This window comes from Bifidobacterium sp. LH_512 (genome assembly GCF_056356435.1).
Genome location: NZ_JBKEUE010000003.1, coordinates 115,343 through 172,423, shown reverse-complemented (window position 1 = coordinate 172,423; position 57,081 = coordinate 115,343). Strand labels below are relative to the sequence as shown.

Genomic DNA, 57,081 nt, shown 5'->3' with positions numbered 1-57,081 from the left:
GGTTTTTGAATCATGAAAGGAAGATTTGCGGGGCCTTCATGAAGTTCTCGGCGCAGCGTTCGGCGCAGAAGTAGTAGGTTTTGCCGTCGAGCTCGCGGCTGATTGCCTCGTCGTTAACGGCAACCGTCATGCTGCACACCGGATCGATGGCGGTTTCGGCGGCATTCGGATCGGCCTGCTTCATCATATGCATTGTGTTCTCCTTACTATGCGAGGTGTTATGAGGGCTGGCGTCTGTTGCCCGGCCGTCCGTACAATCATCCGCGCCGCTTTGCAAATGAGGCATCGAAGTGCGCTCATCAACAATAACCGTTGGCTCGTTAGCTTTATCGACGGTGCCCGTAACGGAACGGACGTCAAAATTGCGCGTCATCACATGATCATCCGCAAGCTTCACCCTGTTCAAACGGTTCGCATTCAACACCAGACAAGTCGATGACAGCGCCATCGCCAGGCCCGCAATCATGGGGCTCAACAGCCAGCCGGTGAACGGGTACAGCACGCCTGCGGCAATCGGAATGCCAATGATGTTGTATCCGAACGCCCATGCCAGATTCTCACGAATATTACGCACTGTCATGTGCGACAGGTTCATCAGGCGCACCACGCCCCGCAGATCGCCGCTCATCAGCGTCACATCGGCGGACTGCATCGCGACATCCGTGCCGGTGCCGATCGCAATGCCCAAATCGGCCTGCGCCAAAGCCGGAGCGTCGTTAATGCCGTCGCCGACCATTGCGATAAGGCCGGGGCGGTGGGGTGTCGTTGCGGTTACGGCGTTGGTGGCGGATCTTGTTGCGGTGGCGTTGGCTCGCTCATTGGCGGAGACTGCAGCTGTGGGCGTAGCACTGGTGGTGTTGGGTGCCGTGCCGGCCTTGACGGTGGTTCCTGCGGTGCCGATGGTTGCCGCGGTCGTAAGGGTGAGGCTGGTTGCGTTGTCGCGCTCCTCCTGCAGGCGTTTGATCCAGTAGGCCTTGCCGTCCGGGCGCACCTGCGCGATTACCGTGTCGATGCCGACCTGGCGGGCGATATCGGTGGCGACTTCGGCTTTGTCGCCGGAAAGCATCACCGTGCGAATGCCGGCCTTGCGCAGGGCTGCGATCGCTTCGCGTGAACCGTCTTTGATGGTGTCATGCTCGTAGCTGGGGTGCTCGAGTGTGGTGTCCGCGTCGATGATGCCGCGCGTGATCGTTCCGGTTTTGTCGAAGACGACCGTGCGGATGTTGCGCGCCTGTTCGAGTGCCTTCGCCGACGTTACGAGCACGCCGTTTGTGGCGCCGAGGCCGCTGGCGGCGGTCACCGAAAGCGGCGTGGCCAGACCGAGAGCGCACGGGCAGGCGATGATCAGGACGCTGACCGCGGTGACGAGCGCGTGCGGAAGGGTCGCGGCGACGTCGTTTTGTGTGCCTGCTGAGGCGCCGAGAATGAGCCAGATCGCGAAGGTCCAGATGGCGACGATGATTACCGCGGGCACGAAAATACGGGCGATACGGTCGGCGAGGCGTTGTACCGGCGCTTTGGTGGCTTGCGCGCGCGACACCATCGCCACGATTTGCGCAAGAACCGTGTTGCCGCCGACCTGCGTGGCACGCATGAGGAGGTTCCCTGTAAGCACTACCGTCGCGCCGGTGAGGTGCTGGAGTGCAGCGGGGGTGGTGTTGGCGGTTGCAGTGGCGGCTGTTGTGTTTTCTGGTGAATTATTGCTTGTTGTGTTCTCTTTGGGTGTTGGATTTCCGTGTGTGTAGATGGATTTGAGGACTGGCTTGGATTCGCCGGTGATCATGGATTCATCCACGGTGGCTTCACCGTCGACGAGGACGCCATCCGTGGGGATGCGCTCGCCGGCTCGCACGGTTATCAGGTCGCCGGGGGTGATTTTGTTGATGTCGACATCGGCTAAGTGGGCGGGGTTGAGCCATGTGCGGGCGGTCTGGGACGCGTGGGTTGCTTGCTGGTCGACAATATCGGTTTGTGAAGTTTGCGTCACAGTGCCCTGTTCGAATCCGGTGCCATCGTATCGGTGTGCAATGCGTGGGCGCAGACGGATCAGACTCTGAATAGCCTGACCAGTGCCTTCGCGCGCCTTGGTTTCTAACAGACGGCCGACCAGCACAAGCGTGATCACCGTGCCGACCGACTCGAAATACGGTTCGCGTGTGCCTTCCGGCAGCAGCGGCGAGGCGACGCACACAACCAAGCTATATAGGTAGGCGGCAGTAGTGCCGAGCGCGACTAGCGAATTCATATCGGGGACGCGGTGTGCGAGGGCCGGCCATCCGACGCGATGCACCGGCTCGCCGCAATAAAACATCACCGGCGTGATCAGTACGGCTTGCAGCCACGGATTCATCAGCCAATGCGGCACAAGATTGCGGTTGATCATCGCCAGCATCATGGGCGCGAACACCGGCAATGTGAGCACTGCGCTGATAATGATCAGACGCTTCAAATGCTTGATTTCCTTGATGCGTTCAGCGGATTCGCGCTGCTCGGCGGCCAGTGCGTCGTCCGTGGCGGTGGCGTTGCCGGCGGCAGTCGCACCAGTCTTCAAATCTGCTGGGATATCAATAGTCGGCGCCGTACAGCATGACGGAATTCCCACGTTCGCAGGTGAATCGCTGCGTGCGTGGGGCGACTGTGAGGTCTTTGTTTGCTGTCCGTTGTCCGTTTCCGTCGTACAGCATGACGGAATCCCTGAGTTGTCTGCAGCCTTCGCGCTGCCTGTGTCGTTATTGTCGCCAGCGGTGACGCGCAGCAATCCGTGCACCATATTCATACCGCATGCGAAGGGATAGTCGCCCGCGGCCAACGCCGGCAATTTCACTTCGGTGGCGGTGTTGCCCGGCAGCATCGCGTCCAGTCCGAGGTCGCCGAATATAACGTGCGATGTGCATTCGCCGCTTTCCTGCCGGTCGAATGTCAATGTGATCGGGATGCCGGCGCGCATCTCGATGACTGCAGGCGAATATCCGCCTTTGACGGTGATCGTGGCGGTTTGCATGCCGCCGGCCATTTTCCCGGCAGTGCTTTTCCTCGGCGCGAAGAAGAATCGCAAAATCCCCCAAGTCAGCAATGCTGCGACGACGGTCGCTGTGATGGCGGCGGGCAGGTCGATATTCGGCATGCATGTCTCCTTATCTCTCGTTATGCACATTGTCGTTGGTCGTGGTGTTCGTTGGCAAGTGCGTTGCGCGGCTGGCTTAGAGAAATGAGCGCGTGTCGGAGGTCGATGGACTCCTGTTTAATAGAACATATGTTCGACGATGTTGTGATGGTATTGCTGCTGGTGCTGGTAGCGGCGCTTGGTGTTTTCGCTGGCTTCGTGCTGGGGCGTGCGAAGGGGCAGGAGAGCGCCCGCGGCGTGCGGTCCGAGGAGTTGGATCAGGCGAAGGCCGAATCGGAGACGTTGCGCTCGCAGATCGTTGATTTAACCGCGCAGTGTGCCGAGTTCCGTGCGCAATCCGATGGGTTGGGGCAGCAGCTTGCGTATGTGAAGTCGCAGTTGGCACAGGCGCAACAGGCCGAACAGATTCGCATGCAGCGTGAGCGTGAGCGTATGGCGGCTGAGGCCGAGGCGAAACGTCAGGAGCAGGCGAAGGCGTTGCAGGAGCAGGGCAAGGTGTTGTCGGCGCTTGCTCCGGTGCAGAAGAATCTGGATGCCTTGCAGGAGAAGGTCTCGCAGATTGAAGAGGGGCGTAAGCGCGAGATGGGCGCTTTGGGCGAGCAGCTTAAAGGCTTGGGCGAACAGCAGGCGCGGCTTGATAAGGAGACGAGCTCGCTTTCGGCGGCGTTGCGTAATAACAAGGTGCGTGGTGCGTGGGGCGAGGCGCAACTGAAGAATATTGTGGAATCCGCTGGCCTGTTGGAACATGTTGATTTTGATACGCAGGTTGTTGTGGTTGGTGCGGATGGCAAGCAGCAGAGGCCGGATATGGTGGTGCATCTGCCGGGTGGCAAAACCATTCCGATTGATGCGAAGGTGCCGTATTCCGATTATCAGAGGGCTTGTGAGATTCCGGATACCGCGTCGGAAGACGAATTGAACCGTCGTGCGGATTTGCTGCGTGCGCATGCGAAGGCATTGCGTGAGCATGTGAAGACATTGGGCGATCGCGCATATTGGAATGCGTTTGATACCGCGCCGGATTTCGTGGTGGCGTTCATTCCGAATGAAGCATTGCTGCAGGCTGCGTTGGAGACTGATCCGACGTTGATGGATGATGCGTTTTCGCGCAAAGTGGCACTGACTTCGCCGGTGACCTTGTGGGCGGTGTTGAAGTCGGTGGCGTACGCATGGCAGCAGCAGAGCCTGACCGATGACGCGAAGCAGCTGTTTGACTTGTCCCGTGAATTGTATGAGCGGTTCGCGGTGCTGGGCGAACGTGCGACCAAGTTGGGTACGGCGATTTCCAGAACTGTGGCGTCCTACAACCAGTTTGCCTCTTCGTTGGAGTCTCGTGTGCTGGTGACCGCACGCAAGCTGCAGAAGATTGATGCAAGCAAGGTGATCGAACCTGTTGAAATGATTGACCCTGACAAGGCGGACGTGAAGGAACTTTCCGCGCCCGAAGTCGTGGCCGAATCCAACGACGCTGAATAGCATTCGGCGGGGCGCTCGGCGAGGCTGGGTGGTGTTGGGTTTGGCTGGTCGGTGCTTGGCGCGGCTGACTGGCGTTGGCTTTGACGGGTGTTGCTAGTTTTGGCCGGCAATGCTTGTCGAAGCGGGTGGCGCTGGCTTTGACGAGCGGCGTCGGTACTCTAGTTTTATGACTGAAGAGAAGAAGTTCCGCAAGACCGGTGCGGTCGAATCCGGCGCTGACTCAACTGCCGCATTTCAGGAGGTATCGCATATGGCATCCCAGGAAACATCTCAAGAAGCATCTCAGCAGGCATCTCCCATTATGGATCCGGTGGCATTCGCCATGCTCGAGCCGCGAGATCAGCTCAAAACCCTGCTGCAGAATGAAATGGCGGGACGCCCGTTCTGCGAACTGTCGGCGGTTACCTTCGACCATCGTGGTGCTTCCATCGTCGGCCATATTCTGCTCGACGCTTTGGAAGAACAAGGCTATTCGGTCGACGACTTCGACGTTGTCGGTGCTTTGACCGCAGCATCCGTGCCGCTGGTGTGCGCTATGGTTCAGGCAGCCGCCTCCCGCGGGGAAAACCTTGACGGCTTCGTCATGGATTTCGTGTTCCCGTCCATCAAGGGCCCGTCTATCAAGGGCAAGCGTGTTATTTTGCTGGACTCTTGGCTGTCCGAAAAATCCTATGTGCAGACCTCTTCTCTGGTTACCCTGCGCAATGGCAACGAATTGAGTCTCGACTTCTCCGTCGTTGAAGCCGAAGGTGCCGAAGTGTTGGCTGTCGCTTCGCTGGTCGGAGGCGTGGATATGACCGCCCCGACCATCAAAGTCATTAATCCAGTCAATGGTGAAGAGCGTGAACTGCCCTTCATCGAGGTCTATAAAGAATCCGAACTCCACTGAACGCAATAGTGACCAAAGTCGTTACAGTCTGTGCTTTTCAGTGAGACTGCTTGCCGATGGCCCGCGTACGGTCACGAAACAAAACATGAGCAGTTTGTAATGGTTGCGCGTCGAGGGCCGTGTATCCCAACTGTTGCATGTGACCGAATGACTGGACCGCCGGGCATCTGATTGTATGCATGTCTGCTGAACGTGATGCAGCAGACGCATGCGAATATTCGACTACCTTCTTATGGTGATGTGCAGTAATGCTGCACATCACCATCGCGATAACAACAAAGGCGAAAAACACATCATGCACGAACCGAATCCTATTTCTTTGGCGGCAAAAGCATCCGGAGAGCCTGAATTCCGCGAAGTCGGCGTAGGCCCGTGGGCCGAAACCCATCCGGGCGAAGAACGTCCGGATAATCCGCAGTCAAGCAATTACGATGAACGCTACGATTCGCAACTGCTGGACGAAGGTGATCGCCGTAACGTGCTTGATCGCTATCGTTATTGGACGGTTCCTGCAATCAAAGCGGATCTCGATGCGCGTGGACGCCACGCATTTGAAGTGGCCGTCGAAAATTGGACGCACGATTTCAATATCGGATCAATGGTGCGTACCGCCAACGCTTTTCAGGCCGCCAAAGTGCACATCGTCGGCCCGCATAAGTGGAATCGCAAGGGCGCTCTTATGACGGAGCTGTATCAGCACGTTGAACATCATCCCTCCATCAAAGAGCTCGTCGACGACTGGCATCAGCGTATTGCCCAGGAAATCGCCGACGCGCAATCCGAATTGGAGAATCTGCTCAACATCGCAGCAACCAATGACGACGCCCATGCCGCAATATCTCATGCGACTGCAGATTCCAACGCAATTGCTGCAGCAGCCGGTGTTTCTGCCGGTATTGCATCATCCAACAAGGCCGTCAGCAATGAGTCCGTCGGCATCGCAGTACCTGCCGCATTGCAATCCGAAGAAACCGCTGCAATCGGCGATCCCGCCGATATCCCAACTCGAATTGCCGACGCGCAGCATCGTCTCGACGCAGCTCGCGCGGCCCGCGTCATCGCATTGGACATCATCCCCGGCGCAGTACCGATCGAAACCTATCGATTCCCGGAACGCTGTCTCATGCTGTTCGGTGCGGAAGGCCCCGGCCTATCCGAAAAAGCCCTCGAATTGGCCGATGACGTCGTGTACATCTCCCAATTCGGTTCTGTCCGTTCCATCAATGCCGGCGCCGCCGCTGCGGTTTCCATGCACTGTTGGATCGCCCAGCACGCGGCCCCCGCAATCTGACATCATCACGTCCGTCCTCGTCGGTCCTGTTCTTCCGCTAGCGCTTATCCAATTCGCAGACCTGTATGTCGCAGGTCGTGGCGGCGTGAGTAAGCGGAGACGGGGAAAGCGCGGGCCGGTGCAGTGCGAGGCAGTGGAGATGGGAATGGCGCAGGGGCTGGGGCAGTGCAGGCTGGGGCACTGCAGATGGTGACGACGCTAGGAAGAAGACGGGGATGACAGGATGGAATAATTTACGAGCCTCGTCACAAACCGCACGTATAGTAAGGGGCATGCCTACATTCACACGAGAAGAAATCATGCATTTGGGTGATTTGGCCCGAATTGCGCTCACCGATGAGGAAATCACCCGCCTTCAGGGCGAGTTGAACGTCATCGCGGACTCCATCAACAAAGTGCAGGAGGTTGCCGGCGACGACGTGCAGCCCACTGCCAACCCGATTCCGTTGGAAGCCTACCTGCGTCCGGATGTTCCGGAAACGCCGTTGACTCAGGAGGAAGCCACCGCCGGCGCTCCGGTTTCAGAAAACGGCATGTTCGTTGCACCGCGCATTTTGGGGGAGGAGTGAGATGACCGCGACTACCGAACTCGTTAAGCTGTCCGCCGCTGAAATGGCGGCCAAGGTCAAGGCCAAGGAAGTCTCCAGCCGTGAGCTGGTCGAAGCGCATCTGAGCGTTATCGAAGCCGCCGAGCCGAGCATCAACGCCTTCCTGGCGCTGTCCGCCGATCAGGCCCGCGAACAGGCCGACGCTTTCGATGCCAAGAACGCCAAGGGCGAAACCGAGGAGATGCCGGAGCTGGCCGGCGTCCCGATCGCCATCAAGGACATGATCGTCACCAAGGGCATCGTCACCACTGCAGCTTCGAAGATCCTCGAAGGCTGGGTGCCGCCGTACGACGCTACGGTTATCGAAAAGCTCAAGGCTGCTGGCATGCCACTGCTGGGCAAGACCAACCTGGACGAATTCGCTCAGGGCTCTTCCACCGAACATTCCGCTTATGGCCCGACCCATAATCCGTGGGATACCGAGCGCGTGCCGGGCGGTTCCGGCGGCGGCTCCGCTTCCGCGGTCGCCGCGTTCGAAGCGCCGCTCGCTCTCGGCACCGATACCGGCGGTTCCATCCGTCAGCCGGGCGCTCTGACCGGCACTGTCGGCGTTAAGCCGACTTACGGCGGCGTTTCCCGTTTCGGTGCAATCGCCATGGCAAGCTCTCTTGACCAGATCGGACCGGTCTCCCGTACCGTGCTCGATTCCGCTTTGCTGCAGGAAATCATCGGCGGTCATGATCGCCGTGACTCCACGTCCATTCCGGAAGGTCCGCGTCCGATGGCCGCAGCCGCACGTGAAGGCATGAAGCGTGATTTGAAGGGCATGAAGGTCGGCCTTGTCAAGGAGCTGGGTGGAGAAGGCTTCCAGCCGGGCGTGCAGGCTCGCTTCAACGAAGCCGTGAAGATGCTCGAAGAGATGGGTGCGGAAATCGTCGAAGTCTCCTGCCCGCATTTCGAATATTCGCTCGGCGCCTACTACATCATCATGCCGTCCGAAGTCAGCTCCAATCTGGCCCGCTATGATGGCATGCGCTATGGCCTGCGCGTCACCCCGCCGGCCGGAGTTCCGAACACCGCCGCCAACATGATGGCCTACACGCGTGAAGCCGGTTTCGGCGACGAAGTCAAGCGTCGTATCATCCTTGGCACCTACGCGCTGTCCGCCGGCTACTACGATGCTTGGTACGGTTCCGCGCAGAAGGTGCGTACGCTGATCATCGACGATTTCAGGAAGGCCTTCGAAAAGGCCGACGTGCTGATTTCCCCGACCAGTCCGTCCACCGCCTTCAAGTTCGGTGAAAAGATGGACGACCCGCTGGCCATGTACATGAACGACATCGCCACGATTCCGGCCAACCTCGCAGGAACCCCGGCCATGAGCATTCCGTCCGGCCTGTCCGATGACGGTCTGCCGACCGGCATCCAGTTCATCGCCCCGCAGCAGCGGGATGAAGTGGTGTACAAGCCGGCAGCCGCGTTGGAAGCCGCGCTGAACGAGGCTTGGAACGGCCCGATCTGGCAGTCCATGAACACGCCGTGGCTGGATGGCCTGAACAAGTAAACGCATCGGAAAGCAAGAAAGCCGGAACGCCGGAAGGCCGGGAATCTGAAAAGAGCATGGGCCGGAAGGCTGAAAAGCCGGAGCAAGCAAGGAATAACAATGGCTGAAAAACTTATGAAGTACGCCGATGCCGTCAAGAAGTACGATCCGGTCATCGGCTTGGAAACCCACGTCGAACTGAGCACGAACACGAAGCTGTTCTGCCCGGCCGAAGTCTCCTTCGGCGGCGATCCGAACACGCAGCTGACCCCGGTGAGCCTTGGTCTGCCGGGCAGCTTGCCGGTTATCAATGAAACCGCCGTCGATTACGCAATTAAGCTGGGTCTTGCCCTGCATTGCGAAATCGCCGAATGGAGCCAGTTCGCTCGCAAGAACTACTTCTATCCGGATATGCCGCGCAATTATCAGATCTCCCAGTACGACAAGCCGACCAACGGCAACGGCTACTTGGATGTCGAACTGGAAGACGGCACCATTTTCCGTGTGCCGATCGAACGCGCTCACATTGAAGACGATGCCGGCAAGAATACGCATGTTGGCGGTGCCGACGGCCGTATTGAAGGCGCCGATCATTCGCTGGTCGACTACAATCGCGCGGGCGTTCCGCTGATTGAAATCGTCACCAAGCCGATTGAAGGCGCTGGCGAGCGCGCTCCGGAAATCGCGGGCGCTTACGTGCGCACCATCCGCGATATCGTTCGCGCGCTGAACATTTCCCATGCTCGCATGGAGCAGGGTAATATGCGCGCCGATGTGAACGTTTCGCTGCGCCCGTCCGCTGACGATCCGTACGGCACGCGCTCCGAAACGAAGAACGTGAATTCGTTCCGTGGCATTGAAAAGACCATCCAGTACGAGATTCGCCGTCAGGCCGCAATCCTCGACGAAGGCGGCGAAGTCCTGCAGGAGACCCGTCACTGGGATGAAGCGTCGCAGACCACGGCCGGTGGCCGTGTGAAGTCTGACGCCGACGATTACCGTTACTTCCCGGATCCGGATCTGGTGATGCTGCACATCACTCCGGAACGTATCGAGCGTCTGAAGGCTGAAATGCCGGAAATGCCGCGTGAACGCCGCAACCGCCTGCAGGGTGAGTGGGGCTTCTCCGATCTGGAAATGCGTGACGTGGTCAACGCCGATGCCCTTGACCTGATTGAAGCCACTGTCGCAGCCGGTGCAACCGCTGCCGGCGCGAAGAAGTGGTGGCTGGGTGAGCTGTCCCGCGAAGCCAACAACAAGGGCGTCTCCTTGGAAGAGCTGCCGGTTACGCCGGCTGATGTCGCCCGGGTCGAAAAGCTGATTGCTGACGGCAAGCTCAACGACAAACTGGCCAAGCAGACCGTCGCTGGCGTGTTGGCTGGTGAAGGCACTCCGGATGAGGTCGTCGCCAAGCATGGCTACCAGGTGGTGTCTGACGATGGCGCGCTCGTCGCCGCCGTCGAAGAGGCGCTGGCTGCGAATCCGGACGTTGTCGAAAAGCTCAAGAGCGGTAATATGAAGCCGATGGGCGCTATCATTGGTGCGGTTATGCGCGCTACGAAGGGTCAGGCTGATGCCAAGGCGGTCAACAAGATCGTTATGGAAAAGCTCAAGGGCTGATTTCAATTGATTTCGCCTGATTGCGGCAATCATTGCCAGATATCGCCTGACATCGCTTGGAGTCACGCGAAATCGCATGAAATCGTCTGATATTTGGTAGACGCGCTGACTGTCTCGCAGTTGGCGCGTCGCCTTATATATTGGCCGATGCGCAGCGTTTCATGCCCTACTCCGACACGCCCCGACACGTACATCGCCACTGTTCGTTTCCGCGTGTCCATAAGCGAATCAATCAAATGTCACGGCCGCTGGCAACAATTTGCGCGAATCGTCGTTTTCCATCTATTCAGCGAATATTCAGTCGAGTAGAATACTTTCGAAGTGGATTTCGGGGAGCATTCCCCGCGGAGTAGCACAAGGACGAAGGACGAATGTCAGAATATGGCGAGCCGCCGCTAGCGGCGCAGCAGCAATCTCGTGAATTGCCGGCCAAGATCGTCATTCCGCCGATTCGAGGCGAGATGGTGCATCTGCGTCCGGCTACTATCGAAGATTTCGCACGCTTGGACGAATTGGATGCGTTCTACAATGCGCCCGGCGTCACCGGCAAAGATCAACGTTCGGAACGTCTGGCGGTAAGAGCTTGGATGCGTCGTTCCGTAGCTTGGGCCGAAGGTTTGGCGCCTGCCGAATCCGGGGTTGGGGATCCGGAATTGCGACGTACCATTGCTTGGGCAATGGTAACCGATGCCGATCATGATGAGGACGGCAATATTGACGCGAAAAACACAGGCAACGTCATCGGTGTGATTTTCCTGATTGATATTGACGGCTGGTCGCGTTCCGCGCGTATTCAGGTGATTCTCGGCAAGGATTATCGCGGCCGCGGCTATTCGCGTGATGCGATGCCGCGTGTGATGACGTATGGTTTTGCGCCGACACCTGCAGGTCTTGGCATGCATCGTATTTGGGTGGCCGTTCCGGAAGCGAACACGCGTTCGCGTTCGGTGTATCAGTCGCTTGGTTTTGTGCCTTCAGGCACATCGCGCGACGCCTTGTGGGACGCGGAACATAACAAGTATCAAGATCTGATCGTTATGGATACGCTGGCCGACGAATATGATCCGATTCGTTCGCTTGACGCGTTTGGCATGCACGTTTATGAAGACAATCCGGGTGTGAAGGAAGCGTTGAGCGCCCGTGAGCATTCGATTGCCATTCAGATTGAGCATTCTTCTAACGAGGGACGTCCTGAGCATTTCAATCGAGACGGCCATAATGGCCGAGACGGTGTGCAGAACGTTGACAAGGTGTCTACTCGGAACGGTGGCAGGTCGGATACTGCTGAGATGATGACGCCGTCGAATAACGCGCAGCGTGGGTCTGCGGCGAAGGGTGATAATCGTATGGCGGTGCCGGCGGATGAGGTTGTTGGCTCCGAGGGACGTCCTTCGTCCGGCGATGAGAATGATCATAATGATTGGCCGTACAATTCGTCCGAGCATAAGCCGTCCAAGGAAGCGTGGTGGCGTGTGCTCGGCCATGGCCGCAAACGCGAAACGGAAGGTATGTAAGGCACGATGAGCGCCGAAGATCTCGATAATTACGAAACCGACGCGGAACTTGCCCTGTACAAGGAATATCGTGACGTTATCAAGTTGTTCACGTATGTTGTGGAGACTGAACGTCGCTTTTACTTGGCGAATAAGGTGGATTTCAATGTTCGCTCCGCCGGTCAGGACGTGTATTTCGACGTGCAGCTGACCGATGCGTGGGTGTGGGATGTGTATCGTTCCAGCCGCTTCGTTAAAAGCGTTCGCATCGTCACATTCAAGGATGTGAACGTCGAAGAAGTGCAGAAAACCGATATCGATATTCCGGACGATATCCGTTGATGCAAGTTCTGATTGAAAAACGAAAGTGATGCCGCCGATTTTTGGAGGCATCACTTTTTGCGTCATATCAGTACTGTTATGACGTTTTGGCGGCCTGCGGCAACCTGATTTCGTCATATCAGCATTGAATATGACATTGTGATAACGTCGGTATCCGTTTTCGTGAGATTCGTAAGGATGTCACATGATGTCATGTGCGTTTCCTTACCTGCGAGTAAACTGCTTGTGATTTTGTTTTAAGGAGACTTCAAAGTGACGAACAAGCAATCCGTTGTGATTATTGGTGGAGGTCCTGCCGGTCTTACCGCTGCGTGGGAACTCGTCAAAGACGGTGGCGCTGATCAATATGACGTAACCGTTTTGGAAGCAACGCGCGAATTCGGCGGTATTTCGCGAACCGTTCGCCATAATGGCAACCGCATGGATATTGGCGGTCATCGCTTTTTCTCGAAGGATGGTCGCGTTATGGACTGGTGGAAGGAGGTCCTGCCGCTGCAGGGCGCTCCCAGCTATGACGATCGCAAACTCAACCGCGACCATGATATGGAGCCGGGCGGCCCGGATCCGGAAGTCGAAGACAAGGTGATGCTGAAGCGTCACCGCGTGTCTCGCATTTACTGGAATCGTCATTTCTTTGATTACCCGATTTCCCTTTCGCCCAACACGTTAAGGGCGATGGGTCCGAAGCTGACGCTGGTCGCCGGTTTTTCATACTTGAAGTCGGTTTTCCACAAGCTTCCTGAAACGAATCTGGAAAACTTCTATATCAACCGTTTCGGACGCAAGCTCTATTCGATGTTCTTCGAAGGCTATACCGAGAAGCTGTGGGGACGTCATCCTTCCCAGATTTCCGCCGATTGGGGTGCGCAGCGCGTTAAGGGCCTGAGCATTATGGGCGTGTTGAAGAATGCGTTCGAAAAGCTGCTGCCGAAGAAGCGCAGTAATGCCGAAGTGGAAACCTCGCTGATCGAGGAATTCTGGTATCCGAAGTTCGGTCCCGGTCAGCTGTGGGAAACCGTGGAAAAGAACTGCGAGCAGGCGGGCGTCAAGGTGTTGACCGATGCCAATGTGACTGAAATCCGCCAGGAAGACGGCCGTATTTCTTCCGTGGTGTATGTGGATTCCGAAGGTAACCGCACCGAATTGGCCGCCGATCAGTTCATTTCTTCGATGCCGGTGAAGGATTTGGTCAACGCGATCAACGCTTCCGAACAGCATGCTCCGACCGATATGGTCGAGATCGCCAATGGCCTGCCATACCGTGATTTCGTTACGGTTGGCCTGCTGGTCAAGCACCTGCGTCTGAAGAACACCACTGATATTCCGACTCTGGGCAATCCGCCGATTGTTCCGGACTGCTGGATTTACGTGCAGGATCCGGGCTATAAGGTCGGTCGCTTGCAGATTTTCAACAACTGGAGCCCGTACCTGGTCAAGGATGTTGACAATACGGTGTGGATTGGCTTGGAGTATTTCTGCGAGGAAGGCGATTCGTTCTGGAATATGAGCGATGGGGACGCTACGAAGTTTGCCATTCAGGAGCTGACCCGCATGCGCGTGATCAATGGTCCGCAGGATGTGCTCGACTCCCACCGCGAACGTGTTAAGAAGGCGTACCCGGCATATTTCGATACGTATGATCGCATGCCTGAGCTAGTCGAATACCTTGATTCCTTCGGCAACCTGTATTGCGTGGGCCGTAATGGCCAGCACCGCTATAACAATATGGACCATTCCATGGCCACTGCGATGGAAGCCGTCGAAAACATCAAGTCCGGCAAGACTTCGAAGCGTAACGTGTGGTCGGTGAACACCGACAAGTCGTATCACGAGCAGAAGTAGCGCGTAAGGTCCCGAAATCGCGACGCTGCTGTTGCGTAACGCAGCATGCAAGCCGCCCGTTGGCCGTTCGGCCAGCGGGCGGCTTTGTTCGTAACGATTACATGTTGAAAGTGGTTGCACACGGAAATTTTTCGTTGCAATCACAGGCGCGACTGAAAAATCCGATTGAAAATTCCTCCGAATACCCCGACATTTCGCAGTGTTGCGTTGGTCGCGTCGCCGTTGTATGGTTATCGGAGTTCGCTTGTACATATGGAATGACGGCGAATGTTCACGCGGTTTTCCGCAAATCTTTTTTGAAGCTGCTGCATGCAGTGTTTTGCAGAGCCAAGGAAAGGCATAACCAGTGGCAACTAGCCCGAATCTTGAAGATATGAAGCTGCCCGAATTGAGGGATTTGGCCAAGCAAATGGGCCTTCGTGGCACTTCGACTATGCGTAAGCCCGAATTGGTGGCGACGCTTCAGGCCGCCCGCACCGGTGGCGAAGCCCCTGAAGGCGTAACGGTAAAAGTGCCGAAGCAGGCTGTGAAGACCGTGAATATTGCGCAGATTGCAGACGATGCGAAGGCATCGAAGGATGATGTCCAGACTACGGATACACGCAATGCCTACGTTGCGTCGCATGATGACGAATCCGTAGATGAAAAGATGGTGCAGACGAAGCGTCATGCTGGTCGCGGCGCAAGCGTTGATGCTGATGCCGTTGACATTCAGCTGCCTGCTTTGCCGTCTCGCGAAGATCGTCGCGGTCGCCGCAATGCTGATGCGCAGGATGATGATATGCCGCGCGTTGACCGCCGTGCCCGCAAGCGTCGAGGCGCTGATGACGCTTCCTCTTTGCTTGATGGGTTGGATTTGGACATCAGTCAGCCGAAGCGCGAGGATCGTCGTAATCGTCGCAATCGTGATGATGATTTCAATGCTGATCAGACTCGCCGCCGACGTCGCGGCTCCGATTTGAGCGGTATCACCATTGAACGCGATACCGATCGTGACCTTGCCCACGAAGATGATTCCGTGCGTGATTTGGCTGATATTCTGGCCACTCTTCCGAATCAGCCGGCGGATAATGCTCGTCATGATCGTGTGGAAGACGAGGAATCCGGCGAAGATCGCGAGTTCTCACGTCGTAGCCGCAATCGTCATACCGATCATGAGGATCGTCGTGAGCGTATGGAGCGTCGCGGTCGTCGCATGCGCGGCCGTGATGACGATCGCGACGCGACGCATGACGCGCATGATTCTCGTGATGATCGTGAGCGTGACCGCGATGCCCGTGATATGCGTTCCGAACGTTCCGAGCGTCTGGACCATGGAGAGCGCGAAACCCGTCGCGAGGAGCCGCAGGATGATCTGGTACCGGTCGCAGGCATTGTGGATGTGCTGGATTCCTACGCTTTCGTGCGTACTTCCGGCTATCTGCCTGGCCCGAACGATGTGTATGTGTCGATGGGGCAGGTCAAGAAGTATGGCCTGCGCAAGGGTGATGCCGTGCACGGTTCCATTCGTGCGCCGCGTGATGGTGAACGTCGCAATCAGCGTCAGAAGTTCGTACCGCTGCAGTCCATTGATTCCATCAATGGCATGACGGTGGAGGAGGCCGCGAACCGTCCGCAGTTCAACAAGCTGACGCCGCTGTACCCGCAGGAACGACTGAAGCAGGAGACCACGCCGAACAAACTCACTGGTCGTCTGATTGATATCGTCGCTCCGATCGGCAAGGGGCAGCGTGGTTTGATTGTATCTCCGCCGAAGGCCGGTAAGACGATCACGCTGCAGAACATCGCCAATGCGATTGCGACGAACAATCCGGAAGTCCATCTGATGGTCGTGCTTGTGGACGAACGTCCGGAAGAAGTGACCGATATGGAACGTACCGTGCAGGGCGAGGTTATTTCCTCCACCTTCGACCGCCCAGCCTCCGATCACACGACGGTTGCCGAACTGGCCATCGAACGCGCGAAACGACTGGTCGAGCTTGGACAGGATGTCGTTGTGCTGCTGGACTCCATGACCCGTTTGGCTCGCGCCTACAATATCGCCGCTCCGGCTTCCGGACGTATCCTGTCCGGTGGTGTGGATGCGCAGGCGCTGTACCCGCCGAAGAAGTTCTTCGGCGCGGCCCGCAATATCGAAAACGGTGGCTCGCTGACGATTATCTCTTCCGCGCTGGTGGAAACCGGTTCCAAGATGGACGAGGTGATTTTCGAAGAGTTCAAGGGCACCGGCAATATGGAACTGCGTCTGAGCCGTGAGTTGGCTGACAAGCGCCTGTTCCCGGCCATTGATGTGAATGCTTCCGGCACGCGCCGCGAAGAGCTCATCACCGATCCGCAGGAATTGCCGATCATCTATCGTCTGCGCCGTCTGCTGGGCGGCCTTGAGCCGGAGCAGGCATACCAGACGCTGGTGCCGCGTTTGAAGAAGACGCCGACGAACCGTGATTTCATGGCCGCGATCGTGCAGCAGGCGAATGCGAATGGCACCAATGGCAATTGATACGCAGATGGCACAGGCGCCGCAATGGCGTGAATCCACGATTGATGAGACGCAGGCAGCCTTGCATCCGCAGGTCGCCGACGCGGTCGCGCATATCGAGCGACTTCGGCAGTCCATTGATAACGTCGATGCCGCGATTGTGCTGCTGCTGTCGGAACGCTTCAAATATACGGAGCAGGTGGGGCAGTGGAAGGCGCAAGCCGGTTTCGGTCCGTCCGATTCCAAGCGTGAAGCGCAACAGGTGGAACGCCTGCATCAGGTGGCGGCTTCGGCCGGGTTGCCTGCAGCCGTCGCCGAACAGTACCATCGTTTTGTAGTGACGGCAGCCAAGAACCGGCATCAGCAGATTGCGCAGGGTGCCGCGTAGCCAGGCGTTGCAATTGAAATAGCGAAGGCCGCTGGCGTCCCTGTGAGGGGGCGGCGGCCTTTTCGTTATCGACGACAGAGAAGACGCCGCCGTTGTGTACCCTTCGGCGAAGTATTCACCGAGAATCGGGCCAATATGGGGCATGTATGCATTGTGGCCGTCGCCCCATGGGGGGCGACGGCCACAATGTCAAGCCATCACCAAACGATCATGCGTTGGAAGCACGCCGGATCAGGCTTTCTTGGCCTTGACCGGCGGCTCGCCCAATTCGCCGGCGAGCACGGTCACTGCGGAGGCGGCGTCGCCGTCCTCGCCTTCGGCGGCCGTACCGAACGCGATCTCACCGGTCACACGGCCGGCTTCGGCGATATCGTTCAGAGCGGCTTCGATGGAAGCGCGAACATCATCGGCAGCGCCCAGCGTCACCGAGAGGATCGGGGTCTTCATAGAAACCTTCGCCTTGGATTTGATACCGCGCAGTGCAGCCAGCGCCTCTCCGGCATGGGCCAGCAGATCGGCGGAGGCGTCGCCGGCGGCTTCGGCGTACACATCGGCGACCGGCCATACGGCGCGGTGTACGGAGCCTTCGCCCTCATGCATCCAAGACCACACCTCTTCCGTGGCATACGGCAGGTACGGGGCCAGCAGGCGCACGAAAGCATCCAGTCCCAGGCCCAGCGTGGTGCGGGCGGACTTGACGGCCGTTTCGCTCGGCAGCTTGCCGGTGGCGTCGGCGGTGCCGTAAGCGCGGTTCTTCACCAGCTCGATGTAGTCGTCGCAGAACTGCCAGAAGAAGGCTTCGATGGTTTCCAGCGCCTTGGAATGCTCGTAGGCGTTCAGGGCGTCGGTGGCCTCGCGCACGACGGCCGCCATGCGCGCCATGGCGGCGCGGTCGATCGGCTCGGTCACATCGGCCGGATTCCAAGTGGCGACCGCGGAGTCGGCCACATGATGGTTGTCGTCCTCACGGCCGATGGCCAGAGCGAACTTCGTGGCGTTGAGCAGCTTGATCGCCAGACGGCGACCGATCTTCATCTGGCCTTCGTCATAGGTGGCATCCAGGCCCAGACGAGCGGCGGCGGCCCAGTAGCGCACGGCATCGGCACCGAACTTTTCGATCGGCTCGTTCGGCACGACGACGTTGCCCTTGGACTTCGACATCTTCTTGTGGTCCGGGTCGAGAATCCAACCGGACAACGTGGCATGAGCCCATGGCAGGCACTTGTTTTCCAAGTGGGCACGGTCCACGGTGGAGAACAGCCAGGTGCGGATGATGTCTTGTCCCTGCGGGCGCAGGTCCATCGGGAAAGTGGCGTTGAAAATCGCCTTGCTCTCCTCGTCCGGCTCCTCCCAGCGGGTCACGATCTGCGGGGTGAGGGACGAAGTGGCCCACGTGTCCATGATGTCCTGCTCAGCGGTGAAGCCGTTCGGCTGGTCACGTTGGGATTCCTCATAACCGGCCGGCACGTCGATCGTCGGATCGATCGGCAGAATGTCTTCGCTCGGCACGATCGGATGCTCGTAATCCGGCTCACCGGCCTCGTTCAGCGGGTACCACAGCGGGAACGGCACACCGAAGAAACGCTGGCGGGAAATCAGCCAGTCGCCGTTCAGGCCGTTGACCCAATTTTCGTAGCGCACGCGCATGAAGTCGGGGTGGAATTCGAGCTCGCGGCCGCGTTCAATCAGCTGCGCGTTCAACGCGGTGTCGGTGCCGCCGTTCTTCAGGTACCACTGGCGGGAAGTGACGATCTCGAGCGGCTTGTCGCCCTTCTCATAGAAGTTCGTCATACGCTTCGTCGGCGTCGGCTCGCCGTCCATGTCACCGGATTCACGCAGCGCGTCGACGACGGCCTTGCGCGCGGAGAACGTGGTCTTGCCGGCGATTTGCTCGAACATGGCGCGGCCGGATTCGTCCTTGATCCAATCCGGGGTCTCCATGATGATGCGGCCGTTGCGCTGAATGATCGGACGCAGCGGCAGGTTCAGGTCACGCCACCACTGGACATCGGTGACGTCGCCGAACGTACAGCACATGGCGATGCCGGCGCCCTTGTCCATTTCGGCGGCCGTGTGCGCCAGAATCGGCACCTTGACCTTGAACAGCGGAGAGTAGACATACTGACCGAAATATGGCTTGTAACGTTCGTCATCCGGATGCGCGATCAGAGCGCCGCAGGCGGCCAGCAGTTCCGGACGGGTGGTTTCGATGTAGATCGGGGTGCCGTCCTCGAAACGGAATGCGATCTTGTGGTAGAAGCCCGGATATTCGCGGGATTCCAATTCAGCCTGGGCCACAGCGGTCTGGAAGGTGACGTCCCACAGGCCCGGAGCGTCCTTCTGATAGGCTTCGCCGCGGGCGAGATTGCGCAGGAACGCCTTCTGGGCGACGCGACGTGGATGCTCGCCGATGGTGTGATAGGTCTGCGACCAGTCGATGGACAGGCCCAGCTTGCGCCACAGGGCTTCGAACAGCTTCTCGTCCTGTGCGGTGAGCTTCTCGCACAGTTCGATGAAGTTCTGGCGGGAAACCGGCACCTGATCCTTGGCATCGATCTTCTTGCCGTCGGTGCCTTCGAACGGCGGCACAAAATCCGGATCATACTTCAGGGAAGTGTCCACGCGCACGCCGTAATAGTTCTGCACACGGCGCTCGGTCGGCAGGCCGTTATCGTCCCAACCCATCGGATAGAACACGTCGAAGCCCTGCATACGCTTGAAACGGGCGATGACATCGGTGTGGGTGTAGGAGAACACGTGGCCCACATGCAGGGAGCCGGAAACGGTCGGCGGCGGAGTATCGATGGAATAGACGGCCTTGCGGTCGCGGCTGCCCTGGAACTTATATACGCCGTTTTCGTCCCAGACGCCACGCCACTTGTCTTCGAGACCGTCCACGCCCACCTTGTCCGGCAGTGGGGTGAGGTTCGCAGTGATGGTGTGTTGGCTTTCAGTCATGTTTCCCAAGTCTAGAAGCCATTTGTGACAACACTGCAGCGTGACCGCAGTGCGCCAAGCCGGCCAGAGGCGAGTCGGAACCAAAACGAATCCGGGCCGGAATCGTTTTGGAGCCAAACCGGAAGCAAGCCTTGTCTCAACACCACATCACTGCACCGTCAAATCCGCCAACGGCAGCCATTCGCCTGTCATATTCGTCGGGTATCCCGCTAAACCATTCGACGTAATCACATAATCCTTGCGTGTATACAGCCAATCCGCGGCGGCGTTGTCGCTGACGATGCGCGCATATGCGCGAAGATTTTTCTTGTAATCATCATCATTGGTCGACGCCATCACCGTATCCCATGCCTGCTGTGCGTCGCCGTTTTCAAAATGGAATACGGACTGCGCATTTGAAAAAACTTCGGCGTCGCCCTGCTCATTCATCGTCATCAAAGCAATCGCATACGTTCCTTCTTGAAGACGCGTCTGCAATGTGGCGTCATCCAATGTTTCCATCGAAACGTCAAATCCAAGCGCCTGCAATTGCTCAAGAATTTCCTGTCCTAACTGGGCATATTCCGTCGGCACAAGAAATGTGAACGCTTCAAAATAGGAGGGCGCAAAAAAACCGCGCATCGACTTCGCCTGCGCCAAATCATAAGGAAACAGGCCTGTCAGATCCTCATATCCGTCTTCCAGCGGGCTTATTGGGCCGCCCAGCGCCTCATATGAATCGTCCGCAATGGATTTGAGCGCGCTCGCATTCACCGCATACCGCACCATTTTGCGTACTTGCTCGTCGGAAAACGGCGAATCAGCCGACATGTTGTAGCCCAGCAGCACTTTTTCGAAGCCGGTTCCCGATGAAATCGCCGTGTTCGGAATTTCCGCGACTTCACTGATTGCGGATGAGGTATCCGGCAGCGCCATTTGAATATCGCCATGTTTGAAGGCGGCTACCAGTGCGGCATCGTCGCTGTAATAATGCAGTAGGATTTGCGATAGCGCGGCTTTGCCCGACCAGTAATCATCGTTGCGCTGCAGTGTGATTGTGCCGTCCGACATATCGGTGACGACGAATGGGCCGGTGCCGACGCTGGATGTGGCGTAGTCGATGTTGGATTGTTCGTCGTATATGATGCCGGCGCGTCCGCTTAATGCGCGCAGCAAACGCGGATCGGTATGCGACAGTGTGATTTCGACGGTGTCATCGCTTGGATTCTTGACGCTTTTAAGATTGGTGAAAGCGTTGGCGCAGACGAAACCATGCTGGACCGCTTGTTGGATTGACCAGACCACGTCGGATGACGACATGGTATGCCCGTTGGAAAAACGCACGCCGCTGCGCAAGGTGAACGTGTAGGTGAGACCATCGTCGGAAATGTTCCAGGATTTCGCCAATCCGGGTCGTAATTCGTTCGACTGGTTGCGCGTGATCAGCGTTTCGTACACGTTGCCCAACAGGACGCGTTGGACGGCGATGCCGTCGTCGGTGCGAATATCCAAGGATTGTGGCGCGTCGGTAAGACCGACCGTTACCGTGTGATCTGATTGGATGACGTCGATATGCGGCAAAATGCTGCGATGATTGAGCAGTGCGAAGCCCGCCCATATGATCGTCCCCAACGCTGCGGCGGTCACGATGAAAATCAGCCATCGCTTCACGGCGTCAACGATGTCTTTCTTCATGCTTTGAAGTCTAGCGGTAATATTGCGCAGCGGCGGAAAGCACGCCGTCTGCATGGCCGCGTGCCGGAATCGGTGATTGATTGTGACGATGTGATTGGGTGATTGCACGATGTCGACGATTTGGCTTGTGCGAAGTATCGGATCGGTGATGTGAATGTTCGCTACGCAACGACTTCCGCACTGGGACAGGTATCACGCAGCGGGCATTGCGCACAGTCAGGACGCCTTGCACGGCATGTGGCACGCCCGTGCAGAATCAGCCGATGAGACAGATCCGTCCATTCTTCAGGCGGGAAACAGGCGGTGATTTCGCGCTCAATCGCAACCGGATCAGGGGAGGGGCTGCGCCAGTCCGAACGCCAACGAAGACGGCCCGTCACACGGATCACATGCGTGTCAACAGGGAATCCCGGCACGTCAAACGCATTGCCCAACACCACATTCGCGGTTTTACGCCCCACTCCCGGCAGTGTTATCAGATCTTCCATCGTGCGCGGTACGACGCCGTCGAAACGAGTGTCCAATTCATGCGAGAGGGCGATGATATTGCGTGCTTTCGCATGGAAGAACCCCAGCGTGCGAATCAGCTCTTCAACATGTTCCGGATTCGCCGCAGCCAAATCATGCGGTTTGGGATACGCCTCGAACAAGGCCGGCGTCACCGTGTTGACACGCTTGTCCGTGGTCTGCGCGCTTAGTACGGTCGCTACCAATAATTGGAACGGATTCGTGAAATTCAACGCGCACTGCGGGTTCGGAATCACTTCGCACAACACCGCATATTCGTCATGCATGCGCTGCAAGCGCGCTGTCTTCGATTCGCGCGGCATGCTATTCGGCGTCCCCTTCACCGTCTTCCGGCGGATCGAAGCGGTAGCCGACGTTGCGTACCGTGCCGATTACATGTTCGTATTCGCTGCCCAACTTGGCGCGCAGACGACGGATATGCACGTCAACCGTGCGAGTGCCGCCATAGTAATCGTAACCCCACACTTCCTGCAACAATTGTGCTCGCGTGAACACGCGACCCGGATGCTGTACCAGGTATTTGAGCAGTTCGAATTCCTTATACGCCAAATCAATCGGGTGACCGCGTAGACTGGCGGTGTAGCCGTTCGTGTCAACAATAAGATCGCCGGAACGAATCAGGCCGTCCTCATCGCCGTCCGTCGTATCGGCGCTGTTGGAGTTGCTCGAAGTGTAATCGCCGTGTTCACAGGCCAGTCGCAGGCGGCTTTCCACTTCGGCCGGGGATGCGGAGGAGACCACCATATCGGCGATGCCCCACTGCGCGTTCACCGCAGCGAATCCGCCCTCGGTCAAAATCAGAATAATCGGTGTCGCAAGTCCCGTCGCATGAATCAGATTGCACAATGTTTTCGCCGTGGCTAAATCATCGCGGGCATCAAGGAACAGAATCGTGCTTTCCGGCATTTTCACCAAGCTTGCAGCATCCATCGGCAACACGCGTACACGATGAGACAACAAGGCGAGGGAAGGCAGTACGGTGGCGGGGTCGCTGGCGAACGTCATAAGCGTAAGATCCGTCACGGCATTTCCCTCCAGTTGCTTGTTGAAGCGCATGACAACTGTTTTGGCTGCAGCGCTGGTCGAGGCCAAACAGCTGCGGGCGTCGCCACAGTCAGTAGGCCGCGTCTGTAATGCAGTCGCAATCATACGCCGGTAACGATTGTAGACGCATGTTGTGGACACGTGTGGTTACATTATTCATGGATAAGATGTATTCAAATCGCGATGACCGCAATGTGAACGACGACGCGATTTGCTGCGTGATTTGCCCTGCGGATTGTCGTGCTGGTCACGGTGTGAATTGCATTGCCATGCGTACTGCGATTCGCTGCGTGGCCAGCCTCGTGATGCGCTGTGCGAATTGTGGTACGAGCTGCAATATGGATTGCAATGTGAACGGAGGGAGCTGCATATGAGCACGAAGAAGAATTCGGACGGTATGTTCGGCGTGCAGGTCGGGGCGTATGCGGCGCTGATCATCGCTTCGATTATTTCCATGGTGTGCGCGCCGGATGCAGCCGCCGCTCAGGCAGGTGGCGGCGTTTTCTATATGTCGGCCGTTCCTGCGGCTGTGGTCGGTGTCGTGCTGCTGGCATTATGGCTTGCCCGTGACTTTTCGCCCCTGCGCGACGGCGGTGCGGGACATGTGATTTCCGGTATTCTTGGCGTGCTGTCCGGATCATGTGCGGTGACGGCGCTGCTGAACGGCATCGTGAATCCCGTCAAGGCCACTGGCGCCGAAGGCGTGGAGACTTCGGATTTCCATCAGACGGAAACATGGCTGGCTGGCGTCGGCATATTGCTGATTGCGTTGATTGTTGTGGCTTTCGGTCGTCAGATGGCGCGCGAGGAGCGTTCACATCTGATTCGTTCCCTGTCGCACAACGTGCTTGACGGCGTGTGCGCGATCAGCGTATTCGGATGGTGTTTTCTGCCGGGATTGCTGCAGGTGATTGTCGGTACGCAGCAGTTGCATGATCCGGGCCTCAATTGGGTGGCCCCGGTATTGCTTGCCGTAATCGTGTTGGTGGCGGCGCTGCTGGCAGTGGCTTCGTATTGGTGGCATAAAGAAATGGATCCGCCGTCGGAAGCACGCCATGCATGGGTCGGCGTGGCGCTTGCCCCGGTGATGCTAAGCGGTGCCGCAGTGGCGTTGGCGGCGCTGATCATCGCAGTGTTGTGACGTGCGGAGATGTGTTGCGATTACTTGTGATACTGCAATGATCGCGATGCACGATTGCTCGTTGTGACATGATTATTGCAGTCGAACAATAATGGGCTGGCCTTCCGCGCGGAAGACCAGCCCATTGCAATATCGCAATATAACGCGCACAGGAAATCAATTGCCGATTTCAATCAGATTGAAATCGTATTGTGAAATCAGCGTTGAAATCAAGCTTCGGAAGCGGCGAGGCGCTCGCGAGCTTCGACGATTTCCTTTTCGGCGGCTTCGGCGCCGGTCCAGTAATCGCCCGGCAGAACTTCCTTGCCCGGTTCCAGAGCCTTGTACTGCTCGAAGAAGTGCTTGATTTCGGCCTTATGGTATTCGGAAACGTCGTCGATGTCCTTGATGTCGTCGAAGCGAACATCGGCCGGTACGCACAGCACCTTGTCGTCTCCGCCGGCTTCGTCGACCATGTGATATAGGCCGACAGCGCGGCATTCAACCACACAGCCCGGGAACACGGAGTTCGGAATCATGATCAGGGCGTCGAGCGGATCGCCGTCCTCACCCAGGGTGCCCTCGATGTAGCCGTAATCATCCGGGTAGCCCATGGAGGTGAACAGGGTACGGTCCAGGAAGACGCGGCCGGTCTCATGATCCACTTCGTACTTGTTCTTGGAGCCGCGGGGGATCTCCACCACGACGTTGAAGGTTTCTGCCATTGCATTCTCCTTTGGAATTCGACAGTTGGTTGTACTGGTGTACTCATAGAACACAATACCGCGCCCGACGGCACATTGGCACGTCGGGCGCGGCATTGATTGGCGTTTTGCTGGATGTCGGCTGTTATCAGGTATCAGTCTTGTCTCAGCCTTCCACGGTCAGAATGTGTGCCACATCCGCCCATGGCGCGAGCGAAACGAAGTTATCCCAACCCCATTCGAACTCGCGGCCGGTCAGTTCGTCGCGCACATGCACGGCGCGGTCGGTCGGCAGGCCATAGTCCTCCAATTCCAGATGAACCGTGGATTGGTGTGCGTTGTAGCCGTCAAGATTGACGACGACGATTACCGTATCGGTCTGGCCTGTGCCGGTGTATTCGGCCGGCGTCTGACGAATGAACGCGAGAATGTTCGGATCCGAGGTGGGCAGGATATGCAGGTTGTGGTAGCTCCTGCATGCCGGATGCTTGCGACGAATCTCGTTCAATGCGCCCAGCAGTTCGCTGATGCCGTACTTGTTGGCCTCATCCCAATCGCGCACCTTGATTTCGTACTTTTCGTTGTCGATTTGCTCTTCGAAGCCGGGGCGCTGGCGGTTTTCGATCAGTTCGTAGCCGTTGTAGATGCCCCAGCTTGGGCTGCCCATGGCGGCGAGCACGGCGCGGATCGCATGGCCTGCGATGCCGTTGTCGCGCGTGTAGGCGGTCAGAATATCCGGCGTGGTGGGCCAGAAGGTGTTGTGCTGGTAGAAGCCGCCCAAACCGTTGGTTTCCGGCAGGAACTCCGCCAGTTCTTCCTTGGTGTTGCGCCACGGGAAGTAGCAATGGGACTGTGTGAATCCGGCGTAGCTCAGTGCGCGCACCATACCCGGGCGAGTGAACGCCTCGGCGAGGAACAGCACTTCCGGATGCTTCTTCGTGACTGCGGCGATGACATCCTGCCAGAAGCGAACCGGCTTGGTGTGCGGATTGTCGACGCGGAAAATGGTGACGCCAGCATCAATCCACAGGTTCATGATGCGTACGACTTCCTTTTCGATACCAGCCATGTCGGCGTTGAAATCGATCGGGTAAATGTCCTGATACTTCTTCGGCGGATTCTCCGCAAACGCGATTGTTCCGTCCGGCTTGGTGCGGAACCAGTTCGGATGCTGCTTGACCCACGGATGGTCCGGCGAGCACTGCAGCGCGAAATCAAGGGCGATTTCCAAGCCCAGTTCGTGGGCGCGGGTGCAGAACGCCTTGAAATCATCCATGGTGCCCAGCAACGGGTCGACGGTGTCGTGGCCACCTAATTCGGAGCCGATGCCAAACGGGGAACCGGGATCGTTCGGGCCTGCGACCAGTGAATTGTTACGGCCCTTGCGGTTGGTCACGCCAATCGGGAAAATCGGCGGCAGATAGACGATGTCGAAACCTTCTTCGGCTGCGCGCTCAAGGCCTGTGACCGAGGTCTGCAGCGTGCCCTGGACGATATTACCGCTGTCGTCGACATAGGCGCCTTCGGAGCGAGGGAAGAACTGATACCATGCGGCGAAGCTGGACTTCGGACGTTCCACGCGCAGGCGCTGCGGGTTACTGGCGGAAATGCCGTCGCGCAGCGGGTTGGACTCATGCAGGGCCGCGATAATCGGATTGTCGGCTTCAGCCAGCCGCGCTTCGGCTGGGCGTTCCTTGTCATCCATACGGTCGGCGGCCTGTTGCAGATGCTTGCGGTCGCGGGCGGTAAGCTTCGCATCTTTGGTTTCTGCCCAGCGACGCAGCAGTTGTGCGCCGGATTCAAGTGAGTTCTCTACGTCGTCGTTCACCTGCACTTTGATACGTGCGTCGTGCAGCCAGGAAGTGTAGGTGTCTTCCCACCCTTCGACGATGAAGCTCCATTCCCCAAGCTGCTTCTTGACATTGGTGTAGTCGTCGTCCCATGGTTTCAGGTCGCTGTGTTCGCCAGCTTGAACGGTGGCGACCCAACGGTCGAGGCCCGGATTGACGCAATGCATGGGCACGCGTGCCATTTCGCGGCTGCGTGGATTGCGCAGCACCACGGTGGCGCCGACTTTGGTACGGCCTTCGATGAATACCTGTGCGGTAACGTCGAAAGCTTCGCCGATTTCGACGCGGGCCGGATAGATTCCGTTTTCGATGGATGGCGTGACATCCAGCACGTTGATGCGACCGAACTGGTCGGGGGTGGAACGTTCAAGGATGGGGGCGGCAGGCTCGCCGACAGTCATTTCGACTGCGGCCTTCGCCTTCGTCGTGCGTTTGGCCGCCGGCTTGCGCGTGGCGGTGGAGGAAGCGTCTTTACGTGAGCGTGTTGTCGCTTGTGTTTCTGCCATAGTGCCGATTATAGAGACGGAGACAGCAAAAGTGTCTTAAATTTTTGAGCTATTTTTGAGCGCTTGAAAATGTTGATTTGAAGCCGAATATCGGGATTTCGACGTTGTTTTTTATGTGATTGCGCGCTGTATTGCGGCGTTGACGTGATTTGTAAAACGGTGATGTCAGTCGATTGATTGTGCGAATTGACTGCTGCCACATGTGCGTGCTCGTGGACGGATGTGGATGACTGAAAAGATCTGCGTCAGGTTGTGCATAATTTGGCAAAAAGTTATCCACAACACGCCGCCGGCGGTCTCTCTTCGTCCACAGCACCCAAAAACCACCCGATGAAATGACGTTTTCTGACAGTCTCGAAGCATCGTGGCAATGCGGCTGCGATACCAAGGAAAGGAAGATCATGGAAACGAAAAGACGTCATGCCGTCGGGTTCATCATCAGTATGCTGGCGACGTGTGTGGTGCTGGCCATGACGCTGCTTGCCGCAGGGCCAACGGCAATGGCTGCAGCGGAACAGCTGGAGAAAGCCCCGGCGGGCACGCATAGGCCTTATACCCATAACGGAAGCGACCTCGATATCGGCGTTACGGCGAAAGATAGTGAGGGTCGTTATTACTATTGTCGCGAAATCAACAAGTTCACGGATTATTGGGCCGGTACGGCGACCAAAATGACGGACGATGCCACTGCCCGTGCCGTAGGTTGGATGATCGAGCAGTATAAGGATTCAACGGATTTTTATGTGCACACAGCCATCGCCGTGATCGTGCATGACGAATATGACATAGATCCTGATATTTGGGACCAGGTTCGTGTGACCGTTATGTCGGAATTCCCCGAAGTGGCGGCAAAAGTGGAAGAGCTTTGGTCTGAGGCTAAACGCAATACACCGGCCAAGGCGGTGGTGGAACACTCATATGCCGACGGTCAGAGAAGCGGTGCGGTGACAGTACAGATTCTCAACATGAACAATGAGCCTCTGGCCGGCGTCCCCTATACCGTGACTTTAGGCGGTTCCGCGCAGTTCGATGATGGCGGGACAACGTTAAGCGGTTCCAGCGTCGTAGGAAAAGACGAGTTGGCGTGGACCGCCACCGGCGATGGAGATGTGTCGGTGGGCGTCCAATACATTGTTGAAAGTCTGGACAGTATCGAAAGCCAGCAGACCCTTGTGCGCAGCGGTGGGAAAATCCAAGCGAATGAAGCGGGCGGAACATTTGAAGTCACGAAAACCTTCAAGCCGACAATCAGCACTCAAGTAGCCGAACAAACAGTGAATAGGGGAGAAACGATACAGGATGTCGTGACTTCTGGAATCGCTGACGAAGGTGAAGGCGAGTGGCCTGAAGGTGTTGCGTTGACTGCCACCGGCTGGTATTTCGACCGCATTGCGCCCGAGGGGCTGACTGGTCCTGTTGCCGCGCAAGCCGGAGAGACGGCGCAGGCTTTTATCGCGCGCCTTGCAAGCTTGGGCTATACGCCTTCTGCATATGGGTCGGTGCAATTCGATGGTCCGAATCAGAGTCGCACGGCAGATGCCGTCAGTGAATCCGGCAATCCCTACTATTCGGTTGGCGACGCGCAATTCGGCACCTGGGTGTGGGCGTTCGAAGTCGACGAACAGAGCAGTGAAGCCGCTGAATACCTGGCTGAAGACTATGTCAGTGCATTCCTTGATGTGAATGAGGTTAATTCCAACCGCGAAATCGTTTCCGTCGAATCGGATGCGAGCGAATTCTCCGCATTGGTCGGATCCGAACTCAGAGACACGATTACGGTATCCGGGTTTCCTGACGATCACGGAGAGTATCCAGGAAACCAGCTGTACGGGTTCGAAGCGGATAATCAGTGCGCTCAAGTCACTGTGTGGTGGACTGGAGATAAGGACAATCCGCAGAACAATGGGCAGTATTATCCCGCGCACGCTGAAGAGCCTCAGGAAGATGAACATCACGAAATCATTGGAACTTGGGATTATCCCGCCAAAAACGGTGAATATCGTATCGGAGGCGAAGAACCGGACGCTCATGGCAATCCGGTGAATATCATTGCGGATGTTCCCGGCTGGTATGTGTTCGTGTGGAAGTTCACGGGAGACTCCCGCGTCGCTCCCACATCCAGCGCATACAACGACGGTTGGGAGCGTGTATTCGTTACGGAAGTCGAAGACAATCCCGAGACGCCTGCGAAAACGCCGATGATCGTTACCGAGGTCAGCGATCAGAGCGTGCTGGTCGGAGAGGAATTCCATGACACGGCCACGGTGATTGGAGAAGTCCCGGAAGGCTCATACGTGACCTTCAGCGCCTATGAGCCGGTACCGGAAGGCGCCGAGCCGGGCAGCGGAGAGAAATTGCTGGACGATGAGCGCGTCGCATTGGACTCCACGCTTGCCGCGCAGCGGGTAGTCAGCTCGAATATCGCTGCATCGCAAGCAGGATACGTGTACTGGCAGGCCTCAGTGTGGGATGCGGAAGGCAACATGTTGGCTACGCATGAGATCGGTGAGAAGCTCGAAACGGTTTTGGTCGAGGAGCCCCAAGAGCCTCAGGACCCGTCTGTCGATCCTCCGGACGAACCCGAACCGACATCGGAAATACCGGATGATCCGGCCGATCCGCTAGAAGAGCCTGAAATCCCCGAAGAGCCTGAGGTGGTGAACGAGCGGATACTTGCCTACACCGGCAGCGATATCAGTTTGATGGTGGCCATTGGGGTGACGGCATTGCTTATTGCCGCTTTGGCGGTGTACGCCATTCGGCGTCAATCCGATTCGTAATGCATGCATTCAACGAATATGTTGAATGTACGCGTCGCTGATGGCAGAGTTCGGCTGGCTCGCCCACCCCTGTGGCGCGTCGGAAAACAAAGAAGCTAGGAATCACCGATTCCTAGCTTCCTATCTGGTAGCGGGGCATGGATTTGAACCGTGGACCTCTGGCAACATGGTTGGCCAGAGGTCCACGGTTCAAATCCATGACGCCCCATTGTCCGAATTTACCCTGACCGCGTAACGACGAGGTCTGGCGGCCGTCAAGGATGCCGGCCGTGAGTATGAAACAAACGCAGCCGCCTGCGCAGTGGCGTGAAGATATCAACGGTTGGCTTGAATCGCTCAGAGCAGCTGGCCTGAGCGCGGAGACTATCAGATGCCGGCGATGCAAGATGACGCACATGGCGAAACTGTTCGACGGCAGTCCGGCAACGATAACCGGCGACGAGATGATACACGTCATGTCCTCGCAGGACTGGAAACCGGAGACCAGGAAAGGCTATCGGAACACGCTTGCAAGCTTTTTCGCCTGGATGCAGCGAACCGGACGACGCGACGACAACCCGGCAACCGAACTGCCTACCGTCAGACGCCCGCAACCGCACCCGCGCCCATGCCCAGACGAATACATACGACGGGCGATGATTGAGGGAACCGAGCCGGAACGGCTCATGGTCAGGCTCGGCGCCGAGGCCGGCCTGCGTCTGTCGGAGATAGCGGCCGTCAGGTCATCTGACGTGATGGACGTCGGCGGCGGGCCAAGCCTCATCATCCGAGGCAAAGGCGACAAACAGAGGATAGTGCCGATATCCGAGGATCTGGCCGGACGGATAACCGACGCGCACGGCTACCTGTTCCCCGGAAGATGGACGGGACACGTCGAAAAATCGTATATCTCGCGTCACCTGCGCCGTCTCCTGCCGGACGGATGTGGTCCGCACAGCCTGCGCCACAGGTACGCGACCACTGTCTACGCGGCCACGCACGACATACTGCTGGTGTCGAAACTGTTGGGCCATTCGTCCGTCGAGACGACGCAGATCTACGTCGCGATGCCGCCGGACCGCCTGCGCGCGGGCGTCGAAGCGGTCGCCGTCGGCGTCTAGCTGCCGATGCGTACGCCGAAACCCGGCAGGTCGGCGTCGGCGACGACGTTCGACGTGCCGTCCGCCGTGTACTCTTTCCACTCGCGCAAAGTGTAGCCGGTGCGTTCGAGCATCATCCGCCTGACGTTCCACGCGTTCTCGCTGTCGAAGATCTCGTACGTGCCGGCCGCGATGTTGGCGATGCCGAGCGCGTCGCCGACTTGGAATACGACGTGCGTCGGCCGTGCTTCCATACGTCCTAGAGCATCGTTGTTTTTCAGCACTTTGTCCTTTATCAGGTCGACGTCTTCCTGGTTCATGTCTTCCTCCTGTGTTTTTGGCCTGAAATAGCCGCATAATCCGTTTTTCGTGAGATTCATTCGTCTCGGAGTATCCGGGTTCTGACTCAGGCACAGGACGCTCGAGCCCTGGTCGGCGAGCACGATCGCGACGTGCGACGTCGGATAGTACGAGCTGCCGTACGACCAGAACGCAACGTCGCCACGCTGTGCGGTCTCGCTGGCGTCGATTTTGTCGAACGTCTCCTGCAATGCCTCTGTTTGGTCGTACTTGGTCGTGTAGACGCTGTCCGCGTAGCCGCTCGTCGTGTTCGTCGCCGACTGCGGCAGTCCGTAGACCTCCTGTGCGTACGAGCTCCACAAATCCCAGCACTGGCCGCCGAAATATCCGTCGACGTCGGTCGTGACGCCCTCATGCCTGGCCACCCACTCATCGATGCTGGTGGTCATGACGTCACCGCCTGACCGTCGTCGTCAGTGGCGGCATGTTTCGGTTCGGTCGTCGTGCCGACGCTGAACAGTCGCAGCAGGCTGCTGCCTGCCAGTTCAGGATTGATCTCGGCCAGATTCTCCAATATTGACACCACCTCGGTCAGGCAGACGTAGACGGCGGCGGGCACGACGAGGGGCACGGTGAAACCGAGGTCGACCCAGTGCTGAGCGGTCTCGATGATCTCGGCGAGCACGAGCGCGAGCACGAAAGCCCCCTTGTGATACAGTCCCTCGCGTAGCTTCGCGCTGTTAATGTCCTTTTCCATCGCGGCCCTAGTGAGTCCGCTGACGAAGTCGAGGATTATCAGCACGCCGGCGGTGGCTAGAGCGATCATGGTCTCATGCGTCATCATGCCGCCTCCGTTCCGGTGGTCGGCCATTCGGGCAGCTTGTGCGCGACGACAGGCGTCGTCGTGCGATCCGTGACAGTTTCGGTGGACGTCTGTCCGGTGGCGCCGTCGTCGGTCGCTGTTTCTGTCGTGACGTCGTCGCTTGGCGTATCGGCAGCGTCGGAGGCGATGTCGCCGGGCGCGTCCACCACGTCGTCGTAAGCAGGCTGTTCGCCGTTCGCTGTTTCCGTCGTGGCGTCGTCGCTTGGCGTCTGCATGGTCAGGTTCGCTGCCGTCGTCGTCTGTCCATCCGCTGTGAATACTATGTCGCCGGTGTTTTCGACGGTGGTGCCTGACACGATCTGCGGCGTCTCGAACCCATGGATGAACAGCTGCACGTCGTAGAGCGTCGCGTGCCCTCTTATGTTGGTGTCTTCGTCAGATCGGATGACGAATGTCGCAGGTTCCTCCACTATCAGCACTCGAGTCGAACCGCTGCATTTGCCGGACACTTTTTCGGCCACGAAATTGTAATAATTCGTACTGTCGATGCTGCCTACGCCCTGTCCGGTGACCGTGAAGCTGTCATAACAGCCCGGCGGCAGTTTGACAGCTGGAACGTCGATGATATTAGAGCCAAGGGTATACGTGTTGTATGGCACGGTGACGATTTCCGGCACTAGGCCGCCACGGCAGAACACAGCCGTGTCGGATATATCCGCTACAGCATAAACGTACTGTCCAATCTCTGTCTGTACCGTCGATGTGACCATGTCCGTGAAGATGAACGTGTCATTGTTCCCGCCGCCTACGGTATCCCATTCCGCGTCGGCCGTGCGTATGTACAGTCCGTTGTTCGATGACTTGCTGTCGGCGCTCACGTACGCGAGCGTGCCGGTCGGTGCGGTCGTCGCCTGCAACTGTTCGAGTGTTTCCGCTTGCAGTGTGCCGCCGGTCGTGCCGGTGATTGGAGCCCACGATCCGTTGTTGAACACGTACACGCCGTTGTTGCTCGCGATCGGGTCGTCGCTGACGAGACCGAAAACACCCTCACTAAGATTCGTCACCGCCTGTAGCTCCGCCAGCGTGCCCTTGACGACGGTCATAGGCGTCGCGCCGGACACTCGCGACCAAGCGCTGCCGCTGTAGATCCAGATGCCGATATTATCCGTGGTCGTGTCGGCGGTCACGTAGCCGAACTGGCCCTGCGCGGCCGACGCCTCCTGCAATTCGGCCAGGGTGTTGCGCACGATGGTGCTGCGCGCGGCGTCTGTCTGCCGGTCGTCCACGTTGCCGAGCTGCGTGTCGATCGCCGAGGCCATCGCGCCGAACTGGTCGGCCGCGAACCGGACCAGATTATCCGGGCCCGGGTATGGGATCCGGTACCGGCTGGTGGTCGGCATGTCGGCGGGGTCGAATGTCTCTTCGGCCATTGTTCCTCCTTTTGTGTTGGTTTATGCTTCGTAGGTCATCATGGATAATTCCGCCCATGTCATGTTCAGGCGCTGCCATGGTAGTGGTATGCCGATATGCGCCCATGTGGCGGTCGGATCCCATTCGAGGGGCAATGGGCTCAGCGTCAGTTCGTGTCGGAATACCGGACGCCTGTCCCGCCATCGGAACGTGACTGTTCCGCCGATGGCTATCCATGGTCCGGCGACGGCCGGTGTGCCGTCGGTCGTGAACAGGTCGGCGTAGGCGCTTTGCAGGATCGCCCATAGGCTCGGTCCCGGAGTGAACAGGCTCGGGTAATCGTCCAGGTTGACTCTGGTCTGGTCAATGGCGATGCCGCTTGGCGTCAGTCTGGTGTCCTGCGCCTCGATCAGTTGGCGGGCGTCGTCCTGCATGGACGTGTCGGGTGTCCATTCATCCAGTCGGATGGTGGATGACAGTTTGATGGTCTTTCCCGCTTGGCGCAGTCCGTCCGGCAGTTGCGTGGCGTCGATGGTGACGCTGGCGTTTTCGTCGCCGGATAGACCGCTGATTTCCATGGCCGCGTACGGTTGCGGGATGTCGAACGTTGCGGCGTCCACCATGATCGCCGATGCAGGCTGCACGTCCTGTTCGCGTGTCGCTGTGACGACGCTCAGATGCCCGTCATCGTGTATGGCGAGCTTTGCCGGTTCCCCCAATGCCCATGGCTCCATATAATCCCCGTCCGGCGTGTGGCGTTCGTACCAGCGGATTATGGATGGATGCCAGTTGGTCAGTTGGTTCAGTGCCTGGCTGGTGGATACCTGTTCGTCGGTTTTCCATCCGCCCAACGCGTCGGGGATGATGGACGCGAGCCGTTGCGCGGTCTGGTCGCTCATGTCCCATACGCCGTCGCCGGTGATGCGCCGCCTGACCGCCTGGATCATGGATGTCGGGGTACCGGACCATTGCCGTCCGTTGTCCACTGGCCCCTGTGTGGTGTCGCGGTCCAGCATGACGGTCAGCGACGATGCGTATAGGTCGAGTTGCCAGCCTTTGTCGCCGATCTTGGTAACGGTGCCGCCGGTGGTCAGCACTCCGTCGAACAGGGTGATGCCTTGGGGGTCCGGCGACGCGTATGGATCCGTCCAGTAATCCTCGTTCAATTCGGCCCATGTTCCGTCGACCATGATCCATGACTGTCCGGCCGGAGCGGTTGCCATGAGGTCTCCCCATGACGGGGTACGCGTGATCTGCATGAGCACGCGGCTGCCCAATAGTTGGGAGACGCGTCCGGCGTATTCGCCGGTGCGGTCGAGCATCTGGAAATGCAGGACGTTTGCCGACGGGCTGCTGTCGAACGACGATTCCCCCCATTCGATGGTGAAGCCCATCAGTCCGGCAACGTCCTGATCGTGTCCGGTGTGGTTGCGCCATCCGTCGCCCTGGTCTATGTATAGCGCGCAGGTCCTCATCGTCGTCTCGCTTCGTATCGGTCGATTAGTTCGATGATCTTTCGTGCCGTCCTGTCAGGGTCCGGTGTGAGGTCGGACAATTGCACGGTCATGTTGATTACCGTGCTCTTGACATTGGCCTGACGTGGCCTGTTGAGCGCGGCGGCGAGGTCGGCGATTGTTGCGCCGCCGGACCTTGCCCCGTGGCTCGCTCCCTGCGAGTCCGCGCCGCCAACCGCCATGACCGGCATGGACTGCATGGGCATCGTGCCCATGACGGTCATCGGCGCCGAGAACGGCAGCAGTCCGGTGACGGTGTCCCACGCGTTGCTGATCGCGCCGGTGATGTTGCCGACGATGCCGCTTATCGTGTCCCAGATGCTGCGCACTTTCGACACGAGCCCGTCGAGGATTCCTTTGGCTCCGTTCACCGCGTTGCTGAAGGCGTTCTTGATGCCGTTCACCACTGTTTCCGCGCCGGACACGATGTTGTCCCATACCCCCCGGAAGAAGGACGTGACGCCGTTCCATACGTTCCTGGCTCCGTCGGCGGCGGATTGGAAGAACGCCTGTATCTTCCCCGGCAGCGACTGGAAGAAGCCGATTATCGTGTTGATGCAGTCGCCCATGAACGAGGTGAAGCCCGACCATATCTGCCGGCCGGTCTCGGTCTGGGTGAAGAACCATACGAGCGCCGCGGTCAATGACGCCATCAACGTGATGATGATGGCTATCGGGTTGGCATTCATGGCGAGGTTCAGCAGCTTCTGGGCCGTGGTGGCCGCAGTGGTGGCCAGGCTGAAGCTCTTGAGGGCACCGACGACTCCGGTAATCACGCTTATCACGTTCCATACGGCGAACGCGGTGCCGATGCCGACTATGTATACGGCGATCGTTTCGGCGTTGGCGCTGACCCATTCGCCGAACATGGTCAATCCGTTGGCCACGAGCGTCACGGCCCCGGCCGCGAGGTTGAACGCCGTGCCCAGCGCGCTTCCTATGCTCCCGGCCCCGCCGATCTGCGTCAATGCCGGTGCGATCGTCTCGGCCACGGCCATGAACGCCGTGCCCAGCGCGCCGACAGCCGTGGCGATCGCGTCGAACATGGTCGAAATGGTGGTGAGGTCCAACGTGGATTGCAATCCGGTCACGAAGTCCTGGATCGTGTTCTTCGCGTCGGTGAACCACGTCCCGATCTGTTCGGCGGCCCATCCGATGCTGTCCGTTATGGCGGGTTTGAAGATGTTGACCAGTTCTGCGGCACCGCCGGTCAGGGATGCCATGAGGTTGCCCCACGCGCCCTCGAACGTCGCCGTTGATGTCGCGGCTTTCTGTGCGACGTCCTCCATGCCTAACTGGAGTATCGCCTGGTTGAACTCGTCGGCAGATATCTCGCCTTTTTCCATGGCGTCACGGAAGTTGCCGACGTACGCGCCGTTGGCCTTCATCGCCTCCTGGAGCCTGCCGGACGCGCCGGGAATGGCGTCGGCCAGCTGGTTCCAGTTGTCCGTCGTCAGTTTTCCGGCTCCGGCGGTCTGGGTGAGGACCATGGCGACGCTTTGGAACGTGTCGGCGTTGCCGCCGGCCACCGCGTTCAGATTGCCGGCCGCCTTGGTCAGGTTGATGTAGTCCTGGACTCCGTTGGCGGCGAGCTGCGCGGTGGTGTTCTGCACGGTGGTCAGGTCGTAGACTGTCTGGTCAGCGTACGCCTTGGTCGCCTTGGTCGCGGCGTCGATGGCCTTGGTGTCGAATCCGGCGAAGCTCATCGTGTTCTGGAATTTCTGGAGGCTGTCGGATTGTTCGAGGATCTCGCCGCCGAGGTCCTTGAACACGTCGATGACCTTGGAGATTCCGGCACCGAGTATGCTGCCTATCGCGCTGCCGACCGCGACGGCTTTCTGCTGCATGGTGCCCATCTTCGTGGTGACCTCGCCGAGCGCCTTGATCGCGCTGCGCGCGTCGCCGGTCACGTCGACCTGTACCGTGGTCTTACTGGCCATCGTTCTTCTTCACCTCCTCCATCGCTTCGATCTCGGCTTCGAGGACGCCGACGGCGGTCCATATGTCCCGCTCGTCCGCCTGTCCTTCGCGTCGCCATGCCCATGGCGTTCCGCCGAAGCGGGTCGCCAGTATGACGCTCAGCTGTCCTAGGCTGCCGTCCCGCCAGCGGGGACGGTCGCAGATTCCCCCGGTTCCTCGGTCGCCTCGTCCATGCGTTCGACGGTCTCTGCCCATTTCTCGAAGGGCAGCTGCGTCGCGCCGCGCGAGCGGAGCTGCGAGTAGACGGCGTACATGCTCTGCCTGTACCCGTTGAAGTTCCAGCCCTCGGCCTGTGCCTTTTCCTCGCCGCGCATGTTGTCGAACGCGCTGACGCGAACGGTCTCGGTCTTGCCGCCGGTGTAGGTGATTTTCAGCGATGCCATTGTTGTTCCTCCTATTTGATGTTCTGTAACGCGTCTTCGATGGCCTGCGCGTAGAGTTTGACCACATCGTCCTCGGACAGTGCGAGGCCGCGCTGCATGAATTGCTGCGCCTTGATGTTGTGTCGCGGCCATCCGTAGTTGATGACGCCCGCATAGACGACGGATTTGTTTCCGGCCCTGACGACGCCGCTTTTCTGCGTGGCCGATGCCCTCAACGATCGTTCGAGCGCGCCCGACCGGTGCGGTATGACGGTCTTGATGTCCTTTTTCACGACGCCGGCCATTTCCTTGTATGCGCCTTTGAGCTGCTGCATGTCCACGCCTGCCCTGCGGAATTGGCCGGCTACCTGCTTCAGTCCCTTGGCGTTGAGCTTCAGCGCGAAGTCCGGCATGTCACGACTTCGCGGCGGTGGCGATGTCGGTCGCGGCGAAGCTGAAGGACTGGTCGTTCTTTGCCTTCACGTCGCCGCCCCATCCGACCGGTGCGATGGTGACGTTGCCGGTGATCTGCAATGTGCCCTCGTTGGACGGCACGAACGTGAACGGCAGCGTCTTGCCCGCGTTGGTCAGGCACCAGACCTGGAGGCTGTCGGTGCTGAAGTTCTCCTTGATGGTGCCCTCTAGCGTCCAGCTTGTTGTCTGCGCCCCGGCCTCGGTGGAGCCGTCGAGGAAGTTGAGCGCGTCGTCGCTGCTGGTGTCGGGCGTCAATGTGACGTTGGTGCAGTCGGCCGCGAAGTCCTCCGAATCCGAGGTCTCTCCGATGGTCAGCGCGCCCGGGCCGAGCGTTCTAATCTTGGTTGCCATCCTGTATCATCCTTTCGACTTGTGAATCGGGTGTGATTGTCATCTCGTACGCGGCTATCAGGTCGGTGCTGTCGGCGAGCTTCCAGCTGGCGGCGGAGCCGTTCTGCAAATTGACGCCCGCGTTTTGCAGGTCGGTGACGGCCTGGAGCAGCAGGGGCACCGCCTGTCCCTGGGTAAGCCAGGTGCCGGCGGTCAGCACGAGTGTGTACGTGCCGTTCCATTCGTCCCATGACTCCCATTTGAGGTCCGGTGCCTGCATGTACGCGTGGACCTCGCCGGACGGCGGTTTGACCTGCGTCGCGTCCCACGTGCAGCGGGTAATCAGCGGCGACGCCTCCGTCACCCGGTCGCACATGGCCTGTAGTTCGTCGAATACGGTGCTCATGCGATGCCCATCCCCACGAGGATCCCGGCCGCCCTGAGCTTCGGCCACGCCGCACGCAGCGGGTCGGAGGACACGCGGTAGCTGGTGACGCCATCGGATGACGGCAGCTGCATGACGCCGCTGTGTATGCTGCGCGCGGCCCATAGGTCGGAGGCGACCGTCAGCACGATGTCGTCCTGTATCTGTTGGGCGAGCTCGTATGGCCATTCGGGCAGTCCGGCTTTCAGGTAGGCTCGCGCGGTTTCGAGGGTGGTGGACAGCTCCGTTTTCTGCGAGTCGATGCCGTCCACCATGTCCTGGAGCCTGTCGGTCAGTTCGTCCATGCGTCAGCCGTTCACGCCGTCGCCAGCGGGGTGATGCCGCCGGGGAACGTCGTGCCCATGGCCATGTACCCGTACACCGAATAGTTGCCAGTCAGATTGACGACGTTCTGGTCCTGCAATTGGAACGGGCCGCCAGATTCCCAGACGGTGATGGCGTCCGGGTCGATGAAGGCCGCAGTGTCGGCGCTTGCGGTGGGCAGCATCTGCACGGGGATGCGCATCATGGTGCCTCGGATATCCGTAAGGTCGATGACGCCCAGGTCGTCCGGCCCGCGACCGCTCACGTCCATCAGGGAGCTGCCCTGGCGCGTGATCTTCGCGATGGCCTTGAAAACATCATCGGAGACGGCGAGCGTGCCGAGCATTGCGCCACGCGAATCCACGGCTTTGGCGGCGTCGATGATCGCGTCGATCCACTGGTCGGCGGTCATGGCCGACGGCGCGGCTCCGGTCGTGACCTTGTTCGCGGTCGCGCCGCTGATGGCGGTGCCGATGTAGGTACGGACCGCAGTCTCGGTGTTGACCGCGTAGGCGATGGCCAACGCGCGCAGCGCCGTGGCCAATGCCGGCGCGGTGGCTCGTTCGATGACCTGGCGGGACAGCGAGGTGTAGCCGCCGTAGGTGTCTACGGTGGCGGTGCTGGTGCCGAGGCTGATTTCACCGTAATTGAGGTCAGCGCCCTCGGCGCTTTGCTGGGCCACCTGCATGCTGTTGGTGCCGAGTACGTAGTATTCGACGCTCATGCCGGTGGACGGCAGGGCGGCGCGCGTCACGAGGTTCATCACGGTGCGGCGGGACTCCACCAATCGGATCTGGTCGGCGACCCATGAGGGCTGGTTGGCCACGTCGCTGCTGTTGATGAAGTCGCGCGACTGCTGCATGAACGCGGCTGCCTGCTCGTCGCCGTTCGCCATGGCTTTCAGATATTCGCCGGCGTTGCGCCACTGCGCTCCGATCGTAGCGGCGGGGGCTTTATCGATCCGTCCGGATAGTTCGACGATGCTCTTGCGGGTGTCGTCCATGAATTTGCGAAGTTCCTCGTCCACTGTGTTCTCCTTGGTTTCTGGCTTGTTGGTGATGTTGCGTTGGCTGTTGATTTTCGCGTCGGGGTAGGCCGGCAGTCCGGTCAATGCGACCTCCTTCAGGGTGACGCGTCGACGGTGGACGATGTCGGACTGGTCCACGCTGCGTTCCACCGGGATGAAGCCGACGCTGCACGCGTCGATGGCGCGGTCGCGTACAAGCTGCGCGATGTCGCGTCCCTCGCTGGTGTTGCTGATGTGCCCGGTCGCGTACAGTCCGTCGTCGCGCTGGTCGAAGCCGGTCCATGTGCCGATGACGTGGTCGTGGTCAAAGGTCATCTTCACGTTGTCGATGCCGTCGAACGTGCAGTCACGGTCGAAGACCTCCGTGTACCAGCCGACGTTGGTCGGGGTGTCGAACGGGACCACGCGGGCCTCGACGGTCATGCCGTCGCCCTCACTGGTCTCGCGGATCTCGAAAGTCGGGCAGTTCCTGTATTCGATGCTCATGCCTCTACCTCCTTGCCTGCCGGCGTCGAAGCGTTTGTGGTGTTTTCGTTCCTGGGCGGCATGCCCTCGCGTCTACGTGCCTCGTCGATGTCCATGAGTCCCATTTCGATGGCGAGCTTGTACGCCTCGTAGCGGCTCTTCGTGTCCGAACGTCGGGCGCTGTCCCAGTCCACGGTGACGTACTGCCGGTAGGGCACGAGCTGGCTGAACGCATCGCAGATGGGCATGACGTAGGCCTGAAGCGTGTACGAGCTGAACTCGATCCACGATTGTTCGATGTTCTGGTAGGTGATGCTGTTGCCTTCCACGGACGCCAACAGCAGGTTCGCGGGGATGCCGAGCATGCGGGCGACGCTTGTCACGTCGAAACTACGGGTCTGGAGGAACTGCATGTCCTCCGGCGACATGGTGATGCGTTCGTAATGCAGTCCCTTGCCCAATACGAGCGGTTCGCCGCCCTTTCGGCTGTTCATCATGCGGTCCTTGGCCTGTGAGGCGTCCGCGTCGGTCAGCGTCTGGTCGCTCGACAGGACGGCCGAGGCTATGCTGCCGTCGTTTCGCCAGTTGCTCGCGTACGCCTCCGTGTCCGACATGCCCTGCAATTGCAGCCGTGCCATGGTGATGGGGCCGACGCCCTTGACCATGCCGGGCAGGCAGATGAATCTGCGGTGTATCACGTCCTTGGGGTCCAGTTCGACGCCGCCGTACCAGTAGTGCATGTCGGGATGGTCGGGGTCGTTGTTCGCGTCGATCGCCGTGACCAGATTCGATGGCAGCTGCCTGACCGCCCATGTGGTGCCGCCGATGCTCACGCGATGCAGGAAAAGATTGCCGTTGAAGGCGAGGTCGGCGACCATGTTGGCGATCAGTTCGCCGCGTGGCACGTCCGGTGACGGGTCGCGCATGATGCCGCTCATGCGCACGCGGTTGCCGTCCTGGTCGCGTTGCTCCAACGGCAGCTCGCGGATGGCCGTTTCGAGTATCTGCACGCCACGGCACACCGGGATCATGTTCATGGGGTTCACGAGCGCCGGCATGCGCGGCGGCGGCACGGTCGCGTCCGTCGTGTTGGCGATGGCCTCGGCGCGCGTGCGCAGGTCGAGCATGTTGAGCAGGCTGGTGATGATTCCCATGCCGGCCATGATGCTTCGCCGCGCGGCGTGTCACCTAATTAACTGGACATAAGTAGACATAAGGCGACAGGAGTGGACAGGTCAGAAAATCTGCAACGGTGTTTTCGGTGGCGTGTGCCGGCAGCCCCAGACCGCGAGCTGCATGGCCTCGATGGGGCTGATGTCGCCGGGCGACTGGCGGCGGTCGAGATACCAAGTATCGCCGGACCATCGGCGCACGGCGACGCCGACTGCCTTGTCGAGCGCATCGTCGGCCTCGTGGACGATGGCACCGTTGCGCATCATGTCGAGCAGTGCCGGGCCGGTAGCGGCGAGGTCGGCCGCGGGCATGTCCGCCAGCGTGACGTCGTCGTGCGATCCGGTGAGCTGGTCGGCGATGACGCCGGCGGGGCCTTTTCGGTCGAGCCATACCGGCAGCGCGTAGCGTCTCGCGATGTCGGCGATTTCGTCAGCGGCTCCGACGGTGCCCGGCTGGCGGTACAGCAGGCTGGTGCGGGTGAGTCCTTCGTCGGTCCATGCGACGGCGATGCTGGTGGATGCCTGGTCGATGTCGACGGCGACGCCGAGCGCCGCGCTGCCCCATTCGGGCGTCAGGTCGTCGCCGGTGGCGGTCGCCTGCCAGATGTCGTCGGTGTACACGCGTTCAAGCGCGCCGTCGTCGCGGATGTTGCAGAACGCTCGACGCCATCCTGCGGGGTCCCCGCGGAACTCGTCGCGGTAGCCGTCCAGCTGCCGACGGTTGAACAGGTGGCCGGCGCCGGGATGTGAGCGCCATACCGCGTCGAGGTCCTCGGGGTCCTCGTCCAACGGCAGGCCGTAATCAATGACTGCCCAGGACGTCGGGCATAGGCCTCGACGGCATTCCGCGAGCAGCGGGTTGAGGAACGTCGAGTCGGCGGTGCCCTCGGTGCTCATGATCCACAATTGCGGCTGCTGTCCGGTCAGTTGCAGTCGTGTGATGGTAGTCGGGATGAACGCCTGTATGAGGGCCTTGCCCTGCTGTTCGCCGAATGCCCATGCCTCGTCCAGGGTGATGCGGTCGCCCTGGAATCCGTGGCCGGAATTGTCTGTCGGCGGGGATGGTTTGAACACGCTGCCGTTTTTGAAATAAAGCCCCATGTCGCCGGCCGTGTATTTGACGTCTTGCACGAGAGAGTGGAGCGCCGGACTGTTTTCCACGTCCTTGACGACGCTTTTAAAATGGGCGACGGCATCGGTACCGCGCTGTGCGATGTACCATCCGATGCGTTTCGGTCCCATGAGCATGGATCTGATGTGGCCGGCCTCGTCGAGCGCGGTCTTTCCTGCCTGCCGAGGGACGGTGACGACGACGCGAGGATGCACGAGAACGTGACGGCCTTCGTCATCGGTCGTGTATTCGCCTGCGATGTCGGCGGTCAGACGCTGCCATGGGCTCAATGCTCGGCCGAGCGCCTCACTGACGGCCGCGACCTTGGCGCCGTCGGTCGGCAGGCTTTCGTCACGGCCGGAGCAGTAGCGCGGCATGGCCTCACCCATCACATCGCCATCGCTTTCAGCAGTTCCGCGGTGGCGTCGTTGTCCTCCGGTTTTGAAGTTTCGACGTCCATTTGTCGCAGCTCGCGTAGGCAGTCGAGCAGCGCGGTCATGTTGCGGCTGATTTCCCTGCCGCGTTTGGTCTGGCTGTCGATGTTGCGCGCGAGGCTTTTCATGCCGGCTATGATCATGTGCCGGTATTGGTCGTCGTTGCCGTCGTAGGCTGTGGCGAACTCGTTGACGGTGCGTTCCATCGGGCCGATGTCTCGTCCGGTGTCCTCGTCCATTCCCTCGAACATGGGCATGACGTTTTCCCCCTGATTGTGGTATGGTTGTCATGCAATTTCTATGAATTCCGGCGGTTTCGCCGGAATTTTTTTATTTCCGGTCGGAGAGAGGCCAAAAAAGTGGCGGGCTCTTCCTCGTGGCGGCGAACGTTTAAAAAAGCAGGCCGTAGGCCCGCCAGTCGTCGTCTCGTCGTCGTGTCAGCTCGTCGATGCGCGTCTGCGTGAGTCCGGCACGCAGGAGCGTGATGTAGTCGCGCGTCTCCGCGTCGCTGCCGAACGGGCGGCTGTCGGTGCCGTCCTCGATGCGCACGTCGTAGCCGAGGCGTATCCATTCGCGCCACGACGCCGCGGCCAATGCCGGTGGCGGCAGCAGCGTGAGCCTGCGTGACGAGACGATGCGCAGCGCCCTGTTGCAGGCTCCTCGCCATGCGGCCACGGCTATCTCGTACCCGTCCTCGTCCAGCTGCACGCCGCTGGTGGTCAGGTCGAGCATGGCCCTGAAGTCCAATGTTCTTCCCTTGTGCGGTCGCGGTTTCGCGTGTGGTATGGATATGATCACATGCACGTCGATGCCTCGTCCCTGCACGAGACGGTCCGCCCGCATCGAGTTGCAGTGGCGGCAGGCCGGCAGCAGGTTCTTGACGGTGTCGCTGCCGCCCTTGCTGTACGGCATCACATGGTCCAGCGTCTCGGCCGTGCCGGTGCACCCGTCGAATCGCAGCCAGCATTCCGTCCCGTACGTCGCCAATACCTTGGCCTGCACGGATCTGGCTATCGGCCTGCGTCTCGTCGTCATTGCCGCCCCCTCTGCCATCGGATGATGTCGCCCGCGCTGTAGCGTATCGTCCGCGGGCCGAATATCGTCGCACGCGGCCCCTCGCCGGCGGCGCGCATCCTGTCCAGCGTCCTCACGCTGATGTCGAGCAGACGAGCCGTCTCGGCACGTGAGTAGTACAGTTTCGTCGGTTTCATATCAGCATCCCGGTTTCTGCCATTGGTTTCGTTCTTTCTTTTCCTGCCAGTTCTCGGTCCATTTGCACGGCCCATGCCCTGAAGGTTCGGCAGTCGAGCATCCAGCCGCCTCGCTTGTAGATCGGCACGCCGTAATCCTTCAGCGCCGCGAATTCCACTATCTGCGTGCATCCGAGGTCTCCCATGACGGTATGCGCGTCCATTTCGGTGCAGCCGACCAATTGTGCCCTTTTGTCCACGAGGTCGGCCATCCACATGACGCCTATCCGTTTGTCGGTCGGGTCCTGATAGCACAGGATCTCAGCCAGCGTCGGCGGTGTCTTCACGGGTCTTCCTGTACGGCGGTTCAGCATTTCCCAGATACGCCTCCAATCCAGCGATCACGTCGCAGACCATGTAGCACCTCGAACCGTCCAGTTTCACCGCTTTTCGTGGCAGGTATCCGAGCATGACCAGTCGTTGCAGTTCGTTGTCCCTGACGCCCATCTGGTTGCACAGTCCGCTGCGTGAGACCATGCCGTTGGACGCCCGATGATGGATGCCCAGGAGTCGGTGCAGGAGTTTCGTCGCGGCCTGCCGTTGCTTGAGGTCGAACGAGAGACGGCCTGTGCTTTTGTGGACTTTCATGTTGATAACCGCCTTTCGGGTGGTGGATGGTTTGAGGTCAAGACCTTTATCCGCGGCCCTTGAAAAGCCTCGGCCGAGAATGATGGCTCTCGGCCGAGGCCCAAGGGGCGGACATGCAAGGTCTTGGAATCCCGAAGGATGGCGCGTTTCGTAACGGAGCCATGGCCGTCGGCACAAGACGCAGGGTCGAGGCCCTGCCGGGGTCGGTCATCGACTGGAATCCACACGTATGTGGCGATGGCGGCCCGGTACCCGCTTGTTCCGCATCCCAATCGATTCGGTGACCAAAATTTCGTTTCGCAGCTACCGCGATGGTCACGCGGCGGTGGTTCCGGTCGGCCAACCCCGGCGTTAAGCCCGCTCGGCCCTACCACATACGGGGCCTCGAACGCGTAAAACGGTGTGCCACCGGACGGTGGTGGGACACTAGTGCGGTTTCGACTGGATACGCTGGGCGCCGGCGTCCAGCAGGGCGCGGCGCAGCACCTCGAAAGCGTCCTGACGGAACAGGAACTCGTTATAGCCGTCGCCCGTCTGCACGCGCAGGCGGTAGGCGTCATAGTTGGCGTCGTAGTCGACGCGGAACGCGACCGGTGTCATCGTGAGGCCTCCATGGTCGAACGTTTAGGGTCCTTCCCCCGCCGGCGTAGGCTGGCGAACAGGAAACAAACAAACCGCCTTACACGACGGGGGAAGGAAGAGCTCATGGATTTGTCGGAGATTGAGTTTCTTGGACTCACTGTGCAGACCTGGATAACAGTCGGTCTTTCGGCCTTGGGGTTTGTCATATCGTTGTTGACCTTCACCCGTACATGGCGGCACAGGCCGTCGGCCGAGGTACTGTTCGTCCCCTTTGAAGCCTGGTGGGAAACGATGCCCGAACTTGTGAACATGCGGGAGAACCGTAGTTTCGGCGAACCTGTATGCGTCGGGTATCTCATGAACGCAGGTGACGGAGAAGCATACATGGTCGACCTTGATTTCCATGGATACGGTGCGTTCCTGTACGAGGAGACGGAACGGGACGGCAGAAAGGCACTGCTTGGATTCCAAGTGATTCCCAAACTCTCACGTGAGCCGATGAAGCAGTTTGTCGTCATCTGGCACCCCGGTTCCGAGACGATAGGGTCTGATGACTACGTCGGGATCCATTGGACGGAGCAGCCGACGCGCTTGCATAAATGTAGATACCAAGAATTGAGGCTAAGAAAAACCCCGTCAAGCATGCTGCACAGAGAATCGAAAAGCAAGCTTCGTAGGCTGGTTTATAGGGTCGCTTGCTGGTTCGGCCATCACCGGTACCATCATCCTGAAAAATGAACTGTGGTAACGGATAAGGGCCATGACGCCGCATCTCATCAACAGGATCAGCCATCATTTGACCTCCAATGGCTCACGGCCAAGCAACACATCGGTGCTTACGTTCAATAAGTCGGAAAGCTCGGCAATCTCGTCAGCGCTGAAACGAATATCACCTTTGAGTTTTGATGAAAAAGTTGCACCGGTAATTCCGAGTGCTTTTGCGGCATCCTTTTGCCAAATACCACGTAAAGTCAGTAGAACTTTAATCCTACATGCCTGATTAGTTTTTTCCTTAATGGACATGGGTAACACATATACCACATTGTGTCTATAAAAACAAAATAGGCGTTTTATTTGCTGTTTGAATTAGTAATATGCTAATCTGTGAAACATGGAAAATGTAGATTTGAATAAAACCGTCACGAGGAATATGCGTATTGCTCTCGCTGCAAACGGGCTTCAACAAAAAGATCTTGCAGCTGTGCTGGGCATTACTTCGGCCAGTATGTCTGCGAAATTCAAAGGGCGTACGATGTGGAACCTGTCGGATATAGAAAAAGCCTCCGATTTCTTCAATGTGAAACCGGAGGCGTTGGTAGCGGGGCATGGATTTGAACCATGGACCTCTGGGTTATGAGCCCAGCGAGCTACCGAGCTGCTCCACCCCGCGTCGGCTTGTCTTTCAGACAGCTTTATCCATATTAAAGATGGATTGATATCTGTCAACTCGGCGTGTCGCGAATTTTCCTATGTTCGACCAATTCCTGTCATTCTTCGTTATATCAATGTATTTCAAGTTTTTCCGCCATATCCGAGGAACAGCCATAATGGGAATCATGCCTATTAAAATCCCCAGCGGCCTGCCTGCCAGAGAGATCCTTGACTCGGAGCGTATTTTCGCACTTGAAAAACCGGAAGCGGAACGCCAGCGCGTGCGTCCGCTCAAGCTGGTGATTCTTAATCTGATGCCGAAGAAGATCGAAACCGAGACACAGCTGCTTCGTCTTATTTCGAAAAGCCCGCTGCAGGTGGAAATTGACTTTATGAAAACCTCCACCCATGAAGGCACTCATGTCAGTGCCGATCATTTGGTGAAGTTCTACGAAAATCTGGATTCACTGCGCGACAACTATTATGACGGATTCGTGGTCACTGGCGCTCCGGTGGAACATCTGGATTTCGAACAGGTCGACTATTGGGACGAATTCAAGGAGATTCTTGATTGGGCGTCCACTCATGTGTTCTCGACCATGTATTTGTGTTGGGGCGCGATGGGCGCGCTGTACCACCGTTACGGCGTGCGCAAAATGAATCTTGACAGCAAGCGTTTTGGCGTATTCCCGCAGTATTTGCAAGACGAATACTGCTTCCTGACCAACGGTTTCGACGAAATCTGCCTGCAGCCGCATTCCCGCCTCGCCGGCGTTAATGAAGACGATATCGCGGCGCGAGAGGGCTTGCAGGTGTTGACATGGGGGCCGGAAGCAGGCCCGGGCCTCATCGCCACACGTGATTTCGCCGAAGTGTTCGCGCTCGGTCATTGGGAGTATGGCAAGAACACGCTGAAAGAGGAATACGATCGCGATATGGCCAAAGGCATGACCAATGTGCCATTTCCGCAGAATTACTTCCCGCATGACGATCCGAATGCGGAGCCGCTGTTCTCCTGGCGTGCGCATGCGAATCTGCTGTGGCGCAATTGGCTGAACTGGGTATATCAGACCACGCCGTACGATTTGACGGAGATTCCGCAGCTGCGTTCCGAAAAACGACTCGGCACGGATCGCTCCATTCGCCATGAGCCGGGATCGCCGCGCGAAGACGGTTTCACGATTTTTGACCACGACGGTTACGGCGTAATCAGCCGGTAACTTTTGCAAGCGGATAATGACGATAGCACGCGATGATTCCGGTTATATTCGGCCGGAATCATCGCGCATTTTAGTGGACACTTCATGTGTGAAACGTCCACTGCCGCTGCCTGGTTTTTGCATTGGCGAAACGCCGAGAAATCGTTGTGGCAGTAAGGCTTATGTCTGTTGTCTAGACGCAGGCAAATAATTCAATCTCAGCCATTCGGAGTCGAATGCCTCAGAGAGATTCCGAATCGGAACGAGGCATGCTTCGTGTGACGAGCAGAAGACGCTCTGAGCCGTTACCTCGGTGACGATTCGTTGCGTTAGACTGACAGAAACATATGGAAGCAGGAGGCATGGCTATGGGTTCATGGAACACGGGCTTGCTGTTGGCAGCGGAGAACGGGCTGGAACTCCCTTCGGTCTCCGATTTTCTGCCTGACGTATGTCTTTTCGAAGGCACACCGTTTGCGATTAATCGCATCATCCTCATCCGTATCGTCGCCACGGTAATTCTTCTGGCTGTTATGGTCGTAACCGCCATGCGCGCCAAGCTGGTGCCTGGTCGTTGGCAGGCGGCGGTCGAGTGGGTACTGGATTTCGTTCGCGAAAGCATTGTGTATCAGGTTATGGGCGAGTTGCGTGGTAAGCGCTACGTGCCGATGATCACCACGATTTTCATGGCGATTTTCGTCTTCAATCTCTGTGGCGTCATCCCGGGCATGAATATCGCCGCCAACGCCACGATTACGATGCCTCTTGTTTTCGCTATGTGGACGTTCTGCCAGTATTGGATTGCAGCCGTACGTGAAAAGGGTCTCGGCGAATTCCTCAAGGAAGAGCTGTTCCCGGCTGGCGTTCCGTGGCCGATCTACATTATTCTGACGCCGATTCAGCTGCTGGAATTGTTGGTGATTCGTCCACTGTCGCTGACGATTCGACTATTCGCCAATATGATTGCAGGCCATCTTCTGGTGGCTACCTGCTTGGCCTTCACCCAGTACTACATCATCGTTGCCGAAAACAAGATGATGATCGGCGTGGGCGCCGCCTGGTTTGCAGGCGGTTTCGTCCTGACTCTGTTCGAGATGTTCGTCGCCGCTCTGCAGGCGTATGTGTTCGCCATCTTGTCGACCGTGTATATCAGCCAGAGCTATCCGGAACTCGAATAAATAATCTGTAGTACCTGCGGCGCCGACGATGTTTCGCCGACCAACAGGTATTTACTAAGGCCCGTTCGGCGGGCAACATAACTGAACCGTATATGAGATTTGCGATGCCCGGTTATGTGACATCGCCCGATATTGTCAGATTTCGGTAAGAAAGGACAACAAATGGATATCATCACCCTCGCCGAAGTTGCAGGCAACCTGAGCGTTCTCGGCTACGGCCTCGCGGCCATCGGCCCTGGCATTGGTCTGGGCATCGTGGTCGGCAAGGCTTTGGAATCCACCGCTCGTCAGCCTGAGATGGCCAGCAAGTTGCAGACGTTGATGTTCATCGGCGCCGCTCTGATCGAGCTTCTGGGCCTGCTGGGCTTCGTCGCCTTCATGATGGCTCAGTGATTCGGACGTTTGGCATTGCCTAACGAACGTTTATTACAGGCGTATAACGAATCAGAAAGGAGGAGCGGTCAATGACGCAAGCAGCAGGCGATGGAATCAAACTATTCCTGCCCGAAACGTATGACATCGTATGGTCGTTGGTCATCCTCGTCATCATCGCGGCTGTTTTCTATAAGGTTGTGCTGCCGAAGTTCCAGGCCGTGTTCGATGCACGTGCTGAGAAGATCGAAGGTGGTATCGCTCGAGCCGAACAGGCCCAGAAGGAAGCCAACGAGGCCAAGGCCAAGTATGAGACTCAGCTGAACAACGCAAGGGTGGAGGCATCGAAGATCCGCGATGACGCCCGCGCTGAAGCTTCGCATATTGTGGCTGACGCCCGTGCCCGTGCTGAATATGACGCGGCACAGATTACTGCGAACGCGCAGCGTGCGATTGAATCGCAGCAGCGTCAGGCGATGGTGAGCCTCAAGGGTGAAGTCGGTGTTCTGGCCACGGCACTTGCCGGCAAGATCCTGGGCAACCAGCTTCAGGACAGCGCCGTGCAGTCGTCGATGATCGACCAGATGCTCGACGATATGGACCGCGACAAGCAGTAAGTTTCCAAGAAAGGGAGGTGACCAATGCGAGGAGAAGCATCGCGCATCGCAGACCGCGTTTCGCGTGACTCGCTGGCACCCAAGCTGCGCGACACGAATGATGAGGCATGGCGTATCGGAAACGAACTGTTCACGATCACCAATGTGCTGGATCACAATGTGCAGCTTGAACGCGCTCTCACCGACCCGTCGCGCCCCGTTGAAGACAAGGTGGCCGTCCTGAACACGCTGCTTGGCGATCAGGCGCATGCCATAACGATGGAAATCATGACCGACTTGGTCGGCCGCAAATGGAGCCGCGTTTCGGATATCGCGAATGCAGTCGAGGATTTCGGCGTGGACGCGATGATGTATTACGCGGATTATCGCGGCAAGACCTTGCAGGTTTCGATTGAGCTTGCACAGTTGCATTCGGCACTGTTGAAGATGCCGGTGGTGCGTGCCAAGTTGTATGACGCCACCGTGCCGGCCGAAGCCCGCACCAAGCTGCTGAACAGTTTGATCGGCGGCAGCGATTTCGACGTGGTCACCAAACGTCTGGCTGAACATGCCACCTGTAATCTGCGCAATCGTCGTTACCTGGCCACCATCCAGTGGCTGATCAGCAAATTCTCCCGCCATATGGGTGAATCGATGATTACTGTCACGACGGCGACACCGCTTACGGATAAGCAGATCGACCGACTGATTGCGATTTACAGCGAAAAGCTCGGCCGACCGGTGCATGTCAACTCCATCGTCGACGCGGCGGTGCTGGGCGGCATGCGCATCCAGGTGGGCGACGAAGTCACCGATAATACGGTGGTCGCGCAGTTGCAGCAGCTTCAGCGCATGGCACAGGCGGGCATGTAATCCGCCTGAAGGTGAGAAAAGCCTCGGGGAAAACCTGACGACTTGACTTGAATTTGATAACAACAATAAGGAGTGATCATGGCAGAACTTACCATTGATCCCACCACGATACGCAAGGCGCTCGATGAGTTCGTCGAGTCGTACACGCCGAGCGACACCCCCACCCAAGAGGTGGGTTATGTCGCCACGGCTGGCGACGGCATTGCGCACGTGACGGGACTGCCTGGTTGCATGGCCAATGAGCTGCTGACCTTCGAAGACGGCACGCTCGGTCTGGCGTTCAACCTTGACGCTCGTGAAATCGGCGTGGTTATTCTCGGCGATTTTGCTGGCATCGAGGAAGGCCAGGAGGTCCGTCGCACCGGCGAAGTGCTTTCCGTGCCAGTCGGTGACGGCTATTTGGGCCGTACCGTTGACCCGCTGGGCAATCCGATTGACGGCTTGGGTGAAATCAAGAGCGAAGGACGTCGAATCCTTGAAGCTCAGGCCCCGGACGTTATGCACCGTCACCCGGTTGATGAGCCCATGTCCACCGGCCTGAAGGCCATCGACGCCATGACCCCGATTGGTCGTGGCCAGCGTCAGCTCATCATCGGCGACCGTCAGACCGGTAAGACCGCTATCGCCATCGATACGATCATCAACCAGAAGGCGAATTGGGAGAGCGGTGACCCGAAGAAGCAGGTCCGCTGCATCTACGTGGCCATCGGCCAGAAGGGCTCGACCATCGCCTCCGTCAAGCAGAGCCTTGAAGACGCCGGCGCAATGGAATACACGACTATCGTCGCCTCTCCGGCTTCCGACTCTGCAGGTTTCAAGTACATCGCACCGTACACCGGTTCCGCCATCGGACAGCACTGGATGTACAACGGCAAGCACGTGCTTATCGTCTTCGACGATCTGTCGAAGCAGGCCGAAGCCTACCGCTCAATCTCCCTGCTGCTCCGTCGCCCGCCGGGACGTGAAGCTTACCCGGGTGATGTGTTCTATCTGCACTCCCGTCTGCTCGAACGTTGCGCCAAGGTTTCCGATGACCTGGGCGGCGGCTCGATGACTGGTCTGCCGATCGTCGAAACGAAGGCGAACGACGTGTCCGCCTACATTCCGACCAACGTCATCTCCATTACGGACGGCCAGATCTTCTTGCAGTCTGACCTGTTCAACGCCAACCAGCGTCCGGCCGTGGACGTCGGCATCTCCGTGTCTCGAGTCGGCGGCGCCGCTCAGACCAAGGCGTTGAAGAAGGTTTCCGGTACGCTGAAGATCTCGCTGGCACAGTACCGTTCGCTGGAGTCCTTCGCCATGTTCGCTTCCGATCTGGATGCGGCTTCCAAGGCCCAGCTGAACCGTGGTGCACGACTGACCGAGCTGCTCAAGCAGCCGCAGTTCTCTCCGTACTCGATGGAGCAGGAAGTCGTTTCGGTGTGGGCAGGAACCCACGGCAAGCTCGACGATCTGGAAATCGCCGATGTGCTGCCGTTCGAACACGCCATGCTCGATTATCTCGATCACAACACCGACATTCTGACCACCATCCGCGAAACCGGTGACTTCACCGCCGAGACGGAAGCCGCCCTCGACACGGCTGTGGAAGCCTTCCGCGAGACTTATGTGACCAAGGCGGGCACTCCGCTGGTCAGCCACAAGCCGAGCATCAAGAGCGCAACCCCGGTGGAGCAGGAACGTATCGTGGCCAACGCCGAAAAGCCGGTGCATGACCCGAACCAGCATCCGATGGCCGGAGAAAAGAAGTAGCACATGGGATCGCAACTCGCATTGAAGAGCAGGATCGCCTCCACGGGATCGTTGGAAAAGATTTTCAACGCCCAGGAGATGATCGCGTCTTCGCATATCGCAAGGGCACGTGACGTGGCCTTGAATGCGAAGCCCTACACCGATGCGATTTTCGACGCCGTGCAAGCGCTGGTGGCGCACAGCCATATCGATCATCCGATTGTCAAGCGTGAGCCGAACAACACTCGTGTTGCCGTGCTCGCGCTGACTTCTGATCGTGGTATGGCCGGCGCCTACACCTCATCGATCATCCGTGAAACGGAATCGCTGCTGGCCCGCCTTGACGCGGTCGGCAAGCAGCCGGAGCTGTATGTGTATGGTCGCCGAGGAGTCACCTACTACAAGTACCGCAATCGCGATATTGCCGGCACTTGGGAAGGTAACACGGACCAGCCCGGCGTGGAAGTCGCGGAAGCGATTTCGAATGCTCTGATGAACGCATACATGAAGCCGGCGTCTGAAGGCGGCGTAGGCGAGCTGTATATCGTCTACACGGAATTCATCAACATGGTGAGCCAGAAGGTTCGCGTGTTGCGTATGCTGCCGGTCGAACTGGTACGTCCCGAACAGTCGGACGCCGGCCCGGTGCCGGAATCCGTGGCCGAGCAGGCTTCGCCGCTGTATTCGTTCGAGCCGAGCTTGGATGAGGTGTTGGACGCAATCCTGCCGAAGTACATCCAGTCGCGTATTCATGAATGCTTGCTGGAGGCCGCCGCATCTGAAACGGCAAGCCGCCAGAACGCCATGCATACGGCCACAGAGAACGCTCGAAACCTGATCGAGGATCTGACCCGTAAGCTCAACGCTTCACGTCAGGCTTCGATTACCCAGGAACTTACCGAAATCATCGGCAGCGCCGACGCGCTGAATACAAAGGAAGAGTAGGAACGCATATGGCTGACATTCAGACCACAGCGGCTCCCGAGATGGCTGCAGAGCCGACCAACGGACGCGTCACGCGTATTCAGGGTTCGGTCATCGACGTCGAATTCCCGGTGGGCCACCTGCCCGACATCTACAATGCTCTGACCGTCGAGCTGACTAATATGGGCACGAAGGAAGAAGGCGAATCCACCCACACGATCACGCTTGAGGTCGAACAGCACCTCGGTGATTCCACCGTGCGCGCAGTCGCCCTGAAGCCGACCGACGGCCTTGTCCGCGGAGCCAAGGTGCTTGACACCGGTGGTCCGATTTCCGTGCCGGTCGGCGACGTGACCAAGGGACACGTCTTCGACGTTTCCGGCAACATCCTGAACAAGAAGGAAGGCGAGCAGATCACCATCACCGAGCGTTGGCCTATTCACCGCCAGCCGCCGGCATTCGATCAGCTGGAATCCAAGACCCAGATGTTCGAAACCGGTATCAAGGTCATCGATTTGCTGACCCCGTACGTGCAGGGCGGCAAGATTGGTCTGTTCGGTGGTGCAGGCGTCGGTAAGACCGTTCTGATTCAGGAAATGATTCAGCGAGTCGCCCAGAACCATGGCGGTGTGTCCGTGTTCGCAGGCGTCGGTGAGCGTACCCGTGAAGGTAACGATCTGATCGGCGAAATGGACGAAGCCGGCGTTCTTGAGAAGACCGCACTGGTTTTCGGCCAGATGGATGAGCAGCCGGGCACCCGTCTGCGTGTTCCGCTGACCGCACTGACCATGGCCGAGTACTTCCGCGACGTGCAGAACCAGGACGTGCTGTTGTTCATCGACAACATCTTCCGCTTCACGCAGGCCGGTTCCGAGGTGTCCACGCTGCTGGGCCGTATGCCTTCCGCAGTGGGCTACCAGCCGAATCTGGCCGACGAGATGGGTGCCCTGCAGGAGCGCATCACCTCGACCCGCGGCCATTCCATCACCTCGCTGCAGGCCATCTACGTGCCGGCCGATGATTACACCGACCCGGCCCCGGCCACGACCTTCGCCCACTTGGATGCAACCACTGAGCTTTCTCGTGACATCGCTTCCAAGGGCATCTACCCGGCCGTCGACCCGCTGAGCTCCACGTCGCGAATCCTTGATCCGCGTTACGTCGGCCAGGCCCATTACGACTGCGCCAACCGTGTCAAGGCGATTTTGCAGCGCAACAAGGAACTGCAGGACATCATCGCCCTTATCGGTATCGACGAACTTGGCGAAGAAGACAAGACCACCGTGAACCGTGCTCGTAAGATTGAGCAGTTCCTCGGTCAGAACTTCTACGTCGCCGAAAAGTTCACCGGTCGTCCGGGCTCCTATGTGCCGGCTGACGAGACCATCGAAGCCTTCACCCGCATTTGCGACGGCGTGTATGACGACGTTCCGGAGCAGGCGTTCTCCGGTATCGGCGGCATCGAAGACCTCGAGAAGAAATGGCATGACATGCAGAAGGAATTCGGTGCGTAATGGCCGATTCAACCATGCAAGTGAACATCGTCGCTGCCGACCATCCGGTATGGCACGGCACGGCGACGTCCGTGATTATTCCCGCCTCCGAAGGCAGTATGGGCATCCTGCCCGATCATGAGCCGATTCTTTCGGTCGTGAAGGGCGGCACACTGACGGTGGTCGACGCCGATAAGGAACGTCACTACTTTGAAGTGGCCGACGGATTCATCTCCTTCGACACGAATAAGCTCACGGTTGCGGTTGAGCGCGGTCGCGATGTGGTGAAGCTTGAATCTGCGCCCGAAACCGCGGCCTGATTCACGCGTTTGCGATTGCGTGATCGCAGCCTGATTTGGGCTTGTCACTACAAGCGGCCTCCTGTCCGACGCGGGAGGCCGCTTCGTTGTTTCCGTGGATTCCTATACCGTTCCATTCTCACCCCCGTGATTTTCCCGGGGCTTTTATGTTTTGTGCTCCGCTAATGGCCCTTTTCGTGATTTCCTAAGAGAGATCACGAAAAGGGCGGACTGGATCTTACGGTCGTTGCGCCGCAATCGCTTGCATACGCTATTGTGAAACGTTATGCGTGTGATTGTTGCTGATTGTTCCGCCGAATATTCCGGCCGTCTGAGCGCGTCGCTGCCATTGGCCAAGCGCGTGCTGCTCATCAAAGCGGATAACAGTCTGCTGATTTTTTCCGAATTGGGCTCGTACAAGCCTCTGAATTGGATGGCCGCGCCTTGCACGCTTAAAGACATCACGCCTGACAATGCCGACACCGACGTGGATACGCCTGCGCCTCAAAAGGTGTTGCGCGCCGCCGCCATGAAGTCGTCGGACGTGTTGGAAGTGACGTTGCAGCATATTTATTCGGATGAAACCTATGATTTAGGTGAGGATCCCGGCCTGATCAAGGACGGCGTCGAAGATCATCTGCAGCGCTATTTGGCCGAGCAGATCGAGCGTATCGGTGAAGGCGCGACGTTGGTGCGGCGTGAATATCCGACGGCGATTGGCCCGGTCGATATTATGGCGATTGATGGCAACGGCCAGCATGTTGCGATCGAAATTAAAAGAAATGGCGGCATTGATGGCGTCGAACAGCTGACGCGGTATTGTGATTTGCTCAATCGTGATCCGTTGCTGGCGCCGGTGCGTGGCATTTTCGCAGCGCAGACGATTACGCCGCAGGCGCGCGTCCTTGCACATGATCGCGGCTTTGAATGCCTGATTCTCGACTATGACGACATGAAAGGCACGGAAGACGATTCCCTGCGCCTGTTCTAACCGCCCACCCGTCTGCCGATTCGTATATTCCGTTAAAACCATAGGGTTTTTATATTTTGAACTCACAATAATCCCGGATTTCGTAAAAACCACGTGGTTTTTACGAAATTACGGGTTTCATGGGGGGTGTTTCGTTAAAACCATGTGGTTTTTACGGTTTTGGGTTTGGCCGGGGTCTGATTTCGTAAGAATCACGTGGCTTT

General features: G+C 58.5%; 52 protein-coding genes, 1 tRNA gene and 2 pseudogenes. 27 read left to right on the top strand and 28 right to left on the bottom strand.

The annotated features are described in order from the left end of the window. Positions 1 to 10: 10 nt before the first annotated feature. Complete coding sequence (locus AC1AWD_RS07550; protein ID WP_476565231.1) at positions 11 to 3,124, bottom strand: P-type ATPase actuator domain-containing protein; 3,114 nt, start codon at positions 3,122 to 3,124, stop codon at positions 11 to 13. Between the two features lie 129 nt (positions 3,125 to 3,253). Here AC1AWD_RS07550 and AC1AWD_RS07545 point away from each other — a divergent pair, with 129 nt between their 5' ends. The 12 genes and pseudogenes from AC1AWD_RS07545 (at position 3,254) to AC1AWD_RS07490 (ending at position 17,035) form a co-directional block, all read left to right on the top strand. After that, positions 3,254 to 4,600, top strand: coding sequence for a DNA recombination protein RmuC (locus AC1AWD_RS07545; RefSeq protein ID WP_476565229.1), 1,347 nt, complete (start codon positions 3,254 to 3,256; stop codon positions 4,598 to 4,600). Between the two features lie 166 nt (positions 4,601 to 4,766). Next, complete coding sequence (locus tag AC1AWD_RS07540; RefSeq protein ID WP_476565227.1) at positions 4,767 to 5,489, top strand: type I phosphoribosyltransferase; 723 nt, start codon at positions 4,767 to 4,769, stop codon at positions 5,487 to 5,489. A 295-nt stretch (positions 5,490 to 5,784) separates the two neighbouring features. After that, positions 5,785 to 6,258, top strand: a pseudogene (locus tag AC1AWD_RS07535) (RNA methyltransferase); the annotation flags it as partial. Positions 6,259 to 6,501: 243 nt separating this feature from the next. Then, positions 6,502 to 6,780, top strand: a pseudogene (locus AC1AWD_RS07530) (TrmH family RNA methyltransferase); the annotation flags it as partial. 272 nt (positions 6,781 to 7,052) lie between these two features. Next, positions 7,053 to 7,349, top strand: a complete 297-nt coding sequence (gene gatC, locus AC1AWD_RS07525; protein ID WP_476565225.1) for an Asp-tRNA(Asn)/Glu-tRNA(Gln) amidotransferase subunit GatC — start codon at positions 7,053 to 7,055, stop codon at positions 7,347 to 7,349. A 1-nt stretch (position 7,350) separates the two neighbouring features. Next, positions 7,351 to 8,892 carry an Asp-tRNA(Asn)/Glu-tRNA(Gln) amidotransferase subunit GatA gene (gene gatA, locus AC1AWD_RS07520; protein WP_476565223.1) on the top strand — a complete coding sequence of 514 codons (1,542 nt, stop codon included), beginning with the start codon at positions 7,351 to 7,353 and terminating at the stop codon, positions 8,890 to 8,892. Between the two features lie 99 nt (positions 8,893 to 8,991). Next, a complete protein-coding gene (gatB, locus tag AC1AWD_RS07515; protein WP_476565221.1) occupies positions 8,992 to 10,491 on the top strand; it encodes an Asp-tRNA(Asn)/Glu-tRNA(Gln) amidotransferase subunit GatB in 1,500 nt (499 codons plus the stop codon). Between the two features lie 371 nt (positions 10,492 to 10,862). Next, positions 10,863 to 12,005 carry a GNAT family N-acetyltransferase gene (locus AC1AWD_RS07510; RefSeq protein ID WP_476565219.1) on the top strand — a complete coding sequence of 381 codons (1,143 nt, stop codon included), beginning with the start codon at positions 10,863 to 10,865 and terminating at the stop codon, positions 12,003 to 12,005. Between the two features lie 6 nt (positions 12,006 to 12,011). Next, positions 12,012 to 12,326, top strand: coding sequence for a DUF2469 domain-containing protein (locus tag AC1AWD_RS07505; RefSeq protein ID WP_476565217.1), 315 nt, complete (start codon positions 12,012 to 12,014; stop codon positions 12,324 to 12,326). 252 nt (positions 12,327 to 12,578) lie between these two features. After that, positions 12,579 to 14,168 (top strand): NAD(P)/FAD-dependent oxidoreductase, encoded by a 1,590-nt coding sequence (locus AC1AWD_RS07500; protein WP_476565215.1) that lies wholly within the window; start codon positions 12,579 to 12,581, stop codon positions 14,166 to 14,168. 346 nt (positions 14,169 to 14,514) lie between these two features. Further along, positions 14,515 to 16,668 (top strand): transcription termination factor Rho, encoded by a 2,154-nt coding sequence (rho, locus tag AC1AWD_RS07495; protein ID WP_476565213.1) that lies wholly within the window; start codon positions 14,515 to 14,517, stop codon positions 16,666 to 16,668. Then, on the top strand, positions 16,658 to 17,035 hold the full coding sequence (locus tag AC1AWD_RS07490; RefSeq protein ID WP_476565211.1) for a chorismate mutase: 378 nt from the start codon (positions 16,658 to 16,660) through the stop codon (positions 17,033 to 17,035). Before rho ends, AC1AWD_RS07490 begins: the two co-directional genes overlap by 11 nt. 231 nt (positions 17,036 to 17,266) lie before the next feature. Here AC1AWD_RS07490 and valS read toward each other — a convergent pair whose 3' ends face one another. The 4 genes from valS to AC1AWD_RS07470 form a co-directional block, all read right to left on the bottom strand. Continuing rightward, positions 17,267 to 19,993 carry a valine--tRNA ligase gene (gene valS, locus AC1AWD_RS07485; RefSeq protein WP_476565210.1) on the bottom strand — a complete coding sequence of 909 codons (2,727 nt, stop codon included), beginning with the start codon at positions 19,991 to 19,993 and terminating at the stop codon, positions 17,267 to 17,269. Positions 19,994 to 20,140: 147 nt separating this feature from the next. Further along, on the bottom strand, positions 20,141 to 21,667 hold the full coding sequence (locus AC1AWD_RS07480; protein WP_476565208.1) for an ABC transporter substrate-binding protein: 1,527 nt from the start codon (positions 21,665 to 21,667) through the stop codon (positions 20,141 to 20,143). A 161-nt stretch (positions 21,668 to 21,828) separates the two neighbouring features. Then, positions 21,829 to 22,497: an endonuclease III gene (gene nth, locus AC1AWD_RS07475; protein WP_476565206.1), complete on the bottom strand. Its 669-nt coding sequence runs from the start codon at positions 22,495 to 22,497 to the stop codon at positions 21,829 to 21,831. 1 nt (position 22,498) lies between these two features. After that, on the bottom strand, positions 22,499 to 23,218 hold the full coding sequence (locus AC1AWD_RS07470; RefSeq protein ID WP_476565204.1) for a winged helix-turn-helix transcriptional regulator: 720 nt from the start codon (positions 23,216 to 23,218) through the stop codon (positions 22,499 to 22,501). A gap of 391 nt (positions 23,219 to 23,609) precedes the next feature. On the opposite strand from AC1AWD_RS07470, the gene AC1AWD_RS07465 reads away from it, so the two are divergent. Further along, positions 23,610 to 24,380, top strand: coding sequence for a hypothetical protein (locus tag AC1AWD_RS07465; protein WP_476565202.1), 771 nt, complete (start codon positions 23,610 to 23,612; stop codon positions 24,378 to 24,380). Between the two features lie 209 nt (positions 24,381 to 24,589). On the opposite strand, the gene AC1AWD_RS07460 is transcribed toward AC1AWD_RS07465, so the two are convergent. Continuing rightward, positions 24,590 to 25,084, bottom strand: a complete 495-nt coding sequence (locus AC1AWD_RS07460; protein WP_476565200.1) for an inorganic diphosphatase — start codon at positions 25,082 to 25,084, stop codon at positions 24,590 to 24,592. A 145-nt stretch (positions 25,085 to 25,229) separates the two neighbouring features. Then, positions 25,230 to 27,419, bottom strand: coding sequence for an alpha-1,4-glucan--maltose-1-phosphate maltosyltransferase (locus AC1AWD_RS07455; protein ID WP_476565198.1), 2,190 nt, complete (start codon positions 27,417 to 27,419; stop codon positions 25,230 to 25,232). 401 nt (positions 27,420 to 27,820) lie between these two features. On the opposite strand from AC1AWD_RS07455, the gene AC1AWD_RS07450 reads away from it, so the two are divergent. After that, a complete protein-coding gene (locus AC1AWD_RS07450; protein WP_476565196.1) occupies positions 27,821 to 30,199 on the top strand; it encodes a peptidase in 2,379 nt (792 codons plus the stop codon). A gap of 260 nt (positions 30,200 to 30,459) precedes the next feature. Beyond that, positions 30,460 to 31,299 (top strand): tyrosine-type recombinase/integrase, encoded by an 840-nt coding sequence (locus tag AC1AWD_RS07445; protein WP_476565194.1) that lies wholly within the window; start codon positions 30,460 to 30,462, stop codon positions 31,297 to 31,299. On the opposite strand, the gene AC1AWD_RS07440 is transcribed toward AC1AWD_RS07445, so the two are convergent. The 19 genes from AC1AWD_RS07440 to AC1AWD_RS07350 form a co-directional block, all read right to left on the bottom strand. Continuing rightward, positions 31,296 to 32,027: a CHAP domain-containing protein gene (locus tag AC1AWD_RS07440; RefSeq protein ID WP_476565192.1), complete on the bottom strand. Its 732-nt coding sequence runs from the start codon at positions 32,025 to 32,027 to the stop codon at positions 31,296 to 31,298. The genes AC1AWD_RS07445 and AC1AWD_RS07440 overlap by 4 nt on opposite strands. Next, positions 32,024 to 32,422 carry a phage holin family protein gene (locus tag AC1AWD_RS07435; protein WP_476565190.1) on the bottom strand — a complete coding sequence of 133 codons (399 nt, stop codon included), beginning with the start codon at positions 32,420 to 32,422 and terminating at the stop codon, positions 32,024 to 32,026. The genes AC1AWD_RS07440 and AC1AWD_RS07435 overlap by 4 nt, the downstream gene beginning before the upstream one ends. Beyond that, positions 32,419 to 33,831: a hypothetical protein gene (locus tag AC1AWD_RS07430; protein WP_476565188.1), complete on the bottom strand. Its 1,413-nt coding sequence runs from the start codon at positions 33,829 to 33,831 to the stop codon at positions 32,419 to 32,421. The genes AC1AWD_RS07435 and AC1AWD_RS07430 overlap by 4 nt, the downstream gene beginning before the upstream one ends. A gap of 21 nt (positions 33,832 to 33,852) precedes the next feature. After that, positions 33,853 to 35,286 (bottom strand): hypothetical protein, encoded by a 1,434-nt coding sequence (locus AC1AWD_RS07425; RefSeq protein WP_476565186.1) that lies wholly within the window; start codon positions 35,284 to 35,286, stop codon positions 33,853 to 33,855. Next, positions 35,283 to 37,235 (bottom strand): tape measure protein, encoded by a 1,953-nt coding sequence (locus tag AC1AWD_RS07420; RefSeq protein WP_476565184.1) that lies wholly within the window; start codon positions 37,233 to 37,235, stop codon positions 35,283 to 35,285. Before AC1AWD_RS07420 ends, AC1AWD_RS07425 begins: the two co-directional genes overlap by 4 nt. Before the next feature lie 177 nt (positions 37,236 to 37,412). Continuing rightward, complete coding sequence (locus tag AC1AWD_RS07415) at positions 37,413 to 37,688, bottom strand: hypothetical protein (RefSeq protein WP_476565182.1); 276 nt, start codon at positions 37,686 to 37,688, stop codon at positions 37,413 to 37,415. Positions 37,689 to 37,699: 11 nt separating this feature from the next. Next, on the bottom strand, positions 37,700 to 38,080 hold the full coding sequence (locus tag AC1AWD_RS07410) for an HK97-gp10 family putative phage morphogenesis protein (RefSeq protein ID WP_476565180.1): 381 nt from the start codon (positions 38,078 to 38,080) through the stop codon (positions 37,700 to 37,702). Position 38,081: 1 nt separating this feature from the next. Continuing rightward, positions 38,082 to 38,492, bottom strand: a complete 411-nt coding sequence (locus AC1AWD_RS07405; RefSeq protein ID WP_476565178.1) for a hypothetical protein — start codon at positions 38,490 to 38,492, stop codon at positions 38,082 to 38,084. Beyond that, positions 38,476 to 38,877, bottom strand: coding sequence for a hypothetical protein (locus tag AC1AWD_RS07400; RefSeq protein WP_476565176.1), 402 nt, complete (start codon positions 38,875 to 38,877; stop codon positions 38,476 to 38,478). Before AC1AWD_RS07400 ends, AC1AWD_RS07405 begins: the two co-directional genes overlap by 17 nt. Beyond that, the gene (locus AC1AWD_RS07395; protein ID WP_476565174.1) at positions 38,874 to 39,200 is read right to left on the bottom strand and encodes a hypothetical protein; all 327 of its coding nucleotides are present in this window, start codon (positions 39,198 to 39,200) and stop codon (positions 38,874 to 38,876) included. The genes AC1AWD_RS07400 and AC1AWD_RS07395 overlap by 4 nt, the downstream gene beginning before the upstream one ends. A gap of 11 nt (positions 39,201 to 39,211) precedes the next feature. Continuing rightward, on the bottom strand, positions 39,212 to 40,732 hold the full coding sequence (locus AC1AWD_RS07390; RefSeq protein ID WP_476565173.1) for an HK97 family phage prohead protease: 1,521 nt from the start codon (positions 40,730 to 40,732) through the stop codon (positions 39,212 to 39,214). Next, positions 40,729 to 41,865, bottom strand: a complete 1,137-nt coding sequence (locus AC1AWD_RS07385) for a phage portal protein (protein WP_476565171.1) — start codon at positions 41,863 to 41,865, stop codon at positions 40,729 to 40,731. The genes AC1AWD_RS07390 and AC1AWD_RS07385 overlap by 4 nt, the downstream gene beginning before the upstream one ends. Before the next feature lie 81 nt (positions 41,866 to 41,946). Further along, a complete protein-coding gene (locus AC1AWD_RS07380; RefSeq protein ID WP_476565169.1) occupies positions 41,947 to 43,371 on the bottom strand; it encodes a hypothetical protein in 1,425 nt (474 codons plus the stop codon). Between the two features lie 11 nt (positions 43,372 to 43,382). Beyond that, positions 43,383 to 43,685, bottom strand: coding sequence for a hypothetical protein (locus AC1AWD_RS07375; RefSeq protein WP_476565167.1), 303 nt, complete (start codon positions 43,683 to 43,685; stop codon positions 43,383 to 43,385). A gap of 133 nt (positions 43,686 to 43,818) precedes the next feature. Then, complete coding sequence (locus AC1AWD_RS07370) at positions 43,819 to 44,463, bottom strand: HNH endonuclease (RefSeq protein WP_476565165.1); 645 nt, start codon at positions 44,461 to 44,463, stop codon at positions 43,819 to 43,821. Then, positions 44,460 to 44,639: a helix-turn-helix transcriptional regulator gene (locus AC1AWD_RS07365; RefSeq protein WP_476565163.1), complete on the bottom strand. Its 180-nt coding sequence runs from the start codon at positions 44,637 to 44,639 to the stop codon at positions 44,460 to 44,462. Before AC1AWD_RS07365 ends, AC1AWD_RS07370 begins: the two co-directional genes overlap by 4 nt. Continuing rightward, complete coding sequence (locus AC1AWD_RS07360) at positions 44,636 to 44,965, bottom strand: hypothetical protein (protein WP_476565161.1); 330 nt, start codon at positions 44,963 to 44,965, stop codon at positions 44,636 to 44,638. The genes AC1AWD_RS07365 and AC1AWD_RS07360 overlap by 4 nt, the downstream gene beginning before the upstream one ends. Continuing rightward, positions 44,940 to 45,266, bottom strand: coding sequence for a hypothetical protein (locus AC1AWD_RS07355; protein WP_476565159.1), 327 nt, complete (start codon positions 45,264 to 45,266; stop codon positions 44,940 to 44,942). Before AC1AWD_RS07355 ends, AC1AWD_RS07360 begins: the two co-directional genes overlap by 26 nt. A gap of 426 nt (positions 45,267 to 45,692) precedes the next feature. Continuing rightward, positions 45,693 to 45,866, bottom strand: a complete 174-nt coding sequence (locus AC1AWD_RS07350; protein ID WP_476565157.1) for a hypothetical protein — start codon at positions 45,864 to 45,866, stop codon at positions 45,693 to 45,695. Between the two features lie 105 nt (positions 45,867 to 45,971). Here AC1AWD_RS07350 and AC1AWD_RS07345 point away from each other — a divergent pair, with 105 nt between their 5' ends. After that, the gene (locus AC1AWD_RS07345; protein ID WP_476565155.1) at positions 45,972 to 46,586 is read left to right on the top strand and encodes a hypothetical protein; all 615 of its coding nucleotides are present in this window, start codon (positions 45,972 to 45,974) and stop codon (positions 46,584 to 46,586) included. A 54-nt stretch (positions 46,587 to 46,640) separates the two neighbouring features. Here AC1AWD_RS07345 and AC1AWD_RS07340 read toward each other — a convergent pair whose 3' ends face one another. Further along, on the bottom strand, positions 46,641 to 46,871 hold the full coding sequence (locus AC1AWD_RS07340; protein WP_476565153.1) for a helix-turn-helix transcriptional regulator: 231 nt from the start codon (positions 46,869 to 46,871) through the stop codon (positions 46,641 to 46,643). Between the two features lie 88 nt (positions 46,872 to 46,959). Between AC1AWD_RS07340 and AC1AWD_RS07335 the strand changes: the two genes are divergently transcribed. Further along, a complete protein-coding gene (locus AC1AWD_RS07335; protein ID WP_476565271.1) occupies positions 46,960 to 47,205 on the top strand; it encodes a helix-turn-helix domain-containing protein in 246 nt (81 codons plus the stop codon). Here AC1AWD_RS07335 and AC1AWD_RS07330 read toward each other — a convergent pair. Beyond that, positions 47,162 to 47,238, bottom strand: a tRNA-Met gene (locus AC1AWD_RS07330). The two genes, AC1AWD_RS07335 and AC1AWD_RS07330, sit on opposite strands and share 44 nt — an antisense overlap. Positions 47,239 to 47,404: 166 nt before the next feature. Between AC1AWD_RS07330 and AC1AWD_RS07325 the strand changes: the two genes are divergently transcribed. The 10 genes from AC1AWD_RS07325 to nucS all read left to right on the top strand — a co-directional run bounded on the left by AC1AWD_RS07325 (position 47,405) and on the right by nucS (position 56,878). After that, positions 47,405 to 48,439 (top strand): homoserine O-succinyltransferase, encoded by a 1,035-nt coding sequence (locus AC1AWD_RS07325; protein WP_476565151.1) that lies wholly within the window; start codon positions 47,405 to 47,407, stop codon positions 48,437 to 48,439. 347 nt (positions 48,440 to 48,786) lie between these two features. Continuing rightward, the gene (atpB, locus tag AC1AWD_RS07320; protein WP_476565269.1) at positions 48,787 to 49,596 is read left to right on the top strand and encodes a F0F1 ATP synthase subunit A; all 810 of its coding nucleotides are present in this window, start codon (positions 48,787 to 48,789) and stop codon (positions 49,594 to 49,596) included. A gap of 162 nt (positions 49,597 to 49,758) precedes the next feature. Beyond that, positions 49,759 to 49,989: an ATP synthase F0 subunit C gene (atpE, locus tag AC1AWD_RS07315; protein ID WP_476565149.1), complete on the top strand. Its 231-nt coding sequence runs from the start codon at positions 49,759 to 49,761 to the stop codon at positions 49,987 to 49,989. A 71-nt stretch (positions 49,990 to 50,060) separates the two neighbouring features. Beyond that, entirely contained in the window at positions 50,061 to 50,585 is a 525-nt protein-coding gene (locus AC1AWD_RS07310) for a F0F1 ATP synthase subunit B (protein WP_476565147.1), read from the top strand. A 24-nt stretch (positions 50,586 to 50,609) separates the two neighbouring features. Beyond that, positions 50,610 to 51,437, top strand: a complete 828-nt coding sequence (locus AC1AWD_RS07305) for a F0F1 ATP synthase subunit delta (RefSeq protein WP_476565145.1) — start codon at positions 50,610 to 50,612, stop codon at positions 51,435 to 51,437. A 78-nt stretch (positions 51,438 to 51,515) separates the two neighbouring features. Continuing rightward, entirely contained in the window at positions 51,516 to 53,192 is a 1,677-nt protein-coding gene (atpA, locus tag AC1AWD_RS07300) for a F0F1 ATP synthase subunit alpha (protein WP_476565143.1), read from the top strand. A gap of 3 nt (positions 53,193 to 53,195) precedes the next feature. Then, positions 53,196 to 54,116 (top strand): F0F1 ATP synthase subunit gamma, encoded by a 921-nt coding sequence (locus AC1AWD_RS07295; protein WP_476565141.1) that lies wholly within the window; start codon positions 53,196 to 53,198, stop codon positions 54,114 to 54,116. Between the two features lie 8 nt (positions 54,117 to 54,124). Further along, on the top strand, positions 54,125 to 55,609 hold the full coding sequence (atpD, locus tag AC1AWD_RS07290) for a F0F1 ATP synthase subunit beta (protein ID WP_476565139.1): 1,485 nt from the start codon (positions 54,125 to 54,127) through the stop codon (positions 55,607 to 55,609). Then, positions 55,609 to 55,908 carry a F0F1 ATP synthase subunit epsilon gene (locus AC1AWD_RS07285; RefSeq protein WP_476565137.1) on the top strand — a complete coding sequence of 100 codons (300 nt, stop codon included), beginning with the start codon at positions 55,609 to 55,611 and terminating at the stop codon, positions 55,906 to 55,908. The genes atpD and AC1AWD_RS07285 overlap by 1 nt, the downstream gene beginning before the upstream one ends. A 265-nt stretch (positions 55,909 to 56,173) precedes the next feature. Continuing rightward, positions 56,174 to 56,878 carry an endonuclease NucS gene (gene nucS / locus AC1AWD_RS07280; RefSeq protein ID WP_476565135.1) on the top strand — a complete coding sequence of 235 codons (705 nt, stop codon included), beginning with the start codon at positions 56,174 to 56,176 and terminating at the stop codon, positions 56,876 to 56,878. Positions 56,879 to 57,081 lie beyond the last annotated feature (203 nt).

Excerpts from the sequence above, each read along its gene's own strand:
- AC1AWD_RS07550 (WP_476565231.1), bottom strand. The coding sequence starts at position 3,124 with ATGCCGAATATCGACCTGCCCGCCGCCATCACAGCGACCGTCGTCGCA.
- AC1AWD_RS07545 (WP_476565229.1), top strand. The coding sequence starts at position 3,254 with ATGTTCGACGATGTTGTGATGGTATTGCTGCTGGTGCTGGTAGCGGCG.
- AC1AWD_RS07540 (WP_476565227.1), top strand. The coding sequence starts at position 4,767 with ATGACTGAAGAGAAGAAGTTCCGCAAGACCGGTGCGGTCGAATCCGGC.
- gatC (WP_476565225.1), top strand. The coding sequence starts at position 7,053 with ATGCCTACATTCACACGAGAAGAAATCATGCATTTGGGTGATTTGGCC.
- gatA (WP_476565223.1), top strand. The coding sequence starts at position 7,351 with ATGACCGCGACTACCGAACTCGTTAAGCTGTCCGCCGCTGAAATGGCG.
- gatB (WP_476565221.1), top strand. The coding sequence starts at position 8,992 with ATGGCTGAAAAACTTATGAAGTACGCCGATGCCGTCAAGAAGTACGAT.
- AC1AWD_RS07510 (WP_476565219.1), top strand. The coding sequence starts at position 10,863 with ATGTCAGAATATGGCGAGCCGCCGCTAGCGGCGCAGCAGCAATCTCGT.
- AC1AWD_RS07505 (WP_476565217.1), top strand. The coding sequence starts at position 12,012 with ATGAGCGCCGAAGATCTCGATAATTACGAAACCGACGCGGAACTTGCC.
- AC1AWD_RS07490 (WP_476565211.1), top strand. The coding sequence starts at position 16,658 with ATGGCAATTGATACGCAGATGGCACAGGCGCCGCAATGGCGTGAATCC.
- valS (WP_476565210.1), bottom strand. The coding sequence starts at position 19,993 with ATGACTGAAAGCCAACACACCATCACTGCGAACCTCACCCCACTGCCG.
- AC1AWD_RS07480 (WP_476565208.1), bottom strand. The coding sequence starts at position 21,667 with ATGAAGAAAGACATCGTTGACGCCGTGAAGCGATGGCTGATTTTCATC.
- nth (WP_476565206.1), bottom strand. The coding sequence starts at position 22,497 with ATGCCGCGCGAATCGAAGACAGCGCGCTTGCAGCGCATGCATGACGAA.
- AC1AWD_RS07465 (WP_476565202.1), top strand. The coding sequence starts at position 23,610 with ATGAGCACGAAGAAGAATTCGGACGGTATGTTCGGCGTGCAGGTCGGG.
- AC1AWD_RS07460 (WP_476565200.1), bottom strand. The coding sequence starts at position 25,084 with ATGGCAGAAACCTTCAACGTCGTGGTGGAGATCCCCCGCGGCTCCAAG.
- AC1AWD_RS07455 (WP_476565198.1), bottom strand. The coding sequence starts at position 27,419 with ATGGCAGAAACACAAGCGACAACACGCTCACGTAAAGACGCTTCCTCC.
- AC1AWD_RS07450 (WP_476565196.1), top strand. The coding sequence starts at position 27,821 with ATGGAAACGAAAAGACGTCATGCCGTCGGGTTCATCATCAGTATGCTG.
- AC1AWD_RS07445 (WP_476565194.1), top strand. The coding sequence starts at position 30,460 with ATGCCGGCCGTGAGTATGAAACAAACGCAGCCGCCTGCGCAGTGGCGT.
- AC1AWD_RS07440 (WP_476565192.1), bottom strand. The coding sequence starts at position 32,027 with ATGACCACCAGCATCGATGAGTGGGTGGCCAGGCATGAGGGCGTCACG.
- AC1AWD_RS07435 (WP_476565190.1), bottom strand. The coding sequence starts at position 32,422 with ATGATGACGCATGAGACCATGATCGCTCTAGCCACCGCCGGCGTGCTG.
- AC1AWD_RS07430 (WP_476565188.1), bottom strand. The coding sequence starts at position 33,831 with ATGGCCGAAGAGACATTCGACCCCGCCGACATGCCGACCACCAGCCGG.
- AC1AWD_RS07425 (WP_476565186.1), bottom strand. The coding sequence starts at position 35,286 with ATGAGGACCTGCGCGCTATACATAGACCAGGGCGACGGATGGCGCAAC.
- AC1AWD_RS07415 (WP_476565182.1), bottom strand. The coding sequence starts at position 37,688 with ATGGCATCGCTGAAAATCACCTACACCGGCGGCAAGACCGAGACCGTT.
- AC1AWD_RS07410 (WP_476565180.1), bottom strand. The coding sequence starts at position 38,080 with ATGCCGGACTTCGCGCTGAAGCTCAACGCCAAGGGACTGAAGCAGGTA.
- AC1AWD_RS07405 (WP_476565178.1), bottom strand. The coding sequence starts at position 38,492 with ATGGCAACCAAGATTAGAACGCTCGGCCCGGGCGCGCTGACCATCGGA.
- AC1AWD_RS07400 (WP_476565176.1), bottom strand. The coding sequence starts at position 38,877 with ATGAGCACCGTATTCGACGAACTACAGGCCATGTGCGACCGGGTGACG.
- AC1AWD_RS07395 (WP_476565174.1), bottom strand. The coding sequence starts at position 39,200 with ATGGACGAACTGACCGACAGGCTCCAGGACATGGTGGACGGCATCGAC.
- AC1AWD_RS07390 (WP_476565173.1), bottom strand. The coding sequence starts at position 40,732 with ATGAGCATCGAATACAGGAACTGCCCGACTTTCGAGATCCGCGAGACC.
- AC1AWD_RS07385 (WP_476565171.1), bottom strand. The coding sequence starts at position 41,865 with ATGGGAATCATCACCAGCCTGCTCAACATGCTCGACCTGCGCACGCGC.
- AC1AWD_RS07380 (WP_476565169.1), bottom strand. The coding sequence starts at position 43,371 with ATGCCGCGCTACTGCTCCGGCCGTGACGAAAGCCTGCCGACCGACGGC.
- AC1AWD_RS07375 (WP_476565167.1), bottom strand. The coding sequence starts at position 43,685 with ATGCCCATGTTCGAGGGAATGGACGAGGACACCGGACGAGACATCGGC.
- AC1AWD_RS07370 (WP_476565165.1), bottom strand. The coding sequence starts at position 44,463 with ATGACGACGAGACGCAGGCCGATAGCCAGATCCGTGCAGGCCAAGGTA.
- AC1AWD_RS07365 (WP_476565163.1), bottom strand. The coding sequence starts at position 44,639 with ATGAAACCGACGAAACTGTACTACTCACGTGCCGAGACGGCTCGTCTG.
- AC1AWD_RS07355 (WP_476565159.1), bottom strand. The coding sequence starts at position 45,266 with ATGAAAGTCCACAAAAGCACAGGCCGTCTCTCGTTCGACCTCAAGCAA.
- AC1AWD_RS07350 (WP_476565157.1), bottom strand. The coding sequence starts at position 45,866 with ATGACACCGGTCGCGTTCCGCGTCGACTACGACGCCAACTATGACGCC.
- AC1AWD_RS07345 (WP_476565155.1), top strand. The coding sequence starts at position 45,972 with ATGGATTTGTCGGAGATTGAGTTTCTTGGACTCACTGTGCAGACCTGG.
- AC1AWD_RS07340 (WP_476565153.1), bottom strand. The coding sequence starts at position 46,871 with ATGTCCATTAAGGAAAAAACTAATCAGGCATGTAGGATTAAAGTTCTA.
- AC1AWD_RS07335 (WP_476565271.1), top strand. The coding sequence starts at position 46,960 with ATGGAAAATGTAGATTTGAATAAAACCGTCACGAGGAATATGCGTATT.
- AC1AWD_RS07325 (WP_476565151.1), top strand. The coding sequence starts at position 47,405 with ATGCCTATTAAAATCCCCAGCGGCCTGCCTGCCAGAGAGATCCTTGAC.
- atpB (WP_476565269.1), top strand. The coding sequence starts at position 48,787 with ATGGGTTCATGGAACACGGGCTTGCTGTTGGCAGCGGAGAACGGGCTG.
- atpE (WP_476565149.1), top strand. The coding sequence starts at position 49,759 with ATGGATATCATCACCCTCGCCGAAGTTGCAGGCAACCTGAGCGTTCTC.
- AC1AWD_RS07310 (WP_476565147.1), top strand. The coding sequence starts at position 50,061 with ATGACGCAAGCAGCAGGCGATGGAATCAAACTATTCCTGCCCGAAACG.
- AC1AWD_RS07305 (WP_476565145.1), top strand. The coding sequence starts at position 50,610 with ATGCGAGGAGAAGCATCGCGCATCGCAGACCGCGTTTCGCGTGACTCG.
- atpA (WP_476565143.1), top strand. The coding sequence starts at position 51,516 with ATGGCAGAACTTACCATTGATCCCACCACGATACGCAAGGCGCTCGAT.
- AC1AWD_RS07295 (WP_476565141.1), top strand. The coding sequence starts at position 53,196 with ATGGGATCGCAACTCGCATTGAAGAGCAGGATCGCCTCCACGGGATCG.
- atpD (WP_476565139.1), top strand. The coding sequence starts at position 54,125 with ATGGCTGACATTCAGACCACAGCGGCTCCCGAGATGGCTGCAGAGCCG.
- AC1AWD_RS07285 (WP_476565137.1), top strand. The coding sequence starts at position 55,609 with ATGGCCGATTCAACCATGCAAGTGAACATCGTCGCTGCCGACCATCCG.
- nucS (WP_476565135.1), top strand. The coding sequence starts at position 56,174 with ATGCGTGTGATTGTTGCTGATTGTTCCGCCGAATATTCCGGCCGTCTG.